Below are 57,671 nucleotides of genomic sequence, written 5' to 3'. Positions count from 1 at the left end.
GAGGAGATCGGCGCCGACCCGGAGCGGGTGCAACCCTGTGGCAGCGACGAGTTCGTCCGCCCCGCGCCGCGGCCGGCCTATTCGGTGCTCGACGACAGTGCCTGGATCGGTGCCGGCCTGACGCGCTTCCGTCCGTGGCGGGAGGCACTGCACGAGGCGATCGCCGGTAGCGGAACCGTGCCGCCCGCGCGATGACGTGTGAGGAAACGGCCCGTGAGGTGTCGCACACTGTCGAGGTCGCTAAGGTGACCGGCGTGGATTCGACGCTGGCCGTGGTGACGGTGACCTATTCGCCCGGTGAGCACCTCGAGAACTTTCTCACCTCGCTCACCTCCGCGACCGTTCTGCCGACGCAGGTGATCCTGGCCGACAACGGTTCGATCGACGGTGCTCCCGAGGCCGCCGAGGCGGCACACGAGAACGTGCGACTGCTCCGGACCGGGGGAAACATCGGATACGGCGGGGCGATCAATCGCGCGGTCGCCGAGATCGACCCGTCCGCGGAGTTCGTGATCGTCGCGAACCCGGACGTCCGGTGGCACCCCGGTTCGATCGACGAACTGCTCGAGGCGGCGCGTCGCTGGCCGCGAGCCGGCTCGCTCGGGCCGCTGATCCACGAACCCGACGGAAGCGTCTACCCCTCGGCACGCACCGTCCCCACCCTCGCCTCCGGTGCCGGTCACGCGCTGCTCGGCACCGTCTGGCCGGCCAATCCGTGGACGCGTCGCTACCGGCAGGAGAGCGAGGAGATCAGCGAACGCCCCGTGGGCTGGCTGTCCGGATCGTGCCTGCTGCTACGGCGAGCGGCCTTCGATTCGATCGACGGCTTCGATTCGCGGTACTTCATGTACATGGAGGACGTGGACCTGGGCGACCGGCTCGGACGAGCGGGCTGGCTCAACGTGTACGTGCCGTCCGCGGTGGTCACGCACGCCAAGGGCCACGCGGCCGGACGGCACCCCGAACTGATGCTTCCGGCACATCATGAGAGTGCCTACCGCTTCCAGGCGGACCGTCACCCCCACGGGTGGCAGGCACCGCTGCGGTGGGCTCTGCGGGCCGGGCTCGCGGTGCGATCGCGAGTGGCGGTCGCAGCGGCCGTGCGGGAGCGTCGGAACGGGAGGACCGACCGGAACATTCGGGTCGGCACGACAGTGAACAGGGGAGACGATGACGAGTGAGTCGGCACCGCACACCGATGCGGTGATTCTGGTCGGCGGACAGGGCACGCGGCTACGCCCGTTGACGCTGTCGGCACCCAAGCCGATGCTGCCCACCGCGGGGGTGCCTTTCCTCACCCATCTGCTCGCGCGGATCCGTGAGGCAGGCATCAAACACGTCGTCCTCGGCACCTCGTTCAAGGCCGAGGTCTTCGAGCAGCACTTCGCCGACGGTTCCGACTTCGGTCTCGAGATCGAGTACGTCACCGAGACCGAGCCGCTCGGCACCGGCGGCGGTATCCGCAACGTGCTGCCGAGGTTGCGCGCCGACAACGTGATGGTCTTCAACGGCGACGTGCTCGGTGGCACCGATCTCGGTGCGGTGCTCGACACCCACGTGCGGACCGAGGCGGACGTGACCCTGCACCTGGTGCGGGTGAGCGATCCGCGTGCCTTCGGCTGTGTGCCGACCGACGAGGACGGCCGGGTGACCGCCTTCCTCGAGAAGACTCAGGATCCGCCGACCGATCAGATCAACGCCGGTTGCTACGTCTTCCGCCGCGAGATCATCGAGCAGATCCCCGAAGGCCGTCCGGTGTCGGTGGAGCGCGAGGTGTTCCCGGCGCTGCTGACCGAGGGCAAGAAGGTGTTCGGGCACGTCGACGCGGCCTATTGGCGCGACATGGGAACCCCGGAGGATTTCGTCCGCGGCTCGGCCGATCTGGTCCGCGGTATCGCCCCGTCGCCGGCGCTCCCGCCGCAGCGCGGCGAGTCGCTCGTGCATCCGGGTGCCTCCGTGGCCCCGGGCGCCCTGCTCATCGGGGGCACGGTCGTCGGTCGCGGCGCCGAGATCGGTGCGGGTGCCCGCCTGGACGGCGCGGTGATCTTCGACGGTGCGCGGGTCGAGGCCGGTGCGGTGGTCGAACGGAGCATCATCGGTTTCGGTGTACGGGTCGGTCCGCGGGCCTTGATCCGCGACGGTGTGATCGGTGACGGCGCCGATATCGGTGCGCGATGCGAGCTGCTGCGCGGTGCCCGGGTGTGGCCGGGAGTGAAGATCCCCGACGGCGGTATCCGGTTCAGTACCGACGTGTGAGTCGAGAGGTCGAAGTGGGTTTCGAAAGATACGTGGCCCTCGGTGATTCGTTCACCGAGGGAGTCGGCGACCCGGATCCGGCGCGTGCCAACGGGCTGCGCGGTTGGGCCGATCTCGTCGCCGGTGAGCTGGCGCGGCACTCGGAGAGCTTCGCGTACGCGAACCTCGCCATCCGGGGCCGGTTGCTGCGACCGATCATCGACGAGCAGCTCGAGACCGCCGTGGCGATGCGTCCCGATCTCGTGACGATCTATGCCGGCGGCAACGACCTCATGCGTCCGAAGCTCGACCTCGACACGCTTGCGGCGGAATACGACGAGGCGATCGGCAAGCTCGCCGCGACCGGCGCCCGCATCCTGATGTGGACGGCCTACGACGGCAGCTGGGCGCCGGTCTTCGGGATGCTGCGCGGCCGCTGGGCCGTGTACAACGAACTCGTCCGGGCGATCGCCGATCGACACGGGGCGACCATCGTCGACTTCTGGCGGTTCGACGAGTACCGCGATCTGCGCATGTGGGACTTCGACCGGCTGCATATGTCCGCGGCCGGCCACCACAACATGGCGATCCGCGTGCTCGATCTGCTGGGCGTCGCACACGGTCTCGGACCGGTGGAGTTCGACGAGGCACCCGTCCTCACACGGGCCCAGGAACGCGCCGCGGACCGCGCGTGGATGCGCGAGTTCCTCGTCCCCTGGGTGGGCCGGCGGCTGCGCGGAGTATCCTCCGGCGACGGCATCACCCCGAAATACCCCGACCTCGGCCCTGTCCGGTTCTGACCTCACGGCCCGGTTCCGACCTCACGCTCGTCCCGGCAACCCACCGGGACGAGCGTGGTCGTCTCAGGCCCGTCGGGCCGCGTCGTCTCAGGCCCGTCGGGCCGCGTCGTCTCAGGCCCGTCGGGCCGCGGCGAGCCGGACCATGTGCGCGATGGTCTCGTGCTCGGCCTCCGGCGGAAGCGCGTCGACGGGCCACCACTGCAGGTCGGTGGATTCGTCGCTGCGCACCGGCCGGGCACCGACGGGTGCGGTCACCAGGAACCGCAGGTCGAGGTGACGGGTGGGCACGCCGAGGGAGCACGTGATCGGATGCGTGTGCGCCGACAGCAGTTCCGGATCGATCACCAGATCGGCGATGCCGGATTCCTCGGTGGCCTCGCGCAGGGCCGCGTCGACGACCGTGTCGTCCGACGGCTCGCAGTGACCGCCGAGCTGGATCCACCGCCCCACCCGCGGATGCAGGGTGAGCAACACGTTGCGGTGGTCGGCGTCGAGCACGATCGACGACGCCGTGATGTGGCCGGGCACGTGTTCGCGCAGGCACCCGTCGGGCGCCGAATCGAGGAACGCCAGCATCGTATGCCGCAGCGATTCGGCGTCTTCCGAGTCGGTGCGCCAGGCGGTGAGCCGGTCGATCGCCGAGGCGTGCAGGGAACGCGCCGACACGACTACAGCTCCACGAGGGCGTCGCCCGGGTCCGCGGGTTCGCGCGGTTCCGGTTCGGTGAGCGGGTAACCGACGGCGACCGCCCCGAGCGGCGACCACTCGGCAGGAAGACCGAGTTCCTCGCGGACCACCTCGGGCGCGAAGATCGTCGAACCGATCCAGCAGCTGCCGAGCCCGCGGGTGGCCAGGGACACGAGCAGGCCCTGCACCGCGGCGCCGGCGGCGACGGTGAACATCGTCGCCTCGGCCGCGGTGCGACGGGCATCCGGATAGTGGTGTGCGCCGTCGGGCACCCAGAAGGGGACGATCACCTCGGGTGCGTCGTAGAGGATCGCGCCGCGGGAGATCCGGCGTTCGACGGCCACCGGGTCGAGTCCGTCGCCGTGGAGATCCTCGGCCCACCTGTCGCGCATGCGGTCGAGGAGCCGGCGGCGCACCTGCTCGGTGCGCACCCACACGAACCGGACCGGACGGGTGTGATGAGGTGCGGGTGCGGTGAGGGCCTCGGCGACCGCCTCGCGCAGATCCTCGGGATCGACGGGCTCGGAGGCGAACTGCCGCACCGACCGGCGCAGCAGCAGCGCCTCGCGCCGACCGCGTTCGAGAGCCTCCTCGGTGCCGAGCCAGAACAGGTCGTCCTCGCCGCTGCGGATCAGGGCGCGGGCGGTGGATCCGTCGTCGGGCAGGTCGAGTCCGCGCACCACGGCGACGGGCACACCGCCGAGCTTGCCCTTGACCAGATCGCCTGCGGCGGCGATCTCGTCGGCGACCGCCACGGACGTCACCTGCAGTTCGTTGCCCTGCGAGTCGTGGGAGCCGGCGTAGCCGTGCAGGACTGGAAGCCCGGACGAGCCGATCGCGGCGTCGGTCTGGCCGTTGCGCCAGGCGCGGCCCATGGTGTCGGTGACCACCACGGCGACCCGGACGCCGAGCAGCGCACCGATCCGTTCGCGGAGCGCCGCTGCGCTCGCATCGGGGTTCTCGGGCAGCAGCGCGAGTTCGGCGCTGTCGACATTGGATCCGTCGATGCCGGAGGCTGCCTGCACGATGCCGAGCTTGTTCTCGGTGATGAGGGTGCGGCCCTTGCGTGCCAGCACGCGCACCGCTTCCTGGTTCACCAGGCGCCGGCGGAGCGCGTCGCGGGCGTCGGGATCGGTGGGCGCGGCCACGATCCGTCCCTCGACCTTCGAGACCACTTTGCTGGTGACGACGAGGACGTCCCCGTCGGCCAGCCACGGTGCGGCCTGCGCGACGGCTGCGGCCAGGTCGTCGCCGGGCCGGAATTCGGGAAGCCCGGCGACGGGCAGGATCTCGATCGGGCCGCCCGGCGCGTGGTCGCGCACTGCAGGGTCGGCGACGGCGTCCGGCATCACAGGGTCACTCCGGCGAGGTCGAGGGCGGCGCGGGCCATCTCGGCCGTCGCGTCGGTGTCGGTCATGAGCAGGGGAACGGATCGGACCTCGACGCCTGGCACCTCGGCGTTGTCGGTCGAGTGCACGAGCCAGCCGTCGAGAATGCCTGTGCCCGAGCGGGCGCCGTAGTACCGGCCGACCGCCTCGGCGGTGGTCTCCACTCCGATGACGTCCAGGCACGCATCGGCCATGCCGCGCAGGGGCTTGCCGTCGATGACGGGGGACAGGCCGACGACCTTCGCCGACGTGGTGCGCAGCGCCCCACGGATACCGGGGATCGCGAGGATCGCTCCGACGCTCACGACGGGGTTCGACGGGGCCAGGACGACGGCGTCGGCGTTCTCGATCGCCTCGAGCACACCGGGAGCGGGCTCTGCCTCTTCTGCGCCGATGTGGGCGAAGCTGTGGGTGGGCACCTGGGCGCGGTGGCGGACCCACCATTCCTCGAAGTGCACGGCCCGCTGTTCACCGTCCTCGGGATCGGTGATGACGACGTGGGTCTCGCTGCGGTCGTCGGAGACCGGCAGCAGGGTCACACCCGGCTTCCACCGCGTGCACAGTGCTTCGGTGATCGCGGAGAGCGGATAGCCGGTCCGCAGCATCTGCGTCCGGATGAGGTGGGTGGCGATGTCGCGGTCGCCGAGACCGAACCAGTCGGGGATCGCCCCGTAGGCGGCGAGTTCCTCCTTGGCGTTCCAGGTCTCACCGGCGCGGCCCCAGCCGCGTTCGGTGTCGATCCCACCGCCGAGGGTGTACATGCAGGTGTCGAGATCCGGACAGATCCTCAGGCCGTGCATCCACACGTCGTCGCCGACGTTGACGATCGCGGTGATGCGGTGTGCCGCGTCCGGATTCGGCTCCACGCCCGGAGAAATATCGAGAAGCCGGCGCAAACCTGAGAGAAAACGCGCCCCACCGACACCTCCGACCAATACAGTCACATTCACGGCCCAAGCCTAAGCGGTGCGTCGCCTACCCGGTCGCGCACCGTCCGAAACGCGTTTCGGCAAAGCGGCCGATGATATGTGAACAACGCCGCTCCGCTTGACCGCGACACACCCGAAGTGTCTAATCACATACATGTCATTCGATAATCGAATTCGAGATCCCTTGCGGTGAACCCGCATTCGAACGAGTATTCGAAGGATGGCAGCGGGTTGATCCCCGGTCATGATTCGGCGCTGCAGGTGAGGAGGGACAATGGCCGGCGAGCGCGACAGCTTCGAGCTCACTCGAAGCGATACTGCAGTCGAGGCTGTCTGTGACTACCCGGACGTCGGGGTGCCCGTCCTGAGTTTGATCTCGGGATTCGGTGACCCAGCGGACGGCGAGGAGCAGTGGCAGGAGCGTGCGCTCTGTGCGCAGACCGATCCGGAGGCATTCTTCCCCGAGAAGGGTGGCTCCACCAGAGAGGCCAAGCGCATCTGCATGGGGTGTGAGGTCCGGGACGAATGTCTCGAATACGCTCTCGCTCACGACGAGCGGTTCGGTATCTGGGGCGGGCTCTCCGAGAGGGAACGCCGTCGCCTCAAGCGCGGAATAGTCTGACGAGGAGTTCGGCCCGGTACGGGGAGTGCGGGACCGAGTGAAACACCGAATCGGATGACGAAGGCCGGGTTGCGGCCGTGGGGGACGAGCAACCCGGCCTTCGTCATGTATCCGGAACGTTTCTCAGTCCTCGTCGTCCTCGTCGAGTGTCGGATCCACCACTTCCGGTTCGACACCGAGATAGGTGGCCACCTGGTGCACGAGGACGTCGTGCACCAGATCCGTCAGATCGTCCGGATCCTTCGCGCGCACCTCGAGAGGTCGGCGAAACAACACGATCCGCGCCCGGGTGGCAGCGCCTCGTCGATCGATCCCCGCCGGCACGAGCCGGGACAGCGGCACCGGCCCGTCGGCAACCACCTCGTCCGGCCAGTTGACCGAGTCGGGGTCGCGTGCCCGGATCTTCGGGACCTCGTCGACGGCAATGTCGAGCTTGGTGAGGCGGTCGTGCCAGCGCGCGTCGATCGGCGCGAACGCCCCCAATACGAGCAGGTCGAATTTCTCTGCGCGTGTCTTCCACGCCGGCAGGCTCTGCGGGAACAGGGGACCGCGGATTCCCCTGCCGCGGCGTGCCACGGCACGGGACGACACAGGGCGGGAACGTCGTGCGCGGACCATGCCATGGACACTACGACACGAAAATCGCTCCACCCTTTCGGTGTGTCCGAATAGTCCTGGCGCGTCCGGCGCGCTACGCTCCCAGTCGTGAGAACACTGCGTCGATGCTGCCGGCCTGGGTGCAAGAACCCTGCTGTTGCGACGCTGACCTACGTGTACTCGGACTCCACTGCCGTTGTCGGTCCCCTGGCGACCGTCGCGGAACCGCACTCGTGGGATCTCTGCGAGATGCACGGTTCGCGCATCACGGCACCCAAGGGCTGGGAACTCGTCCGATACGAGGGAGCGTTCTCGTCGGCCACCCCCGACGAGGACGATCTGACCGCCCTCGCCGAGGCCGTACGCGAGGCCGGCCTGGGGGAGCGTTCCCGTTCCGACGCGAGCGACGACGACGCCGAGCAACCCCAACGGGCCGTCGTGCCTCCCACCGCACGCACCGGCCGACGCGGTCACCTGCGTGTTCTTCCCGATCCCACGTCCTGAGCCGTTCGCACTAGGCTGAGCGAGTGCGATGGCGCGGAGGACGGTATCGCACGAGTCGAGTTCAGGAGCTAATACAGTGGCGAGAGCTGCCGAGTCGGTGTCAGCAGTCATCAAGGCCTACGACGTACGGGGTGTCGTCGGAGAGCAGATCGACGAAGAGTTCGTCCGCGAGGTCGGAGCGTCGTTCGCACGCCTGTTGCGCAGTGAGGGCAGCGCGGACCGTGTGGTGATCGGGCACGACATGCGCGCCTCGTCCCCCTCGCTCTCGCAGGCCTTCGCCGACGGGGTCACCGCCCAGGGACTCGACGTGGTGCTGATCGGCCTCGCATCCACCGACCAGCTCTACTTCGCGTCGGGCCTGCTCGACGCACCCGGCGCGATGTTCACGGCCAGCCACAATCCCGCGAAGTACAACGGCATCAAGCTCTGCCGTGCCGGTGCCAAGCCCGTCGGTCAGGACACCGGTCTGGCGCAGATCTCCGCCGACCTCGTCGAGGGGGTGCCCGCCTACGACGGCGAGCGCGGCAACATCACCGAGCAGGACGTCCTCGAGGACTACGCCTCGTTCGTCCGCGGCCTGGTCGATCTCGCGGAGATGCGTCCGCTGAAGGTGGCGGTCGACGCCGGCAACGGCATGGGAGGCCACACCGTCCCCGCCGTCTTCGGTGCCCTGCCCGTCGATCTCGTGCCGCTGTACTTCGAACTCGACGGCACCTTCCCGAACCACGAGGCCAACCCCCTCGACCCCGCCAACCTCGTCGACCTCCAGCGTCTGGTCGTCGAGTCCGGTGCCGACGTGGGCCTGGCCTTCGACGGCGACGCCGACCGCTGCTTCGTCGTCGACGAGCGCGGCGAGCCGGTCACCCCGTCCGCGGTCACGGCGCTCGTCGCCGCCCGCGAACTCGCCAAGGAACCCGGCTCGACGATCATCCACAACCTCATCACCTCGCGCGTGGTGCCCGAACTCGTCGCCGAGCAGGGCGGCAAGCCGGTGCGCACCCGGGTCGGGCATTCGTTCATCAAGCAGCAGATGGCCGAGACCGGTGCCGTCTTCGGCGGGGAACACTCGGCGCACTACTACTTCCGCGACTTCTGGGGTGCCGACTCCGGCATGCTCGCGGCGCTGCACGTCCTCGCCGCACTCGCCTCGCAGGACGGTCCGCTCTCCGAGTTGATGAGCTCCTACAACCGGTACGCGGCGTCGGGCGAGATCAACTCGACGGTCGCCGATGCTGCCGAGCGCACCGAGGCCGTCGTCGCGGCGTTCGAGGACCGCGCGGTATCGATCGACCGGCTCGACGGTGTCACCGTCGACCTGCCCGACAACGCATGGTTCAACCTGCGTGCGTCCAACACCGAGCCGTTGCTGCGGCTCAACGTGGAGGCCCGCACGGACGGTGAGGTCGAGGCATTGGTGAAGGAGATCCTTTCCGTCGTTCGTGCGTAGGCGGAGGGACAACGGGAATAATCGAAGTGCCGGGACAGGTCGTGCCGGTGTCGGTTCGGCGGAGCACCGATCTCGGGTCGGTGGCCCCACCGGGCACTGTCAGCCGGCTCGCCGAGGTCGCGGCGGCGGAAGGAAGGTGATGCGGTCGTGACGGCACCCTCACCGCTGTTCGACTTCGACGATGCGGGCGGTGTTCTCGCCGCCGATGTCGACGGCATCCTCAGGAGCGCGGCCCTCGGCGGCGCCCAGATCCGCGCGGTCGCCGCGGCGGTCGACGAAGGTCTGCTCGGCCGGCTCACCGACATGCACCCCCGCAGTGTGGTCTTCGTCGGCACCGACGCCCGCGCCCGCTCGGCCGCGGAACTGGTCGTCGCGATGTTCGGTGGGCAGGCCGGTGTACCGCTGATCTCCGCGCCGACCACACCGCCGTGGGTCGGCGCGCTCGATGTCGTGGTGGTCTCGGGAAACGACGCCGGCGATCCAGAGCTGGCGCGCAGCATCGACGCCGGACTGCGTCGCAGCGCTGAGGTCGTCGTCGACGCCCCCGACGAAGGTCCGGTGCGGGCGGTCTCGGCCGGTCGCGCGATGTTGTTGCCGCCGCGCGTCCGGGTCCAGACCCGGTACGTGCTCGCCCGGCACGTCGCGGTGTTCTGTGCGGTGCTCGGCGTGTTGCAGCGCGCCGTCCGGATCACCGGTGTCCCGCCGCTCGCCGAGGTCGCCGACACGGCCGACGAGGAAGCGGCGCGCAATCATCCGGCGAACGAGGTCTTCCACAATCCCGCAAAGTCGCTCGCGGTGCGCATGCAGTCGCGTCGCGTGGCGTTCGCGGGAGACTCCGCCGCGACGACGGTGCTCGCACGGCACGCGTCGGAGGCCCTGCTCCAGGAGGCGGGTGTGGTCGCCGGCGCTGCGGCACTGAGCGACGTGCTGGTCGCGCGCGACCGGCTCACGAATGTGGTCACCGCGAGCGGTGAGAACTACGACCCGTTCTTCCACGACGAGGAGCTGGACGGACCGGCGCCGATCGCACCGGCACGGGTGTTCGTGCTCAGCACCGACCCCGACCGCTCGGCGGCGCAGCGCAGGACGGCGGCACTTCCGGATGTGGAATTGATGTCCGTGATCGGAGAATTCGAATCGAGCACGGTTCCGACCGTGCTGGAACAGGTGGCAGTGTTGACCGTCCGCACAGAGATGGCGGCCGCATATCTCGGATTGGCAGGGGGGAGATAGTGCACCGACTCGAAGGTGCGGTGCGCTCGTACGCCTGGGGATCGCGGACCGCGATCGCCACCCTGCGTGGCCGCAATGTGCCGTCCCATCATCCCGAGGCCGAGTTGTGGCTCGGTGCGCACCCGGCCGATCCCGCCAGGCTGGTGGATCCGGACGGCGACGAGCACTCGCTGCTCGACGTGTTGTCGGCCGATCCGCAGCGACACCTCGGTGATCGCACGGTGGGGGCGTTCGGTCCCCGCCTGCCCTTCCTGCTCAAGCTACTGGCGGCGGAGGAGCCGCTGTCGCTGCAGGCGCATCCCAGCGCCGGCCAGGCGGCCGAGGGCTTCGCTCGTGAGGAAGCACTCGGCATCCCGATCGACTCGCCCGTCCGCAACTACAAGGACGCCAGCCACAAGCCCGAACTCGTGGTGGCGCTGACCCGGTTCGAGGCCCTGGCCGGCTTCCGTGACCCGAAACGGACCGTGGAGCTGTTCGAGGCGCTGGCCGTGCCGGAACTCGACCCCTATGTGGGACTGCTCGCGGGCCAACCCGATTCGAGCGGTCTGCGGGCGCTGTTCACCACCTGGATCACGTTGCCCCCGCCCGCTCTCGCAGCGTTGCTGCCGCGTGTGCTCGACGGTTGCGTCACCTATCTCGCGGCCGGACGGGACGGCGAACGCGATTTCGTTCCGGAGGTACGCACGGCCCTGCAGCTGGCGGACTTCTATCCCGGCGACGCCGGAGTGCTCGCCTCGCTGCTGCTCAACCGCATCACCCTGCAGCCGGGCGAGGGCCTGTACCTCGACGCGGGAAATCTGCACGCCTACCTGCACGGCATGGGTGTCGAGGTCATGGCGAACTCCGACAACGTGCTGCGCGGTGGTCTCACCCCGAAGCACGTGGACGTGCCCGAACTGCTGCGGGTGCTCGACTTCGGTGCGGCCTCGGTGCCGATTCTCGAAGCCGTGCCGGAGGCCTCGGCGGAGACCGGGTCGGGGCAGAGTCCGATCGAACGCCGCTACCGCACCCCGGCACCGGAGTTCGCGTTGTCCCGCATCGATCTCGGCGCGGGCGACGCCCTCGGGGTCGGTGCCGACGGACCACAGATCCTGCTGTGCACCGCAGGCGATGCCCGCGTCGAGTGCGACGGCGAGTCGGTGACGCTGAGGCCCGGCGACTCGGCGTGGTTGTCGGCGTGCGACCGGAATCCGACCGTCCACGGTTGTGCCGCGGACACCCAGGTCTTCCGGGCCCGGCTCGGGGAGATACCGGGATCGGCGACCGACGAGTCCTGAAGCAGAGTCCCGGTAGGGACGGAATCGAACCGAAGGCGAGCCCGCACGGGCTCGCCTTCGTCGTTTCCGGATGCATCTTCGTGAGATTTACAAAATCGGCTATATGTCTAGACCTAGGACGAACAGTGGCCTAGAGTCAAGATATGAGTGGTGTGCGTCACCGTGCGGTGGCGTGCCCGGCGCCATCAACGGTGATGAAGGAGACCCGACATGAGTACGGCATCCGCGGATTCGGTGGATCGACCCGACCTTCAGTGGCGCGACCGGAAACGCCATCTGTGGCTTCTGGGGCTGGTGCCCCCGACGGCGCTGTTCGTCGCCGCCGCCCTGGTGTGGGGCGGTAACGAACTCGGTCTGCAGAGCGTCACCCCGGTCCTGTGGTGGATAGGCCCCCTGCTGGTCTACGTCCTCGTCCCGCTGCTCGACCTGTTCGTCGGCCCCGACGGCGAGAATCCACCCGACGAGTTGTTCGAGCAACTCGAGAACGACCGCTTCTACCGCTACTGCACCTACCTCTACTTGCCCTTCCAGTTCGCGTCGCTGGTCTTCGCCTGCTACCTCTGGTCGGCCGGCGACCTGTCCTGGCTCGGCATCGACGGCGGGCTCGGCGTGATGTCGAAGATCGGACTCGCGATCTCGGTCGGCGTGGTCGCGGGCATCGGTATCAACACGGCGCACGAGCTCGGCCACAAGAAGGTCGAATTCGAACGGCGACTGTCGAAGTGGGCGCTCGCCCCGTCGTTCTACGGGCACTTCTACATCGAGCACAATCGCGGCCACCACGTGCGGGTCGCCACCCCGGAGGACCCGGCCTCGGCCCGGTTCGGGGAGAGCTTCTGGCGATTCCTGCCCCGCAGCGTCGTCGGCAGTCTGCGGTCGGCGTGGCGCCTCGAACGAGCCCGCCTCGAGCGGCTCGACAAGCCGGTGTGGAGCGTGCACAACGACGTCCTCAACGCGTGGGCGATCTCCGTCGTGCTGTACGCGGTGCTTCTCGGCGTCTTCGGTCTGTCGATCGCGCCGTATCTCGTGATCCAGGCGGTCTTCGGGTTCTCGTTGCTCGAGGTCGTGAACTATCTCGAGCACTACGGTCTGCTGCGGCAGAAGACGGCGAAGGGACGCTACGAGCGCTGCTCGCCCGCGCACAGCTGGAACAGCGACCACCTGGTGACGAACATCTTCCTGTACCACCTGCAGCGGCACAGCGACCATCACGCCAATCCCACGCGGCGCTACCAGACCCTGCGCAGCATGGAGATCTCACCGCAACTGCCCGCGGGCTACGCGACGATGATCACCCTCGCCTACATCCCACCGCTGTGGCGCAAGGTCATGGACCACCGCGTGCTCGACCACTACGACGGCGACATCACCCGCGTCAATATCGAACCGCGTCGACGCGAGAAGATCCTGGCCCGCTACGGAGCATCGGATCCCGCTGCCGCGGAAGGAAAATGATCGTGGCGTCCTACCGCTGTCCCGTCTGCGAGTTCGTGTACGACGAGACCGCCGGCGTTCCCCGCGAGGGCTTTCCGGCCGGCACCCCGTGGTCCGACGTACCCGACGACTGGCCGTGTCCCGACTGCGGAGTCCGGGAGAAGACCGATTTCGAGGAGCACACCCCGTGAGTACCGACTACCGTCTGTTCCGTTGTCTCGTCTGCGGATTCGAATACGACGAGGCCGAAGGGTGGCCCGACGAGGGCATCGGACCCGGCACCCGGTGGGAGGACATCCCCGACGACTGGTCGTGCCCGGACTGCGGCGCCGCCAAGGCCGACTTCGAGATGGTCGAGATCGTCCGCCGGTGAACCGCTGCCCGGGGGATCACGACCCGCCTTGCTTTGACGAGCACTTCCGCGCGTGAGAGCGTTCCCACCATGTCGAACGCGCGGGTTCCCTTCCACGAGGCAAGTCGGGTGCTGCTGCGCTCGACGATCCTCGACGCCATGCGCGAGCTGCTGCACGAACGCGACTGGTCGGCCGTCACCATGAGCGACGTCGCCCGGGCTGCCGGCATCAGCCGGCAGACCCTGTACAAGGAGTTCTCCTCCCGGCAGGGGCTCGCCCAGGGCTATGCGCTGCGTCTGGTCGACGAGTTCGTCGACGCCGTGGCCGATTCGGTGTACGCCCACGTCGGCGACGCGCGGGCCGCGCTCGTGGACGGATTCACCTTCTTCTTCGAGGCGTCCGCCGCCGACCCCCTGGTGCAGTCGCTGCTGAGCGGGGAGGCCAAACCCGACCTGCTGCGGTTGATCACGACCGACGCCGCCCCCATCCTCGAACGGGGCGCGGGTCGCCTCACGGAGACCTTCCACCACAGCTGGATCGCGGCGTCCGAGTCCGACGCCGGGATCCTCGCGCGCGCTGTCGTGCGGGTCGCGCTGAGCTTCGTCTCGATGCCCCCGGCCTCGGGGCGTGATGTCGCCGCCGACCTCGCCGATCTGCTCGTGCCGTTCGTCGAACGGGCCGCCGTACGCGGTTGACGCCCGGGCGCCGTACGGAGGTGCGACGGACGGATCCCGTCGGGGGACGATCTGCCGGGCCTCTTCTTGCGCAGGTTGTATAGCCTGGAACCAACATCGTCTGCCGACAGGAAGAGGCATCTGCACGTGTCTGACACCACGCTCGTAGCCGACCGGGTCAACGGTCTCGATTTCAAGGTCGCCGATCTGTCCCTCGCCGAGTTCGGGCGCAAGGAGATCCGGCTCGCCGAACACGAGATGCCGGGCCTGATGGCGCTGCGTCGCGAGTACGCGGAAGTGCAGCCGCTGAAGGGCGCACGGATCTCCGGCTCGCTGCACATGACGGTCCAGACCGCTGTGCTCATCGAAACGCTCGTCTCCCTCGGCGCGCAGGTGCGCTGGGCGTCGTGCAACATCTTCTCCACCCAGGACCACGCCGCCGCGGCCGTCGTCGTCGGCCCGCACGGCACCCCCGAAGAGCCCAAGGGCGTCCCGGTCTTCGCCTGGAAGGGCGAGACCCTCGAGGAGTACTGGTGGGCGGCCGAGCAGATGCTCACCTGGCCCGGCGAACCCGCCAACATGATCCTCGACGACGGCGGCGACGCCACGATGCTCGTGCTCAAGGGCGCCCAGTTCGAGAAGGCCGGCGTCGTCCCGCCGATCGACGAGGAGCAGGACTCCGCCGAGTACAAGGTCTTCCTCGAGCTGCTGCGCCGCTCGCTCGCGGCCGACTCGAAGAAGTGGACCACCGTCGCCGAGTCCGTCAAGGGCGTCACGGAGGAGACCACCACGGGCGTCCTGCGCCTGTACCAGCTCTCCGCAGCCGGCGAGCTCGCGTTCCCCGCGATCAACGTCAACGACTCGGTCACCAAGAGCAAGTTCGACAACAAGTACGGCACCCGGCACTCGCTGCTCGACGGCATCAACCGCGGCACCGACGTCCTCATCGGCGGCAAGGCCGCGCTCGTGTGCGGCTACGGCGACGTCGGCAAGGGCTGCGCCGAGGCCCTGCGCGGCCAGGGCGCACGCGTCTCGGTCACCGAGGTCGACCCGATCAACGCCCTGCAGGCCATGATGGACGGCTACGACGTCGTGACGGTCGAGGACTTCATCGGCCAGGCCGACATCGTCATCACTGCGACCGGCAACAAGGACATCATCACCTTCGAGCACATGAAGGCGATGAAGCACCAGGCCATCCTCGGCAACATCGGCCACTTCGACAACGAGATCGACATGGCCGGCCTCGAGCGGGCCGCCGACGTCACGCGGATCAACATCAAGCCGCAGGTCGACGAGTTCACCTTCGCCGACGGCCATTCGATCATCGTCCTGTCGGAGGGCCGCCTGCTCAACCTGGGCAACGCCACGGGCCACCCCTCCTTCGTGATGAGCAACTCGTTCGCCAACCAGGTGATCGCCCAGATCGAGCTGTGGACCAAGCCCGACGAGTACGACAACGAGGTCTACCGCCTGCCCAAGCACCTCGACGAGAAGGTCGCGAAGATCCACGTCGAGGCGCTCGGTGGACAGATCACGAAGCTGACCAAGGAGCAGGCCGAGTACATCGGTGTCGACGTCGAGGGCCCGTACAAGCCCGAGCACTACCGGTACTGATCCCGTTGATTCGACGGGAATCACAGGGCACATGGGTGATCTGATCGTCGTCGAGGGTCTCGACGGGGCCGGCAAGCGGACGTTGTCCGCCGGTCTCGTCGAGACCTGGCGCGAGGCCGGACGGAAGGTCGCGACGCTGGCCTTCCCGCGGTACGGGCAGTCGATCCACGCCGATCTGGGCGCGGAGGCGTTGCGCGGGCAGCACGGCGACACCGCCTCGAGCGTCGAGGCGATGGCGTTGCTGTGGGCGCTCGACCGACGCGATGCTGCCGACGAGCTGCGGAAGCTGCTCGCCGACAACGACATCGTGCTGCTCGACCGGTACGTCGCGTCCAACGCCGCGTACACCGCGGCGCGCCGGAACCAGGGCGCGACCGGCCCGGCGGTGGAGTGGATCCGCCGTCTCGAGTTCGAACGGTTCGGGCTTCCGGTGCCCGATCTGCAGGTGCTGCTCCGCGTTCCGGTCGCCCTCGCCGCCGAGCGTGCCCGTAACCGCGCCGCGACCGAGGTCGACCGCGATCGCGACGCCTACGAGCGCGATGCCGGTCTGCAGGAGCGCACCGGCGCGGTCTACGACGGGCTCGCGCAGCAGCAGTGGATGTCTCCGTGGGAGGTCGCAGGCCCGCAGACCTCCCCGCGACAACTCGCCGTTGACATCTCAAATCTGCTTCACGACGCTCGAGGGGTGACACGATAGAGGCTATGAAGCCGAGGATTCTGGTAGTCGACGACGACACCGCGCTGGCCGAGATGCTCACGATCGTGCTGCGCGGCGAGGGATTCGAACCGTTCGTGGTGGGGGACGGCACTCAGGCGCTGGGTGCCGTGCGCGAGATCCGGCCCGACCTCGTCCTGCTCGATCTCATGCTCCCCGGCATGAACGGCATCGACGTGTGCCGTGTGCTCCGCGCGGATTCCGGTGTGCCGATCGTGATGCTCACCGCCAAGTCCGACACCGTCGACGTCGTGCTCGGCCTCGAATCGGGCGCCGACGACTACATCGTCAAGCCGTTCAAGCCGAAGGAGCTCGTCGCACGCGTGCGGGCCCGGCTGCGTCGCACCGAGCAGGAGCCGGCGGAGGTCCTGAACATCGGGGACATCACCATCGACGTCCCCGCCCACAAGGTCACCCGCGGCGACGAGGCGATCTCGCTCACGCCCCTCGAGTTCGACCTGCTCGTGGCGCTCGCACGCAAGCCGCGCCAGGTGTTCACCCGTGAGGTCCTGCTCGAGCAGGTCTGGGGTTACCGGCACGCCGCCGACACCCGGCTCGTGAACGTCCACGTCCAGCGTCTGCGCGCGAAGGTCGAGAAGGATCCCGAGAATCCCGAGGCGGTGCTCACGGTGCGGGGGGTCGGCTACAAGGCCGGACCGCCGTGATTCGAACCTACCGGCTTCGGCGGCGTATCACGCGTAGGACGCTGCCGCTGGTGAGGTGGTCGCGGTCGATGAGCAGCCGACTCGCGCACACCTGGCGACGATCCCTGCAGCTCCGGGTCGTGACCTCGACCCTCACGCTGTCGCTGATCGTCATGTTCGTGCTCGGAGTGGTACTCACGAGCCAGATCACCGACCGACTGCTCGAAGTGAAGATCGACGCGGCGACCGAGGAGATGGATCGCTCGCGCGCACTCGTCGAGGGACAACTCGCGGGCGCCGACGACTCCGGCTCGCTCGCGGTCCGCCTCGACGGTGCCGCGGCGATCCTCACCAGCCGTGGCAGCGACGGGGGACAGGACACCGGCGTCGCCGGAACCTTCGACCCCGTCCTGATCGTTCCCGGCGACGGTCCGCGGGCCCCCACCTCGAGCGGGCCCGCCGACCAGATCCCGCAGAACCTGCGTGCCTTCGTCCAGAACGGGCAGATCGCGTACCAGTTCGCGACGGTCGCCGATCCCGACGGCTACACCGGGCCGGCCCTGATCATGGGCAGCCCCACCGACTCCGACATCTCGACACTCGAGCTGTATCTCGTCTTCCCGCTCGGCGGTGAGGAACGCACCCTCGCCCTCGTCCGCGGCACCCTGCTCGTCGGTGCCGTGGTCCTGCTCGTGCTGCTGGCCGCGATCTCGATGATCGTCGCGCGGCAGGTCGTGCTGCCCATCCGGTCGGCCTCCCGGATCGCCGTGCGCTTCGCCGACGGACGGCTCAAGGAACGCATGCCGGTCCGCGGTGAGGACGACATGGCGCGCCTGGCGATGTCGTTCAACGAGATGGCCGAGAGCCTGTCGCGGCAGATCACCCAGCTCGAGGAGTACGGCAACCTGCAGAAACGGTTCACCTCCGATGTGAGCCACGAACTGCGCACCCCGCTCACGACCGTCCGTATGGCCGCCGACCTCATCCACGACGGCAGCGACGAGCTCGACCCCGTCCTCAAGCGGTCCTCCGAACTGCTCGTCGCCGAACTCGACCGCTTCGAGAGCCTCCTCAACGATTTGCTCGAGATCAGCCGGCACGACGCGGGTGTCGCCGAACTCGCCTCCGAACGACTCGATCTGCGGATGTGCGCGCGTGCCGCCGTCTCGACCGTGCGGCACCTCGCCCGCGAGACCGCCACCGAGCTCATCGTCGACCTTCCGGACGAGTCCGTCGAGGCCGACGTCGATCCGCGCCGCGTCGAACGCATCCTGCGCAACCTGCTCGCCAACGCGATCGATCACGGCGAGGGCAAACCCATCCTGCTGCGGTTGCGCGCCGACGACGCGGCCGCGGCCTTCGTCGTGCGCGATCAGGGCGTGGGCCTGCGACCGGGGGAGGAGAAACTCGTCTTCAACCGGTTCTGGCGCTCCGATCCGTCGCGGGTCCGGCGCTCCGGCGGCACCGGCCTCGGTCTCGCGATCAGCGTCGAGGACGCCAACCTGCACAACGGCAAGCTCGAAGCGTGGGGCGAACCGGGACGAGGTGCCAGCTTCCGGCTCACCCTCCCGCGCGAACGCGGACGTAAGGTGGGTCGCAGCCCCCTGCCTCTCGTGCCCAGCGCCGCGAAGGCCGTACAGGGCAAGCCCCCGCCGGGTGACGACACCCCGGAGCGGCCTTCGACGGGAGAGATCCCGACCGACCCTGCGAGCACATCGTCCGAAGGAGCCAATACATGAGCCGCTCGACTCCGCGTGCAGCGGGCGTGCTCGTCGTACTCCTGACCGTGGCCGGACTCGTGCTGTCGGGATGTGCCACGCTGCCGGATTCGTCGTCACCGCAGGCCATCGGAACCCTTGAACGCGGCCCCGCGACCACCGAGGTCGCCGCTCCCGTGCCCGGTCGCGAACCCGACCTGCTCCTGCGCGACTTCCTGCAGGCGAGCACGGATCCGACCAACCGCCACCGCGCGGCCCGGCAGTTCCTCACCCCCACGATGTCCGAGTCCTGGGACGACGCGGCGAGCGCGACGATCGTCGACAAGGTCGACGTCCTCGTCGAGGAACGCGACGGCGACAGCGCCACCTACGTGGTGCGGGCCAGCACCGTCGGCTACCTCGAGGAGGGCGGCATCTACCGTCCCGCCGACGGGGAGTTCGAGGCGCGGTTCTCCCTGGTCCGCACGGACGGGGAGTGGCGCATCGACCGGTTGCCGGCCGGCGTCATCATGGACCGCCCGCGCTTCCTCAACACCTATCAGCGCCGCTCGCTGTACTTCCTCGACCCGACCGGCACCGCCGTCGTCCCCGACCCCCGCTGGATCACGGGTACCCCCGAACAGACGGCGTCGCAGTTGATCGGGTTGCTCGTCGAAGGGCCGAAAGAGGTCCTCGCGCCTGCGGTCAAGAATCTCCTCGAGGACGTCACCGTCATCGGCTCGGTGACGAAGGCGGACGGCCGCACGACCGACGTCGGCGTCGGACTCGGCGGTATCCGCATCGACTTCCAGGGGGTCGGCTCGATGGGCCGGCAGGATCGCGAACTGCTCGCCGCGCAGGTGATCTGGACCCTCGCCAACGCAGACATCAGCGGCCCGTACCAGCTCCTCGCCGACGGCCAGCCCCTCGACGAACGGTTCCCGAACGGGTGGACCACCGCCGACGTGGCATCGATGAACCCCCTTGCCGCATCGAGCGTGACGGTGGGCCTGCACGCGCTGCTCGACGGGACGCTGGTGAGCGTCGCCGAGACCGGCGTGACACCGGTCCGCAGCTTCTTCGGCATGTCCGACGATCTGCAGTCCGTCGCCTTGTCGCTGGACGGGGAACTCGTCGCCGCCGTCGAGAACACCGGGAAACCGGCACCGGAGCCGGCCGTGCAGCTGATGGTCGGTGCCTACAGCGAAGGCGCTGCCGAACCCGCGGTCGACGGCGAGTCGATCACCCGGCCGTCCTGGTCACCGAACAACAACTCGGTGTGGGCCGTCGTCAACGGCACGGCGGTAGTGCGTGCGGTGCGCGAGCCCGGCACGGGGCGGGTCACCGTGGTCGGCGTCGAAGCGGGTGCGATCCGTGCCCTCGGGGGCCGCATCACCGAGCTGCGCCTGTCGCGCGACGGTGTCCGCGCCGCCCTGATCATCGACGGACGGGTCTTCGTCGCGACGGTCGTACCGACCACGACCGGCGAGTACTCGCTCGCCAACCCGCGCGAGATCGGCTTCGGCCTCGGCGGTCCCGCGCTCGCCTTGGACTGGAGCACGGCCGACACGATCGTCGTCTCCCGAGCGTCGGCCGACGTGCCCGTCGTGCAGGTCGCGGTGGACGGCTCACGCATCGACGCACTCCCGAGCCGCAATCTCACCCCTCCGGTGGTGGCGGTCGAGGCGTCGACGGCCAGCGAGTTCGTCGCCGATTCCCGGACGGTCTTCCAGCTCAACAACCGCGACCCCGCCGGCGACCGGTACTGGCGGGAGGTACCCGGACTGGCCGGGATGGCGGCGATCCCGGTTCTTCCCGGCTAGAGCGTGCCGACGGTGACGCCCAGGCGTCGGTGACTTCGGGCACACTCCCGGTGTGCTCACCGCCTTTCTCGATCTCGTCCTGCCCGCCCGGTGCGGTGGGTGCGCCGCTCCTGGAGCGAGCTGGTGCCGGGCGTGCGCACGCGAGCTCTCCGATCACCCCGTGGCCGTCGCGCCGCGCGTCGACCCCGGGACCCCGGTGTGGAGCCTGGGCCCGTACACCGGCCCCAGGCGCCGCGCGGTGATCGTCGCGAAGGAGCGTGCCCGCCGGGATCTCGCCGAGCCGCTCGGGCTCGCGTGGGCCGTCGCGATCGCGCGGCTGCGCCGATGGAGCGAGCTGCCCGAGGGTCCCTTGATCGTGACGCCCGCCCCCACCCGGACGCGTGCGGCGCGGGCACGCGGAGGCGATCCCGTCACGCGTGCCGCCCGGGCCGCCGCGACCCACGACCGTCGCCTCCACGTGCATCCGATCCTGAGTGTGGCGGCCGGGGTGCGTGATTCGGTGGGGCTCTCGGCAGCCGACAGGCAGCGCAACCTCGCCGGCCGTGTCGGGGTGCGCGCCGACGGTCTGCCGCGCACGATCCCGGTCCTCGTCGTCGACGACGTGCTCACCACCGGAACCACCGCGCGCGAGTCGGTGCGGGCACTCCGACGCGCCGGATTCGACCCTCTCGGAGTGCTCGTGGTCGCCCACGCGTGAGCCCGCGGACGGGCCCGGAAAGTACCTCACCGAGTGACCGGAAGGCGACGCGATGGGAAATCGCGCGGGAACGGTGGCACACCTCCGCGTTACGTACTACCGTCGCCATCAGACCCGGAAACAACAAGGTAGACGGGTGGAAACGCCTGTTCTTCCGATTCCGGGTGAGCGCGCTCTCGCGCTCATACATCATGCCGGCGCGCGGGCTGCGCCGGCCGTAACTCGGGAGGTACGCGTGACGACCCCTTCGAAGTCCAGAGGTTCCGTTGCAGAGGCCGATGCAGCCACGGAAGGCCCACGTGCCGACGTTGTCGTGAAAGGACGCAACGTCGAGGTCCCCGATCACTTCCGGATCTACGTCTCCGAGAAACTCGCTCGGCTCGAACGTTTCGATCCGACGATCTTCATCTTCGACGTCGAGTTGCAACACGAACGCAACAGGCGTCAGAGGAAGAGTTGTCAGCGGGTCGAGATCACTGCCCGCGGAAAGGGACCTGTCGTACGCGCCGAGGCCAGTGCCGACAGCTTCTACGCTGCCTTCGAGTCTGTGATCAGCAAGCTCGAATCGCGCCTGCGACGGACGAAGGAGCGCCGCAAGGTCTCCTACGGTGAGAAGACGCCCGTGTCCGTGGCGGAAGCCACCGCGGCCCTCGCCCAGGATGACGAGCTCGCGATCTCGCCCGACCTGTCGCTCGGCGACAGCGAGAAGGAGCCTCAGGACGGTCCCGGTCGCATCGTCCGGACGAAGGAACACAACGCTGCGCCGATGACCGTCGACGACGCCCTCTACGAGATGGAACTCGTCGGTCACGACTTCTACCTGTTCCACGACAAGGAGACGGACACGCCGTCCGTGGTCTACCGGCGACACGCCTTCGACTACGGTCTGATCAGGCTCGTGTGACACTGCAGGGAGTGACCGAAGGCACCTCGCCATCGCGGTCACTCCCGCGCAGCGCCTACCATGGAATCCGGCCGGGGTCCGACAAGGCCTCGGCCGGATTTCTTGTCCGTGCAGGTACCCGAGATTGAGGACGAACACACCAGTGCTGTCGCTGACGAAGCTGCTCCGGATCGGTGAAGGTCGCATGGTCAAGCGGCTCAAGCACATCGCCGAGCATGTCGATTCCCTCTCCCCGGACTTCGAGGCCCTGACCGACGCCGAGCTCCGGGCCAAGACGGACGAGTTCCGGAGCCGCTACCAGGACGGCGAGACGCTCGACGATCTGCTTCCGGAAGCCTTCGCGACCGCCCGGGAGGCGTCCTTCCGTGTGCTCGGCCAGAAGCACTATCTCGTCCAGATCATGGGTGGCGCGGCGCTGCACTTCGGCAACATCTCCGAGATGAAGACCGGTGAGGGCAAGACCCTCACCTGCGTGCTGCCGGCCTACCTCAACGCGATCTCCGGCGACGGCGTCCACGTCGTCACCGTGAACGACTACCTCGCCAAGCGCGACGCCGAGTGGATGGGCCGCGTGCACCGTTCCCTCGGACTCGAGACCGACGTGATCCTGTCCGGCATGACCCCGGCCCAGCGCCGCGCGGCCTACTCCGCGGACATCACCTACGGCACCAACAACGAGTTCGGTTTCGACTACCTGCGCGACAACATGACGCACTCGCTCGACGATCTCGTCCAGCGTGGCCACAACTTCGCGATCGTCGACGAGGTCGATTCGATCCTCATCGACGAGGCCCGGACCCCGCTGATCATCTCGGGTCCCGCCGACGCGTCGAGCAAGTGGTACTCCGAGTTCGCGCGCATCGCCAAGCTGCTCAAGCCCGAGGTGCACTACGAGATCGATATCCGCAAGCGGACCGTCGGTGTGCACGAGGCCGGCGTCGAGTTCGTCGAGGACCAGCTCGGCATCGACAACCTGTACGAGGCGGCCAACTCGCCGCTGGTGAGCTACCTCAACAACGCCATCAAGGCCAAGGAGCTCTACGCCAAGGACAAGGACTACATCGTCCGCAACGGCGAGGTCGTCATCGTCGACGAGTTCACCGGCCGCGTCCTGTCGGGCCGCCGCTACAACGAGGGCATGCACCAGGCGATCGAGGCAAAGGAAGGCGTCGAGATCAAGGCCGAGAACCAGACGCTCGCCACGATCACGCTGCAGAACTACTTCCGCCTGTACGACAAGCTGTCGGGCATGACCGGTACGGCCGAGACCGAGGCCGCGGAGCTCCACCAGATCTACAGCCTGGGTGTCATCCCGATCCCGACCAACCGCCCGATGGTGCGCGTCGACCAGGGCGATCTGATCTACAAGACCGAGGAAGCGAAGTTCGCGGCCGTCGTCGACGACGTCGTCGAGCGTCACGAGAAGGGCCAGCCGGTCCTCATCGGTACGACGAGCGTCGAGCGGTCGGAATACCTGTCGCGGCAGTTCACCAAGCGCGGTGTGCCGCACAGCGTGCTCAACGCGAAGTTCCACGAGCAGGAAGCGCAGATCATCGCGCAGGCCGGCCGGTCCGGCGCGGTGACGGTCGCGACGAACATGGCCGGTCGCGGTACCGACGTCGTGCTCGGCGGCAACCCCGATATCCTCGCCGACATCGAGCTGCGCAAGCGCGGCCTCGACCCGGTCAACACGCCGGACGAGTACGAGGCGGCTTGGGACGAGACCCTCGAGCGGATCAAGGCCGAGTCGAAGGCCGACGCCGAGAAGGTGCGAGCGGCCGGTGGCCTGTATGTGCTCGGCACCGAACGGCACGAGTCGCGTCGTATCGACAACCAGCTCCGTGGCCGTTCCGGTCGTCAGGGTGATCCGGGCGAGTCGCGGTTCTACCTCTCGCTCGGCGACGAGTTGATGCGACGTTTCAACGGCGCCGCGCTCGAGTCGATCATGACGCGACTGAACCTGCCCGACGACGTGCCGATCGAGGCGAAGATGGTCTCCAAGGCCATCAAGAGCGCGCAGACGCAGGTCGAGCAGCAGAACTTCGAGATCCGCAAGAATGTCCTCAAGTACGACGAGGTGATGAACCAGCAGCGCACCGTCATCTACGAGGAGCGTCGCCGGATCCTGCGCGGCGAGGACCTCGAGGGTCAGGTGCAGCACATGCTCACCGACGTGATCACCGCCTACGTCGACGGTGCGACCGCCGAGGGCTACGTCGAGGACTGGGATCTCGAGCAGCTGTGGACGGCGCTCAAGACCCTCTACCCGGTGGGTGTCGACCACAAGACGCTCGTCGCCGAGAACGAGGACCTCGACCGCAACGGTCTGCTCGAGGTCCTTCTCGAGGACGCCCGCGCCGCCTACGCACGTCGCGAGGCCGAACTCGAGGCCATTGCCGGTGAGAACGCGATGCGCGAACTCGAGCGTCGCGTGCTGTTGTCGGTTCTCGACCGCAAGTGGCGCGAGCACCTCTACGAGATGGACTACCTCAAGGAGGGCATCGGCCTGCGCGCGATGGCGCAGCGTGATCCGCTCGTCGAGTACCAGCGCGAGGGCTTCGATATGTTCACCGCGATGCTCGAGGGCCTGAAGGAGGAATCGGTCGGATTCCTGTTCAACCTCCAGGTCGAGGCCGCGCAACAGCAGCAGTCCGCGGGTGTGGCGGTCACGCCGGCCTCTGCGGCGGCCGCCGCGCAGGCGGCCCCGAGCCTCGCCAAGGCTGCTCCCGCCCGACCCGCACAGCCGGCCCCGGCGGCACAACAGGTACAGCCGGCCCCGGCGGCACAACAGGCACAGCCGGCCCCGGCGGCGCAGGCGGAGCCCGCACCGGCCGCGCTGCGGGCCAAGGGTCTCGACGAGACCGAGCGGCGTCTGACCTACACCGGTCCCGACGAGGACGGCCGCGCCCACGTCGCGCGTACGACCGCCGGTTCCGACGCGGGCTCCGCGCCCAGGCAGGCGGGCACTCGCAAGGAGCGTCGTGCCGCGGCCCGGCGCGATGCGAAGACCAACCGGCGACGCTGAACGCGCTGAGTCGAAGACTCACGTAGGCGTTGAGTCGAAGACTCACGTAGGCGCTGAGTCGAGGACTCACGATCACCCCACGACCCTGTGGCTCACCCCGAGCCACAGGGTCGTGATCGTCCAGCGGTGCGGAGCACGAGGACGGGGACGCTTGCGCACCATCCGGCCGGCGAAGGCGAACACCCGGTCCCCGCGACCGTAGCTGCCGAACAGTTCCACGGTGTCGGCGTCGACGGGACGCACCCGCGTCCGCAGCAGTATCGCGGTGCTGCGTCCGGCACGCGGAGGCCGGCCCGCGGTGATCGTCGCGACGAGACGCGGATCGAGGACCGTGGTGGACTGCACCGCGGGACGGCGGCCGTCGACGACCTCGAGGACCAGGCGCACCGCCGTCTCCGCGACCCGCACGACACCCGGATCGAGCACGATCGCGGGTCGGTCGCTCGGCTCTGTGGCCGGACCTTCGATGCTCGGGCCCTCGGCCGGACGTCCGGTTCCGTCGCGGCGGAGCGTGGCGCGTCCCGAGCGTCCGTCGTGCGGCGTGGGCCGACGGGCGACGTGGCTGCGGGGACGGTGGCAGCTCTCCTCGACCGGAGGTTCGAGGCGGGTGAGGCGGCGCACGTAGCGCCCGGTGTGATGCGACATGGGCTCTCCCGAAGGGCATGAGAACGGATCGTCACGGTGACACCGTGACGGCGGATCGGTTCGGGAGAGGACGAACCGCGCACATGATGCCACATCTCCGGGCGACGGTCCCGGTTCGACGCGCGCGGGATGCGCTGCGCGAGCAGGACGTCCAGGACCTACGGTGGTGTCGTGATGCGAGGACTCGTACTCGACGTCGGTGGCGTCCTGGTCGGGCCGGGAAGCGACCCCGACACCTTCGGCGCGGCCGTGACGGTCCTGCGCGCGCGTGGGGTGCGGACCGCCCTGCTGAGCAACGATCCCGGTGGGCCCGGCGCGCAGTGGCTGCGCGATCTCGAGGGTCCGTTCGTCGACCGCGTGGTGCTCTCGGGTGACGCACGTGTCGCCAAACCCGACCCCGAGAGCTACCTGCTGGTCGCCCGGCTGCTGGACCTCGAACCCGGCGAGTGCGTCTTCGTCGACGATTCGGTCGGCAATGTGCGAGGCGCCGCCGCTGCGGGGATGGTCGGCGTACACCATGATGGTTCACACGACGCGCCGGGCGAACTGGCCGTACTCTTCGATCTCGATCCCGAGGAGATCGGGAGCGGAGCCACGGACGGCGCCGAGTCGTGGTGGCGATGTTCGGGAGGTTCGGGTCAGGAGGGGGAACGGGGTCGATGACGAGCCGGATGACGGCGCAGGACGCGTCGTACTACTACCTGGAGACGAGCAACACGCCGATGCACGTCGGGTCGCTCGCGATCCTCGAACCCCCCGAGGGCGGTCTCGACTACGAGAGCGTGCTGCGGTTGGTCGAGCAGCGACTGCCCGAGGTGCCCCGTTACCGGAAGAAGGTGCGGGAGGTCGCATTCGGGCTCTCGCGACCCGTGTGGGTCGACGACCGCGATTTCGACATCACCTACCACGTGCGGCGCTCCGCGCTGCCGAAACCCGGCTCCGACGAACAGCTGCACGACCTCGTCGCGCGTCTGGTCTCGCGACCGCTCGACCGCACGCGACCGCTCTGGGAGATGTATCTCGTCGAGGGGCTCGCGAACGATCGGGTGGCGCTGTTCACGAAGTCGCATTCGGCGCTCGTCGACGGCGAGGAGGCCCTCGACATCGTCCAGGTGCTCTTCGACAAGGAACCGGTGCCGCGTGAGGTCCCCGAGGAATTGTGGATGCCCGAACGCGAACCGTCGGAGTCCGCTCTGCTCGTCGGAGCGCTCGCCGAACTCGTCGCGCGCCCGGGGGAGGGGATCGCCGCCGTGCGATCGGCCGTGGGCGATCTCACGGCGACCCTCACCGAGACCGTCGACGCCGTCGGCCGGATCGCCCGCACGGCAGCGCAGTCGGCGCCCGAGACTCCGCTGAACACGCAGATCTCGAGGAGCCGTCGGTTCTCCGTGGTGCGCTCCGATCTGGAGCCCTACCGCAAGATCCACTCCCGCTACGGCTGCACGATCAACGACGTGGTGCTCGCGGTCCTCGCCGGCGCGTTGCGGTACTGGCTGCTCTCCCGCGGGGAGCCGGTCACCGAGGCGACGGTGGTGCGGGCGATGGTCCCGATGTCGGTGTACACCCAGGATCCGGACGACTGCGGCGACAACGACACGATCCAGGTGCACCCGCAGGGCGAGGTGTCGTCCTTCCTGCTGGATCTGCCGGTGGGGGAGCCGAACGCGGTGGTCCGGTTGTCGCACATCGCGCATGCGGGCGAGGCCTACTCGCGGCAGCGGCGGCGGGTGGCGGCGCAGACGATGGTCCGCTTGTCGGGCTTCGCCCCGGCGACGATGCACGCGGTGGGAGCCCGGGTCGCGATGGGTTTCTCGCAGCGGATGTTCAACCTCATGATCACCAATGCGCCCGGTCCGCAGCACCCGCTCTACCTCACCGGAGCCCGGCTGCTCGAGATCTTCCCGGTCTCGCCGCTGCTGAAGAATCAGGCCCTGAGCATCGCGTTGACGTCCTACGACGGCAAGATCTACTACGGTTTGAATGCGGATCGTGATGCGATGCCCGATGTGGACGTGGCAGCGACGCTGATCCAGGAATCTCTCGAGGAGTTGACGGATGCCGGCAGGTGAGAAGTGACGCGTGTCTATGTACCGGCAACGCTCGCGATGTTGCAGGGCCTCGTCGCCGACGGTGAGGTCGACGCGGTGGGCCGGACGGCCTTCGCGGTGACCCCCGCTCTGCGCGAGGCCTACACGGCGGGCGACGACGAGGAGCTCGCCGAGGTCGCTATGGCCGAGGCGGCACGCGCGTCGCTGCGGTTGCTCGGGTCCGAGGAGCCGAACGATCATCCGTCCTTCGCGTCGCGTCGGGTGGTGATCGCGGCCGACGTCGACGAGGTGAAGCCGCGACCGGATCTCGACGATGCGGTCGTCAAGCTCGCCGGGCCGATCACGATGCGTGCGGTTGCGTCGGTGCACATCGACCTGCAGGAGGCGGAGGCCGACGTCGCGCGGGCACGCGAGATCGTCGATGCCGCCGAACTGGGCGACGAGGAGGCCGAGTTCGTCCTCGGCGACGCGGAGGACCACGAATTGGCGTGGTACGCGGCACAGGAACTGCCCTTCCTCCTCGAACTGCTCTGACCTCGCATATCGCCACGTCATAGGTGTGACGACCGTCTCTTGCTCAACCTACGCTTCCGTAACCTCTGATAACCTACGGAGCCGTAACCGGAGTGAGGAGAAACGGTCGGATGGGCCTGAAGGAATGGATCGAGAAGCCTGCGGCACACGTCGCGCCAGGGGAGAAGTCGCTCTCCAACGTCCTGCGTGGCGCGGTGGCCCGGCTGACCACCCCTCTGCTCCCCGACGACTACCTGCATCTGGTCAACCCGCTGTGGTCCGCCCGTGAACTGCGCGGGCGCATCGTCTCGGTGCGCCAGGAGACCCCCGATTCCGCGACGATCGTCATCCGTCCCGGCTGGGGCTTCGACTTCGGATACGCGCCCGGCCAGTACATCGGCATCGGTCTGCATGTCGACGGTCGCTGGCACTGGCGCTCCTACTCGCTGACCTCGTCGCCCACCTGGGACGACAAGGTCATCTCCATCGCCGTGAAGGCGATGCCCGAGGGTTTTCTGTCCAGCCACCTCGTCGGTGGGGTTCCCGAGGGCACCGTCGTGCGCCTCGCCGCCCCGAAGGGCGATTTCGTCCTGCCCGACCCGCCGCCGGCGAAGATCCTCTTCCTCACGGCCGGCAGTGGCATCACGCCGATCATGTCGATGCTGCGGACGCTCGACCGGCGTGCGGTCGAGCGCGAACTCGACCTGCCCGACGTTGTGCACATCCACTCCGCGCCGTCGGCCGAGAACGTGATGTTCCGGTCCGAACTCGAGCGTTTCGACGCCACCCACGATCGCTTCCGCGTGCACGTGCGTCACACCCGTGAGAAGGGCAAGTTCGCGCTCTCGGAGCTCGACGAGGTGTGCCCCGACTGGCGCGAGCGTCAGACCTGGGCGTGCGGTCCCCAGCAGATGCTCGACGACATCACCGCGCACTGGGCCGCGGAGGGCATCGAGGATCAGGTCCACCTCGAGCGCTTCGCCGTCAGCCGCGCCGACACCTCTGGCTCGGGCGGAACGATCACGTTCGCGAAGTCCGGCAAGACCGTCACTGTGGACGGCGCCACGACGATTCTCGAGGCCGGTGAGAGCGTCGGTGCGCTGATGCCTTTCGGTTGCCGCATGGGAATCTGTCAGACTTGTGTTGTGCCGCTCGAGAAGGGGCACGTCGTCGATCTGCGATCCGGCAAGGAGCACGCAGAAGGCGAACGCGTCCAGACCTGCATCTCCGCCGCTGCCGGCGACTGCACACTGGACGTGTAGACACCGACAGCAAACCTCCGAAGGATCCCGCTTGGCCATCACCGACATCCGCGCGTTCTCTCATCTGACCGAAGACGACATCGTTGCTCTTGCAAACGAATTCGACGCGATTCGACGGGATGTGGAGAATTCGCGCGGCCCGCGGGACGCCCGCTACATCCATTCCGTCATCCGTGCGCAGCGTGTGCTGGAGGTGGTCGGACGCTGCGCGCTGTTCGGTTCGCGTCGACGGTCGCGCTGGATCATCGGTACCGCTGCGCTGTCGCTCGCGAAGATCATCGAGAACATGGAACTCGGGCACAACGTGATGCACGGGCAGTGGGACTGGATGAACGACCCCGAGATCCACTCGACATCGTGGGAATGGGATCAGACCGGTCCGTCCGAGCACTGGAAGCGCGCCCACAACTACGCGCACCACACCTACACGAACATCGTGGGCATGGACGAGGACGTGGGATTCGGCATCCTGCGGATGACGCGCGACGAGAAGTGGCGTCCGCGCAATCTCGCGCAGCCGATCGCGAACATCGTCCTCGCGCTGACCTTCGAGTGGGGGATCGCGCTGCACGACCTCTCGGCGAAGAAGGAACTCGAGGGCGTCCCGCCCGTGCAGTGGAATTCGGGGCCCAACAAGGAATTCGCAGCGAAGGCCGGCCGGCAGGTCGTCAAGGACCTGGTGTTCTTCCCGGCGCTCACCGGGCCGGCCTGGCGCAGCACGTTGTCGGCGAACCTCACCGCGAACGTGATCCGCAACATCTGGGCGTATCTCGTGATCTTCTGCGGCCACTTCCCCGACGGCGCAGAGAAGTTCACGACCGAGCACTACGAGAACGAGACGCGCGGAGAGTGGTATCTGCGCCAGTTGCTCGGTAGCGCAAACATTTCCGGTGGGCGTGCGATGGATTTCCTCACCGGGAATCTCAGTTATCAGATCGAGCATCACCTGTTCCCGGACTTGCCGAGCAACCGCTACCCGGAGATCGCCGCCCGTGTACGGGCGCTGTGCGGCAAGTACGACCTGCCGTACACGACCGGTTCGCTCGCCCGGCAGTACTGGCTCGCCCTGCGCACGATCCACAAGCTCGCGTTGCCCGACCGATTCCTCAAGGCGACGGCCGACGACGCCCCCGAGACCTCCTCCGAGCGCAAGTTCGACAGGTGGCGCCCGGAGGCGCCCGCGGTGGTCACCGAGGCGTCCACCGGACGTCACCGGGGTCTGCTCACGGCGCTGCGGGTCCATGCCGAGCATGCGGTAGCAGAACGTCGTCGTCGCCTGATGAATCGGGTCACCGGCGACCTTCCGTCACTCTGTGATTCGCGCCACAGCTCCGAATCCGCCTAACCTACGGGACCGTAACCTACGGTAGAGTAGCCCGCATGGCGATATCGGATGTCAAGGAGTACGCGCACCTGACGGAGGCGGACGTCGAGGCCATCGGCCGCGAACTCGACGCCATCCGGCACGATATCGAGGAGTCCCGCGGTGAGCGCGACGCTCGGTACGTCCGCAACACGATCCGGCTGCAGCGCGGCCTCGAGATCGGCGGGCGCCTCGTGCTGCTCGGCTCGAACAAGCGTCCGCTGTGGCTGCTGGGCACGGGCATGCTCTCCCTGTCGAAGATCATCGAGAACATGGAACTCGGGCACAATGTGATGCACGGGCAGTGGGACTGGATGAACGACCCCGAGGTGCACTCGGCCAACTGGGAGTGGGACAACGTCGACCCGTCGGCGCACTGGAAGATCACCCACAACTACCTGCATCACAAGTACACCAACATCCTCGGCATGGACGACGATGTGGGATACGGCCTGCTGCGCGTCACCCGCGACCAGCGATGGAAGCCGTTCTACCTCGGCAACGTCGCGTACAACGCCATCCTCGCAGCGCTGTTCCAGTACGGCATCGCCATCCAGCTGCTCGAGCTCGGCAAGGTCATCCAGGGGCGCGACGACCGCGAGCTCACCAAGGCACGCGGCAAGGAGGTGCTTGCCAAGCTCGGCAAACAGCACCTCAAGGACTACGTGATCTATCCGGCGCTCACCGGCAAGTCGTGGAAGTCCACGATGAGGGCCAACGCCACGGCCAACTTCGTGCGCAACATCTGGACCAACGCGGTGATCTTCTGCGGTCACTTCCCGGACGGTGCGGAGAAGTTCACGAAGCAGGACATCGAGACCGAGACGCGTGCCGAGTGGTACCTGCGTCAGATGCTCGGCTCCGCGAACATCTCCGGCGGTAAGGTCATGGACTTCATGACCGGCAACCTGAGCTACCAGATCGAGCACCACATCTACCCCGACCTGCCGTCCAACCGGTACGCGGAGATCGCGGTGCGCGTGCGTGAGCTGTGCGAGAAGTACGACCTGCCGTACACCACCGGCCCGCTCGCGGTGCAGTACTGGAAGTCCTGGCGCACCATCGCCAAGCTGTCGCTGCCCGACAAGTACCTCAAGGACGACCGCGACGCCGCCCCGGAGACCGCTTCCGAGCGGGGCTTCGGCGGAGCGCCGGAGATCGATCCGGCCACCGGCCGCCGCGTGGGTCTGGCCACCACCATCGAGAAGACACGCAAGCGCGGATTCGTCCGCCGCGCGCTCGGCATGCGCTGACGGTCACGAGAACGAGCACGAACCCCGGCACCTACAGGTGCCGGGGTTCGTGCGTTCGGCCGGGGTTCGTCGGTTCACCAGGGGTCGTTGGACGCGAGCGCCGTGAGCAGTTCGCGCACGGCCATCGCCCGGTTGTGCGACTTGCCCTCCAACGAGTCGAAGGCACATTCGGGATCGGCGGGCGGGCCGAGATGCGTGCACCCGCGCGGGCAGTCCTCGACCGCTTCGGCCAGGTCCCCGAACGCCGCGACGACGTCGTCGGGCCCGATGTGCGCGAGCCCGAACGACCGGATGCCCGGGGTGTCGACCACCCACCCGCCCTCGGGCAGATGCAGGGCCACCGACTGGGTGGAGGTGTGACGTCCCTTGCCCACCCCGGAGACCTCGCCGGTGGCGCGGTCGGCGTCGGGGACGAGCCTGTTCACCAGTGTCGACTTGCCGACCCCCGAGTGCCCGATCAGGGCGGTCACGCGACCGTCGATCCGCTCGTGCAGGGCGGTGAGATCGTCGTCCTGACCGACGAGCAGTACCGGGATGTCGAGATCCGCGAAGTGCGCGGCGAACTCGTCGGGATCGGCGAGGTCGCTCTTGGTCAGTCCCAGCAGGGGAGCGAGACCGCCGGCATAGGCCGCGACGAGTGCGCGTTCGACGAGTCCGGTCCGTGGTGGGGGATCGGCGAGCGCGACCACGATGAGCAGCTGTTCGGCATTGGCGACGACGATGCGCTCGAACGGATCGGTGTCGTCGGCCGTGCGCCGCAGGACGGTGCTGCGGTCCTCGACCCGCACGATGCGCGCGAGCGTGTCGGGGCGACCGGAGAGATCGCCGACGACACCCACCTGATCGCCCACCACGATCGGGGTCCGGCCGAGCTCGCGTGCCCGCATCGTCGTCACGATCCGGTCGGGATCACCGCCGAGCGCGACACCCCACCGCCCGCGGTCGACGGAGACGACCATGCCCTCCTCGGCATTGCGGTGGGCCGGGCGGTCCTTCGTGCGCGGCCGCGAGCCGCGCCCGGGGCGGACCCGGACGTCGGACTCGTCGTACTCCCGCCGCCTCAGGAGTCGCTCCCCGTCAGCAGCGACTCCCACAGGCCTTCGAAATCGGGGAGCGTCTTGGCAGTGGTGCCGATGTCCTCGACCTCGATCCCGTCGACGACGAGCCCGAGGATCGCACCGGCCGTGGCCATCCGGTGGTCGGCGTAGGAGTGCCAGATACCACCGTGCAGCGGCGTCGGCTCGATGTGCAGACCGTCCTCGGTCTCGGTGATCGAACCCCCGAGACGACCGATCTCGGTGGCGAGCGCCGCCAGCCGGTCGGTCTCGTGACCGCGCAGGTGCGCGATACCGCGCAGGTCGGAGGGCGAGGCGGCGACCGCGGCGAGGGCCGCGACGGTCGGCGCCAGCTCGCCGACGTCGTGCAGGTCCACGTCGATGCCTCGCAATTCGCCCGGGCCGCGCACGGTCAGCGTCCCGTCGGCCCACGTCACCTCGGCGCCCATCTGCTCGAGGATGCCGCGGATCGCGTCGCCGGCCTGGGTGGTCGACTCGGGCCACAGGGGCACCGAGACGACACCACCGGTGACCGCCGCGGCCGCGAGGAAGGGCGTGGCGTTCGACAGGTCGGGCTCGACGGTGACGTCGACGGCCTTGATCGTCGTCGGGGGCACCCGCCAGGTGTCGGTCTCGGAGGTGTCGACGGGGACCCCGGCCGTTCGGAGCATCTCGACCGTCATCTCGATGTGCGGCATCGACGGCACCGGTTCACCGGCGTGGCGGACCACCACGCCCTCGTCGAAGGCGGCCCCGGACAGCAGCAGACCCGAGACGAACTGCGAGGACGCGGAAGCGTCGATGGTCACGGAACCGCCGCGCACCGCACCGCGGCCGTGCACGGTGAAGGGCAGCCGGTCGCCGTCGATGTCGGCGCCGAGGGCGCGCAGGGCGTCGAGCACGGTGCTCATCGGGCGGACGCGGGCCTGTTCGTCGCCGTCGAACCGCACGTCGCCGTCGGCCAGTGCGGCCAGCGGCGGTACGAACCGCATGACGGTGCCGGCCAGTCCGCAGGCGACCTCGCCTCCGCGCAGGGGGCCGGGGGTCACGTCGAGGGTGGTGCCGCCGTCGCGCTCGGTGACGGTCGTGCCGAGCGTGCGCAGGGCCCCGATCATCAGGTCGGTGTCGCGGCTGCGCAGCGCGCCGGTCAGGGTGGACGGCCCGTCGGCGAGTGCGGCCAGGATCAGGGCACGGTTGGTGATCGACTTCGATCCCGGCAGCGTCACCGACGCTCGAACCGGGGACACGGCGCGGGGTGCTCTCCACAGACTCACCCGACCATCTTCGCCCATCCGGACCGGTGCGGGCACCCTCGCCCACCCGGTGCGCGCCGGTGTCGGTTCCGTCACCCGGCGATGCCACACTCGACGGCATGTGCGGAAGGTATGTCTCCACCGCCGACCCGGCGACGCTCGCCGTCGAACTCGACGCGCTCGACGAGACCGGCGACGACAGCAGCCGGGACGGGCGGGGGCCCGACTACAACGTCGCGCCGACGACCGAGGTGCTCACCGTTGTCGCCCGGCACGACGGGGAAGATCCCGACGGTCCCGTCCGCCGCCGTATCCGCCGCATGCGCTGGGGACTCGTGCCGCACTTCGCCGAAGAGGTGGGCGGAAGCGCACCACTGATCAACGCGAGATCCGAGTCGGTCGCCACCAAGCCGAGCTTCGCGCGGTCGCTGCGCTACAAGCGGTGCCTCGTCCCGATGGACGGCTGGTACGAATGGCAGGTCGAACCCGCGCCGGACGGCAAGCCTCGCAAGGTGCCGTACTTCATGGCGCCGGCCGACGGCTCGCGGATCTGCATGGCCGGGGTGTGGGCGGAGTGGCGCGACCCGCGGAACCCGAAGGCACCGCCGCTGTCGAGCACGACGATCCTCACCGCGCAGTCGGTCGAGCAACTCGGCAACGTGCACGAACGGATGCCGCTGATCCTCCCGCCGGAGCGGTGGGATGCGTGGCTCGACCCCGACAGTCTCGGCCATCCGGATCTGATCGTGCCGAGCGTCGACGCGATCTCGGCGATCGAGATCCGCCGCGTGTCCGCGAAGGTCAACAGCATCCGCAACAACGGCCCCGAACTGCTGCAACCCGACGACGGCGCCGGCGATCAGATGGTGCTGTTGTAGGCGCTGACGGAGCGGACGGGCCCTACGGACCGGCCGTGATCGGTGCCACGACGGCGCCGGTCAGCCGGATCAGATCGTGCGGATCCAGTTCGATCTCGAGCCCTCGCCGACCCGCGCTGCACAGCACCCGGTCCCACTGCTCGGCGGAGACGTCGATCACGGTGCGCAGACGCTTGCGCTGCCCGAGCGGGGAGATGCCGCCGACGACGTACCCGGTCGCGCGTTCGGCGGCGGTGTGATCGGCCATCACGGCCTTGCCGCCGCCCAGCGCCCCGGCTGCGGCCTTGAGCGACAGCGTCGCCGGGACCGGGATCACCGCGACGGCGAGCGTGCCGTCGGACAGCGACACCACCAGCGTCTTGAAGATCTGTTCGGCGGAAACCCCGAGGTGTGTGCCGAGTTCCTCGACGGCTTCGGCGCCGAAGGACGACGACCTCGGGTCATGTGCGTATTCGTGGACCCGGTGCGCGACCTTCTCGCGCTTCAACAACACCGTCGCGGGAGTGGATGTCGAGGCCATCCGATCACTCTAGAGAACCGGAGGTGGGGAACAAGCGCGGTGGGCACGGCGTTGCACACCGACGGGTGGATCCACCGGCCACCCGAGACCCGACGATCGGAGAATTCGTGGCAGTGCTGTGCCCGCCTCGACCGGACGCCATCGGACGTCCCCCCGATCCGGACGCCGTCGGACCGGTAGCCTTCTCGACAGGCGTCGATGAAGGGATCGGTGTGATCGAGGAGTCTGTGGAAGAACTGACCGAGCGGTTCGAGCGGGACGCGCTTCCCCTGCTCGATCAGCTCTACGGCGCTGCGCTGCGGATGGCCCGCAATCCCTCTGACGCCGAGGACCTCGTACAGGAGACCTACATCAAGGCGTTCTCCGCCTTCCGGTCGTTCCGCGAGGGCACCAACCTCAAGGCCTGGCTGTACCGGATCCTCACCAACACCTACATCAACTCGTACCGGAAGCGTCAGCGGCAACCCGCGCAGTACCCGACCGACGAGATCACCGACTGGCAGCTCGCCGCCACGGCCGAGCATTCGTCGACCGGTCTGCGGTCCGCGGAGGTCGAGGCACTCGACGCGCTTCCCGACGACGACATCAAGGCGGCGTTGCAGGAGCTTCCCGAGGAGTTCCGCATGGCCGTCTACTACGCCGACGTCGAAGGGTTCCCCTACAAGGAGATCGCCGAGATCATGGGGACGCCGATCGGCACCGTGATGTCGAGACTGCACCGGGGTCGCAAGCAGCTGCGGGGTCTGTTGGCCGACGTGGCGCGCGATCGCGGTTTCATGCGGGAGAAGGCCGTGGACGCCACAACCGGAACATCGGATCAGCCCGAGAGCGGAAAGGGAGCACCGCAGTGAGCGAACCCGACTTCGATCGACTCGACTGCTCGGCGGTCATCGCGGACGTCTACCTGCTTCTCGACTCCGAATGCGACGCCGGTTCCCGCGAGAAGCTGCAGCGGCACCTCGACGAGTGCGGCACCTGCCTCGAGGCCTACGGGATCGAGGAGAAGATCAAATCGCTGCTCAGCCGCAAGTGCGGCGGGGAACACGCACCCGAGGGCCTGCGGGAGCGGCTCATGCTGCAGATCCGCCGCACCGTGGTGATCACCGAGACGGACAGCGCCGAGTCGTAGGCGGGTTCACTCGTACCGAGTCGTAGGCGAGTTCACTCGTACCGAGTCGTAGGCGAGTTCACTCGTACCGAGTCGTAGGCGAGTTCACTCGTACCGAGTCGCAGGCGAGTTCCACTCGTACCGAGTCGTAGGCGAGACCCCCGAACGTGACAGGGGCCGGAAAGCTGCTGCTTTCCGGCCCCTGTCCGCGTCTCAGGCGTTGGGACGCTTGCCGTGGTTGGCGGCGTTACCCTTGCGGCTGCGCTTCTTGCGACCTCGCTTACCCATGGTGGGATCTCCTTTCTCGTTCATTACAGTGTTTCACGTGCGGTCGAGTGGTCCTGTCGGCAGGTCCGCCGCCGGAGCGTGAAACGAGGTGTTCGATGGCGGAAGACGTACGCGCGGAGATGGTATCGACCGTGTTCGAGGTCGTCGTGCGAGAGGGTGACGTGGTGGCCGAGGGCGACACGCTGGTGATCCTCGAGTCGATGAAGATGGAGATTCCCGTGCTCGCCGAGTCGGCGGGCACCGTGACCTCCGTCGGAGTCTCGGTCGGGGATGTCATCCAGCAGGGCGACCTCATCGCCGTGATCTCCTGACGGCGGGTATCTCCTGAGTACGAAAGCGGTTCCCGTGTCCACACTCAGTTCGTTGCTCGCGAGGTACACGGATCTTCCGGGCGCGGCCGTCGATCACCTCCAACGTGTCGTGGGCGAGTGGCAGTTGCTCGCCGACCTGTCGTTCGCCGACGTCCTCCTGTGGGTCGACGCGGCGCCGTCCGGAATCGTGTGCGTCGCACAGTGCCGACCCACCACCGCCTCGACGGTGATCCCCGAGGACGCCGTCGGCACGCTCGTCTCCGACAACGAACATCCTTACGTCCGTAAGGCTTTCGAAACCGGAGAGATCGTCGACGTCAAGTCGGCCCCGGGCGCCGGGATCAACATCCGTCAGGCCGTGCCGGTGCGCTGGGACGGTCGGGTCGTCGCGGTGCTCAGCCGCGACGCCGCCCGCGTGTCGCGGCGGTCGGCCAGCGCGCTCGAGACGGCCTATCTCGAATGCGCCGACGACCTCTACCGGATGATCAGCGAGGGCACTTTCCCGACGCCCGAGGCGCGCTCGGACACCAAGTCGAGTCCGCGTGCGGGCGACGGATTCATCCGGCTCGACCGGAAGGGCAAGGTCGTCTACGCGAGCCCCAACGCGCTGTCGGCCTATCACCGGATGGGTCTGAACTCCGACCTGATCGGTCAGGATCTCGTCGAGACGACCCGCGCACTGGTCACCGACCCCTTCGAGAGTCGCGACGTCACCGACTACCTCCGCGGGGCCGTGGAGGGCCGTCTGGGGCAGCGCATGGAGATCGAGGCACTCGGGGCCACCGTTCTGATCCGTGCGTTGGTCCTGAACCCGGGAGGGAAGATCCGGGGCGCCGCGGTGATCGTCCGCGACGTCACCGAGGTCAAGCGACGCGACCGGGCACTGCTGAGCAAGGACGCGACCATCCGCGAGATCCACCACCGTGTCAAGAACAACCTGCAGACGGTCGCCGCGCTGCTGCGACTGCAGGCGCGCCGAACCGGGAACGCGGAAGCCCAGCAGGCCCTGGGGGAGGCGGTCCGTCGCGTGACATCCATCGCCCTGGTCCATGAGGCGCTGTCGATGTCAGTGGACGAGGAGGTCGATCTCGACGGTGTGTTCGACCAGCTGATCCCCATCGTCGTCGACGTGTCGACGGTCGGCAGCCAGATCCGGGTGGTGCGGGAGGGGAATCTCGGCGTGTTCCCCGCGGATCGCGCCACGCCTCTGGTCATGGTGCTGACCGAACTCGTCCAGAACGCCGTCGAGCACGCCTTCGATCCGGGCGTGAACGGCACGGTCACCGTCAATGCCCAGCGTTCGGCCCGCATGCTCGACGTCGTGGTCCGCGACGAGGGGAAGGGTCTTCCCGAGGGGTTCAGCCTAGAGGCGTCGAACCGGCTCGGTCTGCAGATCGTCCGGACCCTCGTGGCTGCCGAGCTCGGCGGATCGTTGGAGTTGACGTCCAACGAGGTCGGCGGGACCGATGCACGCCTGCAACTACCGCTGGGCAAGGTGCCGGTCGCCTGATCGTCCATACGACCGTGCACGTAAGAAGGCCCGGCCTCCCCCGTAGGGGAGCCGGGCCTTCGAACGTCTATCGGAGTTGCTCAGACCGCCGTACGAGCGCGGGTGCGGGCGTTGCGACGCTTGAGGGCGCGGCGCTCGTCCTCGCTCATACCGCCCCAGACGCCGGCATCCTGGCCGGATTCGAGCGCCCAGGAGAGGCATTCGGCGGTGACGGGGCAACGGTTGCACACGAGCTTGGCATCCGCGATCTGCGCGAGAGCCGGGCCGCTGTTTCCCACGGGGAAGAACAGTTCCGGATCCTCGTCGCGGCAGATGGCCTTGTGGCGCCAGTCCATGCTTCTACTCTCCTTCGATGGTGCGTGTGCACCGGCTGATTGGTCAATGCGTGTTCACGCCTGTGGCACGGAGTGTTTCCGCGCGGTTACTTGTGAATGCTTTCACGAACGAGCGTGGAGTCAATAGAATCGACCACGATCGTGGGGAAGCTCACGCTGGTGTGGGCTACGAGTTCGCCAATCCCTCTTTCTACTCCCCTCGGGCCGAGAAGGTAGTGGCAATCACAGAATTCGTGCTTCTCTTTCTGTCGCTGTCCCGCTGGGGGGATCGTCAGCGGGGCGCGACGACATCGAGGATCGACGCCACGGACACGAACTCGACCTCGGTCCGGAGTCCGAGATAGTCGCCGTCGACCTGAAGTCCGATCGGGCGCGAGGCCCGGGCGCGCACGCGCGCGACATCGTCCGCACGCACCAGATGCGGCGACGCCGGCTCGCCGCGGGCGGCCAGAAGTTGTCTCACCACCCGCAGGCTCGGAAGTACCCGGGTCGTCGTCATAGCAAACACACCCAAACCGGTGTCGAACGAGGTGCCGGGATTCGTGTGCACCGGCCGGGACTCGAGATAGGTCCACGGACTCGAGTTCGACACGAACGCATAGTGCACCCCCGAAACAGGTTCGGATCCGGGCATCTCGAGCGTGAGCGCCGGCTCGGCCCGCTTCGACGCGAAGAACCGGGCCACCGCGTGCCGCACGTAACGCGCCGTCGTCACCTTCTTGCCCTCGGCGCGGCTCAGGTCTATGGCCTCGCACACCTGGGCGTCGAGACCGAGGCCCGCGTTGAAGGTGAACCACCGCCCGTCGCAGTGGCCGAGGCCGATCCGGCTGGTCCTGCCCTCCTGCAACGACTCGAGTACCTGCTCGGTGGCCTCGAGTGGATCGGCGGACAGTCCCAGGGATCGCGCGAACACGTTCGCCGAGCCGCCGGGCACCACCGCGAGTCGCGGCAGGGTCGGATCGGCGCCTCGGTCGGGGGAGGGGCCGAGGAGGCCGTTGACGATCTCGTTGACGGTGCCGTCGCCACCGTGCGCGACGACGACGTCCATCCCGTCGGCGTGCGCCGAACGCGCCAGTTCTGCGGCGTGCCCGCGGTGGGTCGTGTGCGCGACGGTCAGCGCGAGCCGGCCTCTCAGGGCGTGAGCGAGGCGGTCGCGACCGGCCGGGGTGGTCGTCGTCGCATTCGGGTTCACGATCAGCAGGGCGCGCACGGAACATCAGCCTAAGTGGTGCCCGGCGGGTCCACTACGCTGGACGGGTGCCTCTCGAAACACCTCGCAGCAGCGTTCCGTCGACCGTGCGTGCCGCCGGTTGGCTCGTCGTCCTCGAGGGCGTCGTCGCGATGGGATTCGCGGTGTACTCGATCATCCGCGCCGCCTCGGGCGAACACGATCAGTCGGTCACCAATGGCTACGGCTTCGCGCTGTGGCTGTTCATCCTGTTCGGCGGGGTCCTGGCCGGCGGGATCGCGCTCGTGCGCGGTGTGCGCTGGGGACGTGCCGTGGCGATACTCGCGCAGCTGTTGTTGCTGCCCGTGGTGTGGTCGCTGCTGACGGACTCCCACCAGCCGGTCATCGGCACTGTGCTGGCGCTCGTCGTGGTCCCCACGCTCGTGCTGCTGTTCAGCCCGCCCACGTCGCGGTGGCTCGCGCACGAGTACGCGCCCGACGTCGACGAGTGATCCGGCTCAGCTGCCGAGCGCTTGCAGGGCGGGGCCGCTGAGCCTGAAGGTCGTCCACTCGTCCTGCGCGACGGCACCGAGGGATCGGTAGAAACCGATGGACGGCTCGTTCCAGTCCAACACCGACCAACTCAGGCGGGTGTAACCGCGCTCCACGCATTCGTGGGCGAGCGCCGCGAGCAGTGCCCGTCCGTGTCCCTTGCCGCGGTGTTCGGGACGGACGAACAGATCTTCGAGGTAGATCCCGTGCACGCCGTCCCACGTGGAGAAGTTCCGGAACCACAACGCCACCCCGACGACCCGGCCTTCGGTGCCGTCCTCTCCGGATTCCTCTGCGACGTGCGCGTACACCGAGGGCTGCGGCCCGAAAAGAGCCTCGTGGATCTGCTCGGGCACCACGGTGCACTCGTGCCGGGCCTTCTCGTATTCGGCGAGGTCGTAGATCAGCCCGGTGATCGTGGGGACGTCCTCGGGTGTGGCTCTGCGGATCACGGCGGGCTGCCTCCTGCGGTCTCGTGGGCGGATTCACCTCGCGCTGCGCCGCCGAGTGCGCGAGGATCGGGGTCGTGGCAACGGTACTTGCAGTGGCAAATCAGAAGGGTGGCGTCGCCAAGACGACCACCGTCGCGTCGTTGGGGGCCGCGCTGTCGGCGCTGGGCCGGCGGGTGCTCGTCGTCGATCTCGATCCCCAGGGGTGCCTGACCTTCTCTCTCGGGCACAACCCCGACAAGCTCGAACAATCCGTGCACGAGGTGCTCGTGGGCGGTGTCGAGACGAAGGACGTTCTGCTCGGGACAGCGGAGGGGATGTCGCTGCTGCCGGCGACCATCGACCTCGCGGGTGCGGAGGCGATGCTGCTCATGAAGCCGGGGCGTGAATACACCCTGAAGCGGGCGCTGGCGTCGGTGGAGGACGACTACGACGTCGTCGTCATCGACTGCCCGCCCTCTCTGGGCGTCCTCACCCTCAACGGGCTGACCGCGGCGCGGTCCGTGCTCGTTCCGCTGCAGTGCGAAACGCTCGCGCACAGGGGAGTCGGGCAGCTCCTGCGCACGGTGAACGAGGTGAAACAGATCACCAATCCGGATCTCGAACTGCTCGGCGCGCTGCCGACCCTGTACGACTCGCGGACCACGCACAGTCGCGACGTGCTCGCCGATGTCTCCGACCGGTACGACCTGCCGGTGCTGGCCCCGCCCGTACCCCGCACGGTCCGCTTCGCGGAGGCTTCCGCCTCGGGCGCGACGGTGCTGGCGGGACGCAAGAACAAGGGCGCCGAGGCGTACCGGGCGCTCTCCGAGAACCTGCTGCGCTACTGGTCGGGGGAGGCGGAACTCGAGACTTTCGAGACCGCCGTCGCGGACTGAGACGTCAGCACCGACCGGGACGGCTCGCTTTCAGCACCGACCGGGACGGCTCGCTTTCAGCACCGACCGGGACGGCTCGCTTTCAGCACCGACCGGGACGGCTCGCTTTCAGCACCGACCGGGACGGCTCGCCATCAGCGCAGTGCCACGAGCTCATCGCCGCGTTGCTCGACCACGACATTCCCCGCGACGGCGACGTTCACCGTGGAGACCGTCCCGCGCTCGACGTCGATGCGCGGGCCGGGTTCACCGGTCCGTGAGTCGACTCCCACGAGGGCGTCCTCGACGGGAAGGAGCAGCGAACCGGCCATGATGTCGCCGTTGCCGAGAGTGTCCTCGACGGTCCACTGCGGGGCGAAATCGGTGGTGGACAATGCGACGGTGTCGCGGCCCGTCCACCACACGAGCACGCCGCCGCGCTCGAGGGCGGGGTCGTCCGATTCGCCGGCAGGACGCGACAGGGCGTGCGTGTCGAGGAGGACGCCCTCGCTGTCGAAGACCTCGATGCGCGGCCCGTCGTTGTCGTCCGGGGCCAGGTAGACCGCCGTGCGGTCGCCGACCACCGCGACGATGCGGGAGTCCCCGCCCGCTTCCGGCAGCACAGACGACGCGAACTCCTCGGGCTTGGCGCTGTCGTCGGGGGTGGGATCGAGAAGGGTGAGCCGATTGGTCGGCTCGTTCGCGCACTGCTCGAGCACGGCCAGCACTTCGGCGCCCGAATCCGCCGAGCGCAGTTCGCAACCCGATCGTGGCTGCGCGTTCGGGTTCACCGGTGCGTCGACGCGCCCGTACTCGACCGTGCGCACCAGATCGGAGCGCCACATCTCAAGACGTGACTCGCCGAAGGCGATCAGGTGCGAACCGGCGCCGACGACCCGGATCGGATCGTCGGCGTCGCTCGACCGTTGCGCGCCCCGAGAGCCACTGCCCGAGTCGAGCGCGGTGACCTGACCGCATCCCCGCGGGCCGCGATAGACCGAGACCACGTCGCCCCAGGCCTCGGTGACCGCGCACAACGCCCGGTCGCGGTCGTACCGCCAGCGTTCCTCGCCGGATTGCGGGTCGCGGCCGACCACCGCACCACCGTCTGCCGTGGCGACCGTGCCGCCGGACACCACCGGTGCGGTCGTCGCCGTACTCGGAGCACGCCACAGTTCGGCGAGCGTGCGCGGAAGAGATTGCGCGGCAGCGAGAGTGGGGACAGGGCCGTCCCAGGTGGTCGACGTGGTGCCCCGCGCATCCGAGTTCAGCCAGACGACACTCGCCGCCACCAGAGCGGTGACGACGAGTGCGGCTGCGACGAGAAGGTCGGTGCGGGTGCGGCGCTCGGGCGCGAGCACGTGGTTATCGGGCAGACGACGTCGAGACCGCTTCCACGTTCGACGTGTCCTGCTGCTCTGCGCGACCGGCCGGGCCCTCGCCCGAGCGGGTGCGACGGCGACGACGGCGACGACGTGCCGGAGCGGCCGCCCCGGTGTCCTCACCCGTCTCCGCTGCGGCAGGCTCGTTCTCGGCATTCACCGAGTCGTCCGAACCGGTTGCGGCCACATCCGTTGCGGAGCCGTCGGCAGACTTTCCGCGGACGGTACGACGGCGGACCCGGTTGCGCTTCGGGCGGGATCCGCCCTCGCGCTCGACGCGCTCGCGCTTCTCACCGTTCTCCGAGGCGGCGGGAGCGGCCTTGCGGACGCGTCCGGTGGCGTCGGACGGGATGTTCAGCTCCTCGAACAGGTGCGGGGAGCTCGAGTAGGTTTCGATCGGATCCGGGATACCGAGATCGAGAGCCTTGTCGATGAGCTGCCAGCGCGGCACGTCGTCCCAGTCGACGAGGGTGATCGCGATACCGGTGCGTCCGGCGCGACCGGTACGGCCGATGCGGTGGACGTAGGTCTTCTCGTCCTCGGGGCACTGATAGTTGATGACGTGGGTGACGTCGTCGATGTCGATGCCGCGGGCGGCGACGTCCGTGGCGACGAGCACGTCGATCTTGCCGCTGCGGAACTTGTCGAGTGCCTTCTCACGCGCGATCTGACCGAGGTCGCCGTGCACCGCGCCGCACGCGAAACCGCGCTCGACGAGGTCGTCGGCCACCTTCTGCGCCGTGCGCTTGGTGCGGGTGAAGACCATGGTGGCGCCGCGACCCTCGGCCTGCAGTACGCGGGCGACGAGTTCGGCCTTGTCGAGTGCATGCGCCCGGTAGATGAACTGCTGGGTGCGCTCGTGCACGGCCGACGATTCGGCCTCCTCGGCCCGGATGTGCGTCGGGCGGTTCAGGAACGTGCGGGCGAGGGTGATGATCGGGCCGGGCATGGTGGCCGAGAACAGCATCGTCTGACGACGGTCGGGGACCATCGTGAGGATGCGCTCGATGTCGGGCAGGAAGCCGAGGTCGAGCATCTCGTCGGCTTCGTCCATGACGAGCACGCCGATCTTGCCCAGGATCAGATGGCCCTGGTTGGCGAGATCGAGCAGACGGCCGGGAGTACCGACGACGACGTCGACACCCTTCTTCAGTTCGTCGATCTGCTGCTCGTAGGGGCGCCCACCGTAGATCGACAGGACCTCGAGGCCCGACTTGCGGCTGCCGGGCAGGTACTTGGAAGCGTTCACGAGGTCGTTGGTGACCTGGATGCACAGCTCGCGGGTCGGGACGATCACGAGTGCACGGGGAGTGCCGTCGAGGGTGGTCGTGCCGGAGCCCTCGGTGGCGATGCGATGCAGGAGCGGAACGCCGAAGCCGAAGGTCTTGCCCATACCCGTACGGGCCTGCCCGATGAGGTCGTCGCCGGCGAGGGCCAGCGGCAGGGTGAGTTCCTGGATCGCGAAGGTGCGTTCGATGCCGACCTCGGCGAGGGCGCGGACGATCTCGTCGCGGACACCGAGTTCGCCGAAGGTGGGGGGTACGTGGGTGGAGTCGAGTTGTGCGGAGACGGTCGTTTCGCTCGCGTCGTCTTCGTGGTCGATGGTGATCTTGCTCAGGGGTCCGGCCTTCCTGGTCTCGGCACGCACGCACGAGGGGGAAAGGCGACCGGCCTGCACCTCAGCGCGAGCGGTTTCCACCAGGCTCGGCGAAGCGCGGCAGCGATCCGCAGTTCGGGTGCGCGCACATTATCTGGGAAGCTCGCGGGCCACGGTCGGCGGCTCGAAGCGCGGGCTTCCCGATCCATTGTACCGGTTCCGGCGCATTCCACGAGGTAGTACTACGCTTCGTCGTCATGGGAGCCGATACGCCGCAGTCCACCTCCGAGTCCGGCACGACGCCGGGCGGACCCGCAGTCCCCGCCGATCACCCCGGTGTCGCAGAGCTCTTCGCGTTGCTCGCGTACGGCGAGATCTCGGCGTTCTACCGGCTCGCCGAGGACGCACGGTTCTCCCCGTCCCTGCGCGGGCGGGTCGCCCTCGCAAGCATGGCAGCTGCGGAGATGAGCCATTTCGAGACGCTCCACACCGCGCTCACCGATCGTGGTGTGGAGATCTACGCGGCGATGGAGCCCTACCGCAAAGCCCTCGACGCCTACCACGCCTCGACCACTCCGTCGACGTGGCTCGAGGTTCTCGTGAAGGCATACGTCGGTGACAGGATCGCCGCAGATTTCTACTGTGAGATCGCCGACATGCTTGCTCCCGAGGTGTCCACGGTGGTCCGAGAGGTCCTCGCCGAGACCGGCCACTCGGAGTTCGTGGTGCATGAGGTCCGTGAGGTCGTCGAGCGCAGCCCGCTGCAGAAGGACCGCCTGATGCTGTGGGGACGCCGGCTGCTCGGCGAGGCCATCACCCAGGCGCAGTACGTCCTCGCGCAGAACGAGAAACTCGCCGAGCTGGTGATTCTCGCGTCCGGTGACCTGGCGAACATCGCCGCGCTGTTCGATCGCATGCAGGTCGAGCACACCGAGCGGATGTCGGTGCTCGGACTGCATTAGCCTGGGGCTGATAGCAGTACCAGCTCGGTTTCAATGCATGAGAATCGGAGGTCCACCGTGGAGGTCAAGATCGGCGTCGCGGACAGCCCGCGCGAAGTTGTCGTCGTCAGCGACCAGACGCCCGACGAGGTGGAGAAGCTCGTCCGGGCCGCGTTGAACGGCGCCGACGACGGGGTGCTCGCCCTTGTCGACGAGAAGGGCCGCAAGGTTCTCGTGCAGGCCGCCAAGATCAGCTACGTGGACATCGGTCCTGCCACGCTGGGCAAGGTCGGCTTCGCCGCCAACTGAGAGCGACCGACGAGAACGGGCCGGGGCATGTCGCCCGGCCCGTTCGTCGTTCTCGGTATGTGTCGTCAGCGACGACGGTGCTCATATGTCGTCAGCGACGACGGAGTTCCGGCTGCAGCGGCACGTGCTTCAGACCGCCCCAGGCCAGCGCGACCGTGGTGTCCACGGCGTCCTCCTTGGGGATCGGACGTGCGGCGTCGAGCCAGTAGCGTGCGGTGAACTGGCTCGTTCCCACCAGGCCGACCGCGAGGATGCGGGCCCGGTACGGATCGAGACCGGAGTCGTGGCTGACGAGGTCGAAGACGGCGTCGACGCACGCCTCGGTGGCCTGCTCCACTCGCCGCGACACCTGCGGTTCGCCCATCAGATCGGATTCGAAGACGAGCCGGAATCCCTGGCTGTCGTTGTCGACGAAATCGAAGAAGGCCTGCACTGCGGCGCGCACGCGCTGACGGTTGTCGGTGGTGGACCGCAGGGCCTGGCGTACGCCGTTGATGAGGGTGTCCACGTAGTTCTGGAGCACGGCGCAATACAGTTCGAGCTTGCCGGGGAAGTGCTGGTACAGGACGGGCTTGCTCACTCCGGCACACTCGGCGATCTCGTCCATGCCGGCCGAGTGGTAACCGCGTGTGACGAATACCTCGCTGGCAGCCTCGAGCAACTGGGCACGACGCTCGTCACGCGGCATCCGGGCGCCCCGTTTGCCGTTGGAACCCCGGCCGGATGCTCGTTCGGTGACGTCGGTCATGCTTACTCCCAATCTGCACTACTTCCGAACGTGGCCTGTACCACCTCGGCGCTCCTCGTCTCTGCACGTTACAGGTGAAGTCGCGTGTCGAACGGATCGGCCTACCGCCCAGTATCCGTTCCCGGTGCACGAATGGGGGCGCAGGTTCGGCGCTTCGGATATCGAAATGGTCTCGATATGACATCCTGACATCCGTGATCGAGCGTGGAGGAGTGCGCGAGAGCAGGGGCCCGCAGGGCTCCTCGCCGACAGATCCTTCCCCGACGCTGCCCGGTTCGTCCCGGTCGCGAGGAACGGAACGACCCGAGGTGGGTCGCCGGTCGCACCAGCCCCTGCGTGCCGTGTGGGACCCGGTGGGACGGCCGGACCGGCCGCCGCGCCGACCGCGACCCGAACGGGACGTCCGCAAGCAGACCCGCGTGGGCAGGTTCGTCGCCACCTACGGCTGGCGCGCCTACGCCGTTCCGATCCTCGCCGTCGTGACCCTGATCGTGCTGTGGGACGCCGCGCGTGGCGCCGGAGCGGAGGAGCCCGCCGACCAGACCGACGCGAGCGAGGTCACCGAGATCATCGTCGAGGCCCCGCAACCCGAGGGAACCTTCCCCGAGTCGCTCGAGTCCGGTGCGCTGCCGGAGGGCGGCCCGTTCACGGAGGTCGGTGCGCGGGAGTGGCGGGTCGTGCCCGGCACCACGGGTCAGGTCGGCGCGGGGCAGACCCGTGTGTTCACCTACACGGTGGAACTCGAGGAGGGCATCGACACCACCGGCTACGGCGGCGACGCGGCCTTCGCGTCGATGGTCGACCGGACCCTTGCCGACCCGCGCAGCTGGATCGGCGACGAGGCGGTCGCCTTCCGCCGGATCGACACCGGCGAGCCGGACTTCCGGATCTCCCTCACTTCGCAGATGACCATTCGCGAAGGATGCGGCTACGACATCCCGCTCGAGGGATCGTGCTTCAACCCCTCGATGGAGCGGGTGTTCCTCAACGAAGCGCGGTGGGTGCGCGGGGCCGTCGCCTTCCAGGGCGACATCGGGTCGTACCGCCAGTACGTCGTCAACCACGAGGTCGGCCACGCCATCGGCCTGGCGCAACACGATGCCTGCACCACCGACGGCGGCCTCGCGCCGATCATGATGCAGCAGACCTTCGGCACCGCCAACGACGACATCGCGCGCCTGGACCCGGGCGGCACGGTCCCCGCCGACGGGGCGCGGTGCCGGTTCAACCCGTGGCCGTACCCGCGGGCGTAGGCGCCGGTCGGGGTCGACGGGCCGGGCGGAGTCGACGGGCGAGGTGGGGGTCGACGGGCGGAATGGGGGTCGCAGCAGGGAATGGCACCATGGACGGTGACGCAGGACGCATCGCGACAGGAGAACCCGTGACCGCAACGACACCGTCGACGCGCCGATCCCTTCCGCCGTTGGTGGAACCCGGCCCGGAGCTCGGTCGCGAGGAGGTCGCGCGGTACAGCCGTCACCTGATCATCCCGAATGTCGGGGTCACCGGCCAGCGTCGCCTGAAGAACGCGCGGGTGCTGTGTATCGGCGCCGGCGGCCTGGGTTCGCCCGCCCTGCTGTATCTCGCGGCGGCGGGGGTCGGCACGATCGGCATCGTCGAGTTCGACGACGTGGAGACGTCCAACCTGCAGCGCCAGGTGATCCACGGCCGCTCCGACGTCGGACGGCCCAAGGCGGACAGTGCCCGCGACAGCATCCTGGCGATCAACGACGGTGTGACTGTGCGCCTGCACGAGACGCGCCTGGAGTCGAGCAATGCCGTGCAGCTGTTCGAGCAGTACGACCTCATCCTCGACGGCACCGACAACTTCGCGACCCGCTATCTCGTCAACGACGCCGCGGTCCTCTCGGGCAAGCCCTACGTGTGGGGATCGATCTTCCGTTTCGAAGGCCAGGTATCGGTGTTCTGGGAGGACGCCCCGGACGGACGCGGCCTGAACTACCGCGACCTCTACCCCGAGGCACCGGCACCGGGGATGGTTCCCTCCTGCGCGGAGGGCGGGGTACTCGGTGTCCTGCCCGGCACGATCGGCACCGTCATGGCGACCGAGGCGATCAAGCTCATCACGGGGATCGGTGAGCCGTTGCTCGGCCGCCTCATGATCTACGACGCGCTTGCGATGTCGTTCCGGACGGTGACCCTGCGTCGCGATCCGGGACGGGTGCCGGTCACCGAACTCGTCGACTACGAGGCCTTCTGCGGGATCGTTCCCGATGCCGCCGCGTCGGCTCGCTCGGCCGTCACCCCCAGCGAGTTGCGCCGGATGCTCGACGAGGGCCGCGACCTCGCGCTGATCGACGTGCGCGAACCTGTCGAATGGGAGATCGTCCGTATCGACGGTGCCCGGCTCGTGCCGAAGGACCGCATCCTCTCCGGTGAGGTCCTCGCCGACCTGCCGCAGAACACGCCGATCGTGCTGTACTGCAAGACGGGAATCCGATCGGCCGAGGCGCTCGAAGTGCTTGTGCGAGCCGGATTCTCGGACGCGACACATCTGCACGGCGGGGTGATCGCGTGGGCGCAGCAGGTGGATCCCTCGCTACCGGTCTACTGACGGTGACCTCGTTGTGACCTGAAACAGCGGAGTGCCTTCCCGATCCGAGCGGTGTGCGGCGGTAGGTTGAGCTGCGTGAGCTCACTCGAACCGCCTCAGCACGTGTGCTCCACATTCGGTCTCCGCGACGTCGAACCGGTCCCGCTCGGGCCCGACTGGGACGGCGGTTTCCGGTGTGGAGACGTGGTGCTGTCCCGAGTCGCCGATCATGCTCGCGCGGCCTGGTCCGCCAAAGTGCGGGAGACCCTGACCGTCGACGGTGTGCGGCTGGCCCGTCCGGTGCGGTCCACCGACGGTCGCTACGTGGTCTCCGGATGGCGCGCCGACACCTACATCGTCGGTACGTCCGAGCCCAGGCACGACGAAGTGGTCTCGCTGTCGCTGCGGCTGCACACCGCCACCGCGCAGCTCGAACGTCCCCGTTTCCTCATGCAGCCTCCGGTCGCACCCTGGGAGGACGTCGACGTCTTCGTCGCGGCCGACCGCGCGGCCTGGGAAACCGTGCCCCTGCGCAGCGCCCGCGCGGCGGGTGCGCCCGAGACGGTGACCCCCGACGGCCGTAAGAGTCTCGACCTGATCAACCAGCTCGCGACCTTCCGCAAGCCCGTGCACCTGCCCGACCAGCTCGTCCACGGCGACCTGTTCGGCACCGTCCTGTTCGCCGGGCGCGCGGCACCCGGGCTGACCGACATCACCCCCTACTGGCGTCCGGCCTCGTGGGCGGCCGCCGTCGCCGTCGTCGACGCACTGTCGTGGGGCGGTGCCGACGAAGGGCTCATCGGTCGCTGGGAGGATCTGCCGGAATGGCCGCAGATGCTGCTGCGCGCGGTCATCTTCCGTTTGGCCGTGCACGCGCTGCACCCGCGCTCGACCGAGGACGCCTTCCCGGGCCTGGCGCACACCGCCGACCTCGTGCGGTTCCTCCTGTAACACCTCACAGGGCGGCCGGGGCCGGGGTGAGCAACTCTTGACGCGACGGTCACCGCGGGCAGCACCGTAGCAACACCCGTTTCCTACCTTGGGGATCAACACGGACCCGAGGAGGAACGGCGATGACGACCTTCATCGAAAAGGAAAGTCTCAGAGACAAATTCGCGCGCAAGCACAACATCGAGCGGTGGGACGCCGAGGATGTGGAGGCGTGGGAGGCCGGCGGCAGGCAGGTCGCCAAGCGCAACCTGATCTGGTCGGTGATCGCCGAGCACGTCGGCTTCTCCGTCTGGTCGATCTGGTCGGTGATGGTGCTGTTCATGCCCACCGAGGTGTACGGCATCGACGCCGCCGGTAAGTTCTTCCTGGTCGCCGTCCCCACACTCGTCGGCGCGATCCTCCGCATCCCCTACACCGTCGCCACCGCCCGTTTCGGTGGCCGCAACTGGACCATCTTCAGTGCCCTCGTACTGCTGATCCCCACCATCGGGGCGCTGTACCTGATGCTGAACCCGGGTCACTCCTACACGACGTTCATGCTGGTCGCGGCACTTGCCGGTGTCGGCGGCGGCAACTTCGCGTCGTCGATGACCAACATCAACGCCTTCTACCCGCAGCGACTGAAGGGCTGGGCCCTCGGACTCAACGCCGGCGGCGGGAACATCGGTGTCCCGGCCGTTCAGCTGATCGGCCTGCTCGTCATCGCCACCGTCGGCAACACCGAGCCCTGGATCGTGTGCGCGGTCTACCTGGTCCTGTGCGCCGTCGCCGCGCTCGGTGCCGCCCTGTTCATGGACAACCTCCGTGATCAGAAGGCCGACCTGCGGGCCATGGGCGCCGCGCTGAAGTTCCGCGACTCGTGGATCATCTCCTTCCTCTACATCGGCACCTTCGGTTCGTTCATCGGCTTCAGCTTCGCCTTCGGTCAGGTCCTGCAGATCAACTTCCTCGCCGGCGGCGACACCCCCGCCCAGGCCGCACTGCACGCCGCGCAGATCGCCTTCATCGGCCCGCTCCTCGGATCCATCTCGCGCCCGCTCGGCGGAAAGCTCGCCGACCGCATCGGCGGCGGGAAGATCACCCTCTACACCTTCGTCGCGATGGCCCTGGCCGCCGCGGTGCTCATCGTCGCCGGCACCCTCGACGACCGCACCACCGGCGCCGCGACCGGCGGTGTGCTGACCGCCATGGTGCTCGGCTTCATCGCCCTGTTCCTGCTCTCCGGGCTCGGCAACGGCTCGGTCTACAAGATGATCCCGTCCATCTTCGAGGCCCGTGCGCAGGATCTCGACGAACTGGATCGCGACGAGAAGGCCGCCTGGTCGCGCAGCATGTCCGGTGCCCTCATCGGCTTCGCCGGTGCCATCGGCGGACTCGGCGGCGTGGGCATCAACCTCGTCTTCCGCGCCTCCTACGGCGGCGAGGCGCAGTCCGCGACGATGGCCTTCTGGGTCTTCGCGATCTTCTACCTCGTGTGCATCGCGGTGACCTGGTTCGTCTTCCTCCGCCGCCCTCACACCACCCCCACGAGCGAGCCGTCCAGCGAGGCTCCCGCCCCGGCCCGCGTCGCAGTCTGACCGATCCCGGCACGAAGAAAGAGAACATCATGAGCCGCAAGAACGTCGTCGTCGTCGGACACGGAATGGTCGCCCACCGCTTCGTCGAAGCCCTTCGCGTCCGCGACGAGCAGAACAGCTGGTCGGTGACCGTGCTCGGCGAGGAGGCCGACGCCGCCTACGACCGCGTGGGACTGTCGTCCTACGTCGGAGCCTGGGACCGCAAGGAACTCGCCCTCGCCGGAAACGACTACGCAGCAGACGACCTCGTCGACCTGCGTGTCGGCACCCGCGCCGTGGGAATCGACCGCGCGGCCCGCACCGTCACCACCGCCGGCGGCGACGTTCTGCCCTACGACAGCCTCGTCCTCGCGACCGGCTCGTACCCCTTCGTGCCCCCCGTGCCCGGCCACGACCTGCCCGGCTGCTTCGTCTACCGCACGCTCGACGATCTCGACGGCATCCGCGCCGCCGCCGAACGCGCCAAGGCCGCCGGCCTCGCCGGCATCGTCATCGGTGGTGGCCTGCTCGGACTCGAGGCCGCCAACGCGCTGCGCCTGCTGGGCGTGACCCCGCACGTCGTCGAGTACAACAACCGGCTCATGCCCGCCCAGGTCGACGAGGGCGGCGGCCGTGTCCTCGACCGTCTCGTCACCGACCTCGGCCTCGTCACCCACACCGGTGTGGGCACCGAGAAGATCGAGGCCGGACCTGAGGCGCTCCAGGTGACCCTGTCCGACGGCTCCGTCCTCGCGGCCGGGCTCGTGATCTTCTCCGCCGGCATCCGTCCCCAGGACGAACTCGCCCGCGAGGCCGGACTCGAACTCGGCGGCCGCGGCGGTGTGCTCACGGACCGCACCTGTCGGAGCACCTCGGACGAGGCCGTCTACGCGATCGGTGAATGCGCGGCCGTCGAGGGCACCTGCTACGGACTCGTAGCCCCCGGCTACAGCACCGCCGAGGTCGTCGCCGACCGGCTCGTCGGCGGCACCGCCGAGTTCCCCGGCGCCGACCTGTCGACGAAGCTCAAACTGCTCGGCGTGGATGTCGCGAGCTTCGGCGACGCCCACGCGACGACGCCCGGCGCCCTCGAGGTCGTGCTGTCCGACTCCGCGAAGGGCACCTACGCCAAGCTCGTCGTCTCCGACGACGCGAAGACCCTGCTCGGTGGCATCCTCGTCGGCGACGCCTCCGCCTACGGCACGCTGCGACCGCTGGTGGGCCGCGAACTGCCGGGTGATCCGGCCACGCTGATCTCCCCGGTGGGGGAGAAGCCGGGCGCCGGCGCGCTGCCCGACGACGCCGAGGTGTGCTCGTGCAACGGTGTCACCAAGGGCGCGATCTGCGGCGCGATCTCCGAGGGCGCCTGCGACATCGCGCAGATCAAGTCGTGCACGAGTGCGGGCACCACCTGCGGCGGCTGCCTCCCGAGCATCAAGCAACTGCTCGCCCAGTCGGGTGTGCAGATGTCGAAGGCCCTGTGCGAGCACTTCGAGCAGTCGCGCGCCGAACTGTTCGAGATCGTCCAGGCCACCGGCATCCGCACCTTCTCCGCGCTCATCGCGCAGTACGGAACCGGACACGGCTGCGACATCTGCAAGCCGGTGGTCGCCTCGATCCTCGCGTCCACCGACTCCGACCACATCCTGCACCCGAAGCAGGCAGGTCTGCAGGACACGAACGACCACTTCCTCGCCAACATCCAGAAGAACGGCACCTACTCGGTCGTGCCGCGCATGCCCGGTGGCGAGTGCACCCCCGAGCAGCTCATCGTGATCGGTGAGGTGGCACGCGATTTCGGTCTCTACGTGAAGATGACCGGCGGTCAGCGCGTCGACCTGTTCGGTGCCCGCGTCGAACAGCTCCCGCAGATCTGGAAGCGTCTCGTCGACGCCGGCATGGAATCCGGCCAGGCGTACGGCAAGTCGCTGCGCACCGTCAAGAGCTGTGTCGGCTCCACCTGGTGCCGCTACGGCGTGCAGGACTCGGTCGGGATGGCCGTCGCCCTCGAATTGCGTTACCGCGGACTGCGATCGCCCCACAAGCTCAAGATGGGTGTGTCGGGTTGCGCCCGTGAATGCGCCGAGGCACGCGGCAAGGACGTCGGTGTCATCGCGACGGAGAACGGCTGGAACCTGTACGTGTGCGGCAACGGCGGCCAGTCGCCCAAGCACGCACAGCTCCTCGCCGGTGGTCTCGACGACGAGACCCTCGTCCGCTACATCGACCGGTTCCTGATGTTCTACATCCGCACCGCCGACCGGCTTCAGCGCACCGCGCCGTGGCTCGACGCACTCGAGGGCGGTCTCGCACACCTCGAGGAGGTCGTGTGCGACGATGTCCTCGGCATCGCCGACGATCTCGAGGCCGCGATGGCCAAGCATGTCGAGGGCTACAAGGACGAGTGGGCCGGTGTCCTCGAAGATCCGGAGAAGCTGGCGCGGTTCGTCTCGTTCGTCAACGCGCCCGAGCAGCCCGACCCCACGGTCCGCTTCGACGACAGCGGCCCCCGCAAGGTCCCCGTCCTCGTGGGTATGCCGGGCATCGGACCCGGAACCGGGGCGTGACGACCGCTTACCCCGAGGGAACGAGCGGGTAACGCGCTCGAAACACCCGGCACCCACACTTCAGGACAGCAGTTTCAAGGAGGACAGCGATGACCGTCATCGAGACGCACACCGTAGGGGGATCGACGCGCGACAGCGTGTTCGACGGGCGACTGGAATGGACCTCGGCCTGTCCACTCAGCCATCTCATTCCGGGCCGCGGCGTGGCCGTGCTGCTGCGCGGCGGCGAGCAGGTGGCCCTGTTCCTGCTCGACGACGGAACGCTGCGCGCAGTAAGCAACTTCGATCCGTTCGGCCGCGCCGCGGTGATGTCCCGCGGTATCGTGGGCGACCGGGGCGGAGAGCCCACCGTGGCGTCGCCGCTGCTCAAGCAGGTCTTCTCCCTCGACGACGGCCGGTACCTCGACGATCCGTCGGTGCGTCTGCCCGTCTACGAGGTGCGCGTATGGGCGGGAGTCGTCCAGATCCACAGCCTCGTCCCCCGTGACCAGCGGCACGAGGGGCCGACCGGAGAGGGTTCGTGAGCGACGACAACGCGCCGTTGCGGGGATTCACCATCGGCGTGACGGCCGCTCGGCGTGCCGACGAGTTCGCCACGCTCCTCACCAGGCGTGGGGCCGAGGTCGTGCACGCCCCCGCCATCCGCATCATCCCGCTGTCCGACGACGACGAGCTCGAGCGCGTCACCCGCTGCATCGTCGCGCAGCCCCCGGACATCACGATCGCCACCACGGCGATCGGATTCCGCGGGTGGATGGGTGCAGCGGAGGGCTGGGGACTGGCCGACGACCTCGCGCAGGCACTCGGCTCGAGCCGGATCCTCGCCCGTGGCCCGAAGGTCACGGGCGCGATCCGGGCCGCCGAACTCCGCGAGGAGTGGTCTCCTTCCTCGGAATCGTCCGCCGAGGTGCTCGAACTTCTGCTGAAGGAGGGGGTCGCCGGCCGCCGCATCGCGGTGCAGTTGCACGGCGAGCGCACCGAATGGGAGCCTGGGACCGACGTGTGCGATGCGCTGCGCGCTGCGGGCGCCGACGTCGTGCCCGTCCCGGTCTACCGATGGACGGCCCCCGAGGATCTCACCGCGCTCGACCGGATGATCGAGCAGATCGTCGAACGCGGACTCGACGCCGTGAGCTTCACCAGTGCACCGGCCGTCGCGTCGATGCTCATGCGGGCCAAGGAGACCGGCTGGCTCGAGCCGATGCTCCGGTCGCTGCGGACCGGCGTCACCGCGGTGTGCGTCGGTCCCGTCACCGCGGCACCGCTCACCGAACTCGACGTACCCGTCAGCATGCCCACCCGATCCCGGCTGGGTTCGCTGGCCCGGCACATCGCCGAGGAACTGCCCCGGCGGGCTGTGCGCATCGAGGCCGGCGGTCACGTACTCAGTCCGCGAGGGCGCTGCGTGATCGTCGACGGCACCGTGCGGTGCCTTCCCCCTACCGGGATGGCCCTGATGCGCACACTCGTCGCGCGCGCCGGTCTCGTCGTCTCCCGCGAGGAACTCCTCGCGGCCCTGCCCGGCGGTGGCGGCGACACTCACGCCGTCGAAACCGCGGTCGCCCGGGTGCGCTCGGCTCTCGGCGCACCGGCGATCGTGCAGACCGTCGTCAAGCGCGGCTACCGCCTCGCCGTCGACCCGGAAGGAATGCATCCATGACCGGTACACACGCCGACCCGGCGCTCCTGCTCGTTGCGCACGGCACCCGCAATCCGCGCGGTGTCGACATGATCGCGGCGCTCGCCGATGCCGTCTCCTCCCGCGTCGGCCCCACCCGTGTCGCCTTCGTCGACGTCCTCGGACCGTCGCCCTCGGAGGTCCTGCGCGACACCGGCCGTCCGACCGTGCTCGTCCCCGCCTTCCTCGCCTCCGGCTATCACGTGCACACCGACGTTCCGCGCGAGGTCGCGGCCGGCGGGAACGACGCGGTGACGATCACCCCCGCGCTCGGTCCCGATCCTGCTCTCGCCCGTGTCCTCGTCGAGCGGTTGCGGCAGGCCGGCTGGGTCGAGGGCGACGACGTCGTTCTCGCGGCCGCCGGCTCGTCCGACCCTCGCGCCCGCCACGACGTCCACGTGACGGCCCGCATGGTCTCGTCGCTCGTGCACACCCCGGTGCGCGTCGGATGGATCGCCACCGGAGAACCGCGGGTCGCGACCGTCGTGGACGAGGTCCGCGCCGGCGGCGCACACCGGGTGTTCGTCGCGTCGTATCTTCTCGCCGACGGTCTGTTCCACCACCGCCTGGCGGAGGTCGGCGCCGACGGCGTCGCTGCGCCGATCGGTGTCGCCGAACCCGTCGTCGACCTCGTGGCCCGGCGCTACCGCTCCGCAGTCGACGCGTTGCGCCTCGCTCCCGTGGGAGCGGCTCGCCACCGCGCCTGAATCAGCGGGGG

The 57,671-nt window shown here is 68.6% G+C and carries 59 protein-coding genes (2 of these 59 only partly in view); 44 read left to right on the top strand and 15 right to left on the bottom strand.

Annotated elements, in window-relative coordinates:
• The 4 genes in view from rfbD to RBB84_RS11615 are tightly spaced (at most 59 nt apart) and all read left to right on the top strand, a layout consistent with a single transcriptional unit that may run on beyond the window.
• Positions 1–195: the end of a dTDP-4-dehydrorhamnose reductase gene (gene rfbD, locus RBB84_RS11630; RefSeq protein ID WP_006550197.1), read on the top strand. Its footprint begins 675 nt before the window's first position; only the last 195 of its 870 coding nucleotides appear in the window; the start codon falls outside the window, past its left edge; the stop codon is at positions 193–195.
• Between the two features lie 59 nt (positions 196–254).
• Positions 255–1,181: a glycosyltransferase family 2 protein gene (locus RBB84_RS11625; protein ID WP_052040046.1), complete on the top strand. Its 927-nt coding sequence runs from the start codon at positions 255–257 to the stop codon at positions 1,179–1,181.
• Positions 1,171–2,256: an NDP-sugar synthase gene (locus tag RBB84_RS11620; protein WP_006550199.1), complete on the top strand. Its 1,086-nt coding sequence runs from the start codon at positions 1,171–1,173 to the stop codon at positions 2,254–2,256. Before RBB84_RS11625 ends, RBB84_RS11620 begins: the two co-directional genes overlap by 11 nt.
• A 14-nt stretch (positions 2,257–2,270) precedes the next feature.
• Positions 2,271–3,035 (top strand): SGNH/GDSL hydrolase family protein, encoded by a 765-nt coding sequence (locus RBB84_RS11615; protein WP_033097090.1) that lies wholly within the window; start codon positions 2,271–2,273, stop codon positions 3,033–3,035.
• A gap of 111 nt (positions 3,036–3,146) precedes the next feature.
• Here the strand turns inward: RBB84_RS11615 and RBB84_RS11610 are convergent, their stop codons facing one another.
• Genes RBB84_RS11610 through cofD form a run of 3 tightly spaced genes read right to left on the bottom strand, consistent with a single transcriptional unit; the run spans position 3,147 to position 6,060 of the window.
• Positions 3,147–3,701, bottom strand: coding sequence for an NUDIX domain-containing protein (locus tag RBB84_RS11610; protein WP_006550201.1), 555 nt, complete (start codon positions 3,699–3,701; stop codon positions 3,147–3,149).
• A gap of 2 nt (positions 3,702–3,703) precedes the next feature.
• Positions 3,704–5,071: a coenzyme F420-0:L-glutamate ligase gene (locus RBB84_RS11605; protein WP_033097202.1), complete on the bottom strand. Its 1,368-nt coding sequence runs from the start codon at positions 5,069–5,071 to the stop codon at positions 3,704–3,706.
• The gene (gene cofD / locus RBB84_RS11600) at positions 5,071–6,060 is read right to left on the bottom strand and encodes a 2-phospho-L-lactate transferase (protein WP_072740421.1); all 990 of its coding nucleotides are present in this window, start codon (positions 6,058–6,060) and stop codon (positions 5,071–5,073) included. The genes RBB84_RS11605 and cofD overlap by 1 nt, the downstream gene beginning before the upstream one ends.
• A 334-nt stretch (positions 6,061–6,394) precedes the next feature.
• Here cofD and RBB84_RS11595 point away from each other — a divergent pair, with 334 nt between their 5' ends.
• Positions 6,395–6,661 (top strand): WhiB family transcriptional regulator, encoded by a 267-nt coding sequence (locus tag RBB84_RS11595; RefSeq protein WP_167414258.1) that lies wholly within the window; start codon positions 6,395–6,397, stop codon positions 6,659–6,661.
• Between the two features lie 123 nt (positions 6,662–6,784).
• Here the strand turns inward: RBB84_RS11595 and RBB84_RS11590 are convergent, their stop codons facing one another.
• The gene (locus tag RBB84_RS11590) at positions 6,785–7,279 is read right to left on the bottom strand and encodes a metallopeptidase family protein (protein ID WP_033097091.1); all 495 of its coding nucleotides are present in this window, start codon (positions 7,277–7,279) and stop codon (positions 6,785–6,787) included.
• An 87-nt stretch (positions 7,280–7,366) separates the two neighbouring features.
• Here RBB84_RS11590 and RBB84_RS11585 point away from each other — a divergent pair, with 87 nt between their 5' ends.
• From RBB84_RS11585 to secA, 16 genes are all read left to right on the top strand, one after another.
• Positions 7,367–7,762, top strand: coding sequence for a DUF3499 domain-containing protein (locus tag RBB84_RS11585; protein WP_170318468.1), 396 nt, complete (start codon positions 7,367–7,369; stop codon positions 7,760–7,762).
• A 76-nt stretch (positions 7,763–7,838) separates the two neighbouring features.
• A complete protein-coding gene (locus tag RBB84_RS11580; protein ID WP_019288507.1) occupies positions 7,839–9,209 on the top strand; it encodes a phosphomannomutase/phosphoglucomutase in 1,371 nt (456 codons plus the stop codon).
• A gap of 147 nt (positions 9,210–9,356) precedes the next feature.
• Positions 9,357–10,442: a hypothetical protein gene (locus RBB84_RS11575; protein WP_033097092.1), complete on the top strand. Its 1,086-nt coding sequence runs from the start codon at positions 9,357–9,359 to the stop codon at positions 10,440–10,442.
• Positions 10,442–11,719, top strand: coding sequence for a mannose-6-phosphate isomerase, class I (manA, locus tag RBB84_RS11570; RefSeq protein WP_006550209.1), 1,278 nt, complete (start codon positions 10,442–10,444; stop codon positions 11,717–11,719). Before RBB84_RS11575 ends, manA begins: the two co-directional genes overlap by 1 nt.
• Positions 11,720–11,929: 210 nt before the next feature.
• The gene (locus RBB84_RS11565; RefSeq protein ID WP_033097093.1) at positions 11,930–13,174 is read left to right on the top strand and encodes an alkane 1-monooxygenase; all 1,245 of its coding nucleotides are present in this window, start codon (positions 11,930–11,932) and stop codon (positions 13,172–13,174) included.
• 2 nt (positions 13,175–13,176) lie between these two features.
• Complete coding sequence (locus RBB84_RS11560; RefSeq protein ID WP_174247009.1) at positions 13,177–13,344, top strand: rubredoxin; 168 nt, start codon at positions 13,177–13,179, stop codon at positions 13,342–13,344.
• Positions 13,341–13,526, top strand: coding sequence for a rubredoxin (locus RBB84_RS11555; RefSeq protein ID WP_019288502.1), 186 nt, complete (start codon positions 13,341–13,343; stop codon positions 13,524–13,526). Before RBB84_RS11560 ends, RBB84_RS11555 begins: the two co-directional genes overlap by 4 nt.
• Positions 13,527–13,595: 69 nt before the next feature.
• A complete protein-coding gene (locus tag RBB84_RS11550) occupies positions 13,596–14,201 on the top strand; it encodes a TetR family transcriptional regulator (protein WP_019288501.1) in 606 nt (201 codons plus the stop codon).
• Positions 14,202–14,327: 126 nt separating this feature from the next.
• On the top strand, positions 14,328–15,797 hold the full coding sequence (gene ahcY / locus RBB84_RS11545; protein WP_019288500.1) for an adenosylhomocysteinase: 1,470 nt from the start codon (positions 14,328–14,330) through the stop codon (positions 15,795–15,797).
• Positions 15,798–15,828: 31 nt separating this feature from the next.
• Positions 15,829–16,494 carry a dTMP kinase gene (locus RBB84_RS11540; RefSeq protein ID WP_033097094.1) on the top strand — a complete coding sequence of 222 codons (666 nt, stop codon included), beginning with the start codon at positions 15,829–15,831 and terminating at the stop codon, positions 16,492–16,494.
• The gene (mtrA, locus tag RBB84_RS11535; protein WP_174556239.1) at positions 16,491–17,177 is read left to right on the top strand and encodes an MtrAB system response regulator MtrA; all 687 of its coding nucleotides are present in this window, start codon (positions 16,491–16,493) and stop codon (positions 17,175–17,177) included. The genes RBB84_RS11540 and mtrA overlap by 4 nt, the downstream gene beginning before the upstream one ends.
• 68 nt (positions 17,178–17,245) lie before the next feature.
• On the top strand, positions 17,246–18,895 hold the full coding sequence (gene mtrB, locus RBB84_RS11530) for an MtrAB system histidine kinase MtrB (protein ID WP_019288499.1): 1,650 nt from the start codon (positions 17,246–17,248) through the stop codon (positions 18,893–18,895).
• Positions 18,892–20,676, top strand: coding sequence for an MtrAB system accessory lipoprotein LpqB (gene lpqB, locus RBB84_RS11525; protein ID WP_019288498.1), 1,785 nt, complete (start codon positions 18,892–18,894; stop codon positions 20,674–20,676). Before mtrB ends, lpqB begins: the two co-directional genes overlap by 4 nt.
• A 52-nt stretch (positions 20,677–20,728) precedes the next feature.
• A complete protein-coding gene (locus RBB84_RS11520; RefSeq protein ID WP_033097095.1) occupies positions 20,729–21,373 on the top strand; it encodes a ComF family protein in 645 nt (214 codons plus the stop codon).
• Between the two features lie 235 nt (positions 21,374–21,608).
• Positions 21,609–22,277 (top strand): ribosome-associated translation inhibitor RaiA, encoded by a 669-nt coding sequence (gene raiA, locus RBB84_RS11515; RefSeq protein WP_033097096.1) that lies wholly within the window; start codon positions 21,609–21,611, stop codon positions 22,275–22,277.
• A 184-nt stretch (positions 22,278–22,461) separates the two neighbouring features.
• Positions 22,462–25,302 carry a preprotein translocase subunit SecA gene (gene secA / locus RBB84_RS11510; RefSeq protein ID WP_052040047.1) on the top strand — a complete coding sequence of 947 codons (2,841 nt, stop codon included), beginning with the start codon at positions 22,462–22,464 and terminating at the stop codon, positions 25,300–25,302.
• 72 nt (positions 25,303–25,374) lie between these two features.
• Here the strand turns inward: secA and RBB84_RS11505 are convergent, their stop codons facing one another.
• Complete coding sequence (locus RBB84_RS11505) at positions 25,375–25,947, bottom strand: Rv3235 family protein (protein WP_033097098.1); 573 nt, start codon at positions 25,945–25,947, stop codon at positions 25,375–25,377.
• Positions 25,948–26,121: 174 nt separating this feature from the next.
• Here RBB84_RS11505 and RBB84_RS11500 point away from each other — a divergent pair, with 174 nt between their 5' ends.
• The 6 genes from RBB84_RS11500 (at position 26,122) to RBB84_RS11475 (ending at position 32,386) form a co-directional block, all read left to right on the top strand.
• Positions 26,122–26,610, top strand: coding sequence for an HAD-IA family hydrolase (locus RBB84_RS11500; RefSeq protein WP_024101497.1), 489 nt, complete (start codon positions 26,122–26,124; stop codon positions 26,608–26,610).
• Positions 26,607–28,016, top strand: a complete 1,410-nt coding sequence (locus tag RBB84_RS11495) for a wax ester/triacylglycerol synthase family O-acyltransferase (protein WP_026061398.1) — start codon at positions 26,607–26,609, stop codon at positions 28,014–28,016. Before RBB84_RS11500 ends, RBB84_RS11495 begins: the two co-directional genes overlap by 4 nt.
• 36 nt (positions 28,017–28,052) lie before the next feature.
• The gene (locus RBB84_RS11490; protein WP_183079261.1) at positions 28,053–28,529 is read left to right on the top strand and encodes a hypothetical protein; all 477 of its coding nucleotides are present in this window, start codon (positions 28,053–28,055) and stop codon (positions 28,527–28,529) included.
• 110 nt (positions 28,530–28,639) lie between these two features.
• A complete protein-coding gene (locus RBB84_RS11485; protein ID WP_033097099.1) occupies positions 28,640–29,770 on the top strand; it encodes a ferredoxin reductase in 1,131 nt (376 codons plus the stop codon).
• A gap of 31 nt (positions 29,771–29,801) precedes the next feature.
• The gene (locus tag RBB84_RS11480; RefSeq protein ID WP_082920972.1) at positions 29,802–31,115 is read left to right on the top strand and encodes an acyl-CoA desaturase; all 1,314 of its coding nucleotides are present in this window, start codon (positions 29,802–29,804) and stop codon (positions 31,113–31,115) included.
• Between the two features lie 35 nt (positions 31,116–31,150).
• Positions 31,151–32,386: a fatty acid desaturase gene (locus RBB84_RS11475; protein ID WP_024101492.1), complete on the top strand. Its 1,236-nt coding sequence runs from the start codon at positions 31,151–31,153 to the stop codon at positions 32,384–32,386.
• Positions 32,387–32,460: 74 nt separating this feature from the next.
• On the opposite strand, the gene rsgA is transcribed toward RBB84_RS11475, so the two are convergent.
• Entirely contained in the window at positions 32,461–33,480 is a 1,020-nt protein-coding gene (gene rsgA / locus RBB84_RS11470) for a ribosome small subunit-dependent GTPase A (RefSeq protein WP_006550228.1), read from the bottom strand.
• Complete coding sequence (aroA, locus tag RBB84_RS11465; RefSeq protein WP_033097204.1) at positions 33,447–34,733, bottom strand: 3-phosphoshikimate 1-carboxyvinyltransferase; 1,287 nt, start codon at positions 34,731–34,733, stop codon at positions 33,447–33,449. The genes rsgA and aroA overlap by 34 nt, the downstream gene beginning before the upstream one ends.
• Positions 34,734–34,813: 80 nt before the next feature.
• Between aroA and RBB84_RS11460 the strand changes: the two genes are divergently transcribed.
• Entirely contained in the window at positions 34,814–35,572 is a 759-nt protein-coding gene (locus RBB84_RS11460) for an SOS response-associated peptidase (protein ID WP_033097205.1), read from the top strand.
• Positions 35,573–35,594: 22 nt separating this feature from the next.
• On the opposite strand, the gene ybaK is transcribed toward RBB84_RS11460, so the two are convergent.
• Positions 35,595–36,092, bottom strand: a complete 498-nt coding sequence (gene ybaK, locus RBB84_RS11455) for a Cys-tRNA(Pro) deacylase (RefSeq protein ID WP_033097100.1) — start codon at positions 36,090–36,092, stop codon at positions 35,595–35,597.
• A gap of 212 nt (positions 36,093–36,304) precedes the next feature.
• On the opposite strand from ybaK, the gene RBB84_RS11450 reads away from it, so the two are divergent.
• The 4 genes from RBB84_RS11450 (at position 36,305) to RBB84_RS11435 (ending at position 39,309) form a co-directional block, all read left to right on the top strand.
• Entirely contained in the window at positions 36,305–36,943 is a 639-nt protein-coding gene (locus RBB84_RS11450) for a sigma-70 family RNA polymerase sigma factor (RefSeq protein ID WP_051121509.1), read from the top strand.
• A complete protein-coding gene (gene rsrA, locus RBB84_RS11445) occupies positions 36,940–37,221 on the top strand; it encodes a mycothiol system anti-sigma-R factor (RefSeq protein ID WP_006550233.1) in 282 nt (93 codons plus the stop codon). The genes RBB84_RS11450 and rsrA overlap by 4 nt, the downstream gene beginning before the upstream one ends.
• Positions 37,222–37,583: 362 nt before the next feature.
• Positions 37,584–37,799: a biotin/lipoyl-binding carrier protein gene (locus RBB84_RS11440; protein ID WP_006550234.1), complete on the top strand. Its 216-nt coding sequence runs from the start codon at positions 37,584–37,586 to the stop codon at positions 37,797–37,799.
• A 34-nt stretch (positions 37,800–37,833) separates the two neighbouring features.
• Entirely contained in the window at positions 37,834–39,309 is a 1,476-nt protein-coding gene (locus RBB84_RS11435) for a PAS domain-containing sensor histidine kinase (protein ID WP_033097101.1), read from the top strand.
• An 80-nt stretch (positions 39,310–39,389) separates the two neighbouring features.
• Here RBB84_RS11435 and RBB84_RS11430 read toward each other — a convergent pair whose 3' ends face one another.
• Positions 39,390–39,644 (bottom strand): WhiB family transcriptional regulator, encoded by a 255-nt coding sequence (locus tag RBB84_RS11430; protein ID WP_006550236.1) that lies wholly within the window; start codon positions 39,642–39,644, stop codon positions 39,390–39,392.
• Between the two features lie 271 nt (positions 39,645–39,915).
• Positions 39,916–40,854 carry a diacylglycerol kinase family protein gene (locus tag RBB84_RS11425; RefSeq protein ID WP_006550237.1) on the bottom strand — a complete coding sequence of 313 codons (939 nt, stop codon included), beginning with the start codon at positions 40,852–40,854 and terminating at the stop codon, positions 39,916–39,918.
• A gap of 86 nt (positions 40,855–40,940) precedes the next feature.
• Here RBB84_RS11425 and RBB84_RS11420 point away from each other — a divergent pair, with 86 nt between their 5' ends.
• The gene (locus tag RBB84_RS11420) at positions 40,941–41,324 is read left to right on the top strand and encodes a hypothetical protein (RefSeq protein ID WP_006550238.1); all 384 of its coding nucleotides are present in this window, start codon (positions 40,941–40,943) and stop codon (positions 41,322–41,324) included.
• Between the two features lie 6 nt (positions 41,325–41,330).
• Here RBB84_RS11420 and RBB84_RS11415 read toward each other — a convergent pair whose 3' ends face one another.
• Complete coding sequence (locus RBB84_RS11415; protein WP_019288485.1) at positions 41,331–41,816, bottom strand: GNAT family N-acetyltransferase; 486 nt, start codon at positions 41,814–41,816, stop codon at positions 41,331–41,333.
• A 74-nt stretch (positions 41,817–41,890) separates the two neighbouring features.
• Between RBB84_RS11415 and RBB84_RS11410 the strand changes: the two genes are divergently transcribed.
• Complete coding sequence (locus RBB84_RS11410; RefSeq protein ID WP_024101487.1) at positions 41,891–42,691, top strand: AAA family ATPase; 801 nt, start codon at positions 41,891–41,893, stop codon at positions 42,689–42,691.
• Positions 42,692–42,825: 134 nt separating this feature from the next.
• On the opposite strand, the gene RBB84_RS11405 is transcribed toward RBB84_RS11410, so the two are convergent.
• Positions 42,826–44,031 (bottom strand): hypothetical protein, encoded by a 1,206-nt coding sequence (locus tag RBB84_RS11405; protein ID WP_033097102.1) that lies wholly within the window; start codon positions 44,029–44,031, stop codon positions 42,826–42,828.
• A gap of 4 nt (positions 44,032–44,035) precedes the next feature.
• Entirely contained in the window at positions 44,036–45,700 is a 1,665-nt protein-coding gene (locus tag RBB84_RS11400) for a DEAD/DEAH box helicase (RefSeq protein ID WP_033097103.1), read from the bottom strand.
• A gap of 206 nt (positions 45,701–45,906) precedes the next feature.
• On the opposite strand from RBB84_RS11400, the gene RBB84_RS11395 reads away from it, so the two are divergent.
• Positions 45,907–46,611 (top strand): ferritin-like fold-containing protein, encoded by a 705-nt coding sequence (locus RBB84_RS11395; protein ID WP_033097104.1) that lies wholly within the window; start codon positions 45,907–45,909, stop codon positions 46,609–46,611.
• Positions 46,612–46,668: 57 nt separating this feature from the next.
• Entirely contained in the window at positions 46,669–46,899 is a 231-nt protein-coding gene (locus RBB84_RS11390; RefSeq protein WP_006550244.1) for a DUF3107 domain-containing protein, read from the top strand.
• Between the two features lie 91 nt (positions 46,900–46,990).
• Here RBB84_RS11390 and RBB84_RS11385 read toward each other — a convergent pair whose 3' ends face one another.
• Entirely contained in the window at positions 46,991–47,647 is a 657-nt protein-coding gene (locus RBB84_RS11385; protein ID WP_006550245.1) for a TetR/AcrR family transcriptional regulator, read from the bottom strand.
• A 308-nt stretch (positions 47,648–47,955) separates the two neighbouring features.
• Here RBB84_RS11385 and RBB84_RS11380 point away from each other — a divergent pair, with 308 nt between their 5' ends.
• The 8 genes from RBB84_RS11380 to RBB84_RS11345 all read left to right on the top strand — a co-directional run bounded on the left by RBB84_RS11380 (position 47,956) and on the right by RBB84_RS11345 (position 57,660).
• Positions 47,956–48,900 carry a DUF3152 domain-containing protein gene (locus RBB84_RS11380; RefSeq protein ID WP_024101483.1) on the top strand — a complete coding sequence of 315 codons (945 nt, stop codon included), beginning with the start codon at positions 47,956–47,958 and terminating at the stop codon, positions 48,898–48,900.
• Positions 48,901–48,989: 89 nt separating this feature from the next.
• Entirely contained in the window at positions 48,990–50,222 is a 1,233-nt protein-coding gene (moeZ, locus tag RBB84_RS11375) for an adenylyltransferase/sulfurtransferase MoeZ (RefSeq protein ID WP_052040030.1), read from the top strand.
• Positions 50,223–50,297: 75 nt separating this feature from the next.
• A complete protein-coding gene (locus RBB84_RS11370) occupies positions 50,298–51,152 on the top strand; it encodes a TIGR02569 family protein (protein ID WP_006550248.1) in 855 nt (284 codons plus the stop codon).
• Between the two features lie 122 nt (positions 51,153–51,274).
• Positions 51,275–52,729 (top strand): nitrate/nitrite transporter, encoded by a 1,455-nt coding sequence (locus tag RBB84_RS11365; protein ID WP_033097105.1) that lies wholly within the window; start codon positions 51,275–51,277, stop codon positions 52,727–52,729.
• A gap of 29 nt (positions 52,730–52,758) precedes the next feature.
• Positions 52,759–55,275, top strand: coding sequence for a nitrite reductase large subunit NirB (nirB, locus tag RBB84_RS11360; protein WP_033097106.1), 2,517 nt, complete (start codon positions 52,759–52,761; stop codon positions 55,273–55,275).
• An 89-nt stretch (positions 55,276–55,364) separates the two neighbouring features.
• Positions 55,365–55,799: a nitrite reductase small subunit NirD gene (gene nirD, locus RBB84_RS11355; RefSeq protein ID WP_006550251.1), complete on the top strand. Its 435-nt coding sequence runs from the start codon at positions 55,365–55,367 to the stop codon at positions 55,797–55,799.
• Positions 55,796–56,935, top strand: a complete 1,140-nt coding sequence (locus RBB84_RS11350; RefSeq protein WP_006550252.1) for a uroporphyrinogen-III synthase — start codon at positions 55,796–55,798, stop codon at positions 56,933–56,935. The genes nirD and RBB84_RS11350 overlap by 4 nt, the downstream gene beginning before the upstream one ends.
• A complete protein-coding gene (locus RBB84_RS11345; RefSeq protein ID WP_019288475.1) occupies positions 56,932–57,660 on the top strand; it encodes a sirohydrochlorin chelatase in 729 nt (242 codons plus the stop codon). The genes RBB84_RS11350 and RBB84_RS11345 overlap by 4 nt, the downstream gene beginning before the upstream one ends.
• A 1-nt stretch (position 57,661) precedes the next feature.
• On the opposite strand, the gene RBB84_RS11340 is transcribed toward RBB84_RS11345, so the two are convergent.
• Positions 57,662–57,671 carry the 3' portion of an NTP transferase domain-containing protein gene (locus RBB84_RS11340; protein ID WP_019288474.1) on the bottom strand. The gene runs 1,727 nt beyond the window's last position, so the window shows 10 of its 1,737 coding nt (coding positions 1,728–1,737); the start codon falls outside the window, past its right edge — the gene reads right to left on this strand; the stop codon is at positions 57,662–57,664.

Origin of the sequence: Rhodococcus sp. D-6 (assembly GCF_040256695.1) — a bacterium.
In the GTDB taxonomy this organism is placed as follows: domain Bacteria; phylum Actinomycetota; class Actinomycetes; order Mycobacteriales; family Mycobacteriaceae; genus Rhodococcus; species Rhodococcus pyridinivorans.
The sequence above is the reverse complement of the archived record's forward strand: the minus strand, read 5'-3'. Positions and strand labels throughout refer to the sequence as shown.

Bases quoted from the DNA above. Each gene is read 5' to 3' on its own strand.
- RBB84_RS11620 (WP_006550199.1), top strand. From the start codon at position 1,171: ATGACGAGTGAGTCGGCACCGCACACCGATGCGGTGATTCTGGTCGGC.
- RBB84_RS11605 (WP_033097202.1), bottom strand. From the start codon at position 5,071: ATGCCGGACGCCGTCGCCGACCCTGCAGTGCGCGACCACGCGCCGGGC.
- RBB84_RS11590 (WP_033097091.1), bottom strand. From the start codon at position 7,279: ATGGTCCGCGCACGACGTTCCCGCCCTGTGTCGTCCCGTGCCGTGGCA.
- RBB84_RS11565 (WP_033097093.1), top strand. From the start codon at position 11,930: ATGAGTACGGCATCCGCGGATTCGGTGGATCGACCCGACCTTCAGTGG.
- RBB84_RS11550 (WP_019288501.1), top strand. From the start codon at position 13,596: ATGTCGAACGCGCGGGTTCCCTTCCACGAGGCAAGTCGGGTGCTGCTG.
- RBB84_RS11540 (WP_033097094.1), top strand. From the start codon at position 15,829: ATGGGTGATCTGATCGTCGTCGAGGGTCTCGACGGGGCCGGCAAGCGG.
- mtrB (WP_019288499.1), top strand. From the start codon at position 17,246: ATGAGCAGCCGACTCGCGCACACCTGGCGACGATCCCTGCAGCTCCGG.
- lpqB (WP_019288498.1), top strand. From the start codon at position 18,892: ATGAGCCGCTCGACTCCGCGTGCAGCGGGCGTGCTCGTCGTACTCCTG.
- secA (WP_052040047.1), top strand. From the start codon at position 22,462: ATGGTCAAGCGGCTCAAGCACATCGCCGAGCATGTCGATTCCCTCTCC.
- RBB84_RS11505 (WP_033097098.1), bottom strand. From the start codon at position 25,947: ATGTCGCATCACACCGGGCGCTACGTGCGCCGCCTCACCCGCCTCGAA.
- RBB84_RS11500 (WP_024101497.1), top strand. From the start codon at position 26,122: ATGCGAGGACTCGTACTCGACGTCGGTGGCGTCCTGGTCGGGCCGGGA.
- RBB84_RS11495 (WP_026061398.1), top strand. From the start codon at position 26,607: ATGACGAGCCGGATGACGGCGCAGGACGCGTCGTACTACTACCTGGAG.
- RBB84_RS11490 (WP_183079261.1), top strand. From the start codon at position 28,053: ATGTTGCAGGGCCTCGTCGCCGACGGTGAGGTCGACGCGGTGGGCCGG.
- RBB84_RS11485 (WP_033097099.1), top strand. From the start codon at position 28,640: ATGGGCCTGAAGGAATGGATCGAGAAGCCTGCGGCACACGTCGCGCCA.
- RBB84_RS11475 (WP_024101492.1), top strand. From the start codon at position 31,151: ATGGCGATATCGGATGTCAAGGAGTACGCGCACCTGACGGAGGCGGAC.
- aroA (WP_033097204.1), bottom strand. From the start codon at position 34,733: ATGGGCGAAGATGGTCGGGTGAGTCTGTGGAGAGCACCCCGCGCCGTG.
- RBB84_RS11460 (WP_033097205.1), top strand. From the start codon at position 34,814: ATGTGCGGAAGGTATGTCTCCACCGCCGACCCGGCGACGCTCGCCGTC.
- ybaK (WP_033097100.1), bottom strand. From the start codon at position 36,092: ATGGCCTCGACATCCACTCCCGCGACGGTGTTGTTGAAGCGCGAGAAG.
- RBB84_RS11440 (WP_006550234.1), top strand. From the start codon at position 37,584: ATGGCGGAAGACGTACGCGCGGAGATGGTATCGACCGTGTTCGAGGTC.
- RBB84_RS11430 (WP_006550236.1), bottom strand. From the start codon at position 39,644: ATGGACTGGCGCCACAAGGCCATCTGCCGCGACGAGGATCCGGAACTG.
- RBB84_RS11395 (WP_033097104.1), top strand. From the start codon at position 45,907: ATGGGAGCCGATACGCCGCAGTCCACCTCCGAGTCCGGCACGACGCCG.
- RBB84_RS11385 (WP_006550245.1), bottom strand. From the start codon at position 47,647: ATGACCGACGTCACCGAACGAGCATCCGGCCGGGGTTCCAACGGCAAA.
- moeZ (WP_052040030.1), top strand. From the start codon at position 48,990: ATGGACGGTGACGCAGGACGCATCGCGACAGGAGAACCCGTGACCGCA.
- RBB84_RS11365 (WP_033097105.1), top strand. From the start codon at position 51,275: ATGACGACCTTCATCGAAAAGGAAAGTCTCAGAGACAAATTCGCGCGC.
- nirB (WP_033097106.1), top strand. From the start codon at position 52,759: ATGAGCCGCAAGAACGTCGTCGTCGTCGGACACGGAATGGTCGCCCAC.
- nirD (WP_006550251.1), top strand. From the start codon at position 55,365: ATGACCGTCATCGAGACGCACACCGTAGGGGGATCGACGCGCGACAGC.
- RBB84_RS11345 (WP_019288475.1), top strand. From the start codon at position 56,932: ATGACCGGTACACACGCCGACCCGGCGCTCCTGCTCGTTGCGCACGGC.